Consider the following 51,104-nt stretch of genomic DNA (forward strand, 5'->3'; position numbering starts at 1 on the left):
TGAGCTATGCTGAAAAAACCGTAGATAAAAACTTGGTAAACTAAGGAAGACAATTAGGAGTTTACCATGACAAAGAAAGCTAAAAGATACAGTGAAGAATTTAAAGCAGAAGCGGTCAAAGCAATAGAGAATAATGGTGGCAATGTCAGTGCCACAGCAAGGCATTTAGGGCTACCAATGCAGACACTAGCCAATTGGCAACGAAAAGCCAATCAAGGCAAACTCAAAGGTACTAAGCAATACGATCCAGAGCTTGTTTCAGCCCTTGAAGAAATTAAGCGTTTAAAGCGTGAACTAAAAATAGCACAAGAAGAGCGAGAGATATTAAAAAAGGCTACGGCGTACTTTGCCAAACACGATCAGTAAGGTACGCCTTTATTGACCATCACAAATATGAATTTAGTATCACAGCCATGTGCAAAAACCTTGATATCAAACCATCAAGCTACTATGACTGGAAAAAGCGTGACATCAGTGTTCAGCAAATACATCGCAATCACTGTGAGCTGCTTGTAAAAGCTGCGCACAGGAAGACCAAAGAACGATATGGCTATGAGCGTCTGCATGCTCACCTAAATGAACAAGGACACGATGTCAGCAAGTATATGGTACGTAGTATCAAAGAAGAACATGGTATCAAATGTAGACGTCATAAGCGCTTTAAAGTGACAACGGACTCAGAGCATAACAAGCGTGTTTATCCTAACCTGCTTAAACAGAAGTTTGGCGTTAATCGTCCTAATTGTGTCTGGGTCAGTGATATCACCTATATCTGGACAGATGAGGGCTGGCTTTATTTGGCAGGCGTTAAAGATTTGTATACCAAAGAACTGGTTGGCTACGCTATCGATAAACGCATGAAGACTGATTTAGTCTGTAAGGCCTTAAATAAAGCAATCAAAGATAAAAGACCTAGCCAAGGACTTATTGTGCATTCAGATAGAGGTAGTCAGTATTGCAGCGATGATTATCGCAAAATGATCACTAAACACGGTTTTAAAGGATCTATGAGTGCGAGAGGTAACTGTTATGACAATGCGCCAATAGAGAGCTTCTGGGGCGTTTTAAAGAATGAGCTGGTATATCATCATAATTATAAAACTCGATTTGAAGCAATCAACAGCATCTTGAAATATATTGAGTTAGATTACAATCAAGTCAGGATTCAGCAGAGTTTAGGTATGAGATCGCCAAGACAAGTTTGGATGGATTTCTATCGTCAAGCTGCCTGATTAAAATCTCCCAAGTTTAGGTGTACGGATTTGACAGCAGGGGTCATAAGTATGATGTTTTAAATGATTTCTATGATGGTTTTGCTTCAGCTGCAAATTTATCACAAGATACGGTTTACAAATACGGTCTAATCGATAAAGAAAATAAAGTAGTAGTTCCGTTTGAATATGACAATATCGGAAACCTTAGTGAAGGCTTGATTGCAGTACATAAAGACGGCAAATGGGGCTATATCGATCGAGAAAATAAGTCAGTTATCGGAATTAATTTAGCGTATGAGCAAGTTAACGATTTTTTAAATGGTCTAGCTGCTGTTTTTAATTATGAAGAAAATAGCGACAACTTTAAGTACGGCTATATCGACAAGACAGGCAAACTGGTCATTCCAATGAATTTTACCAGAGTCTTTTGGGATGATTATGAAGGTAAAATAAACTTTAAAAATGGTTTTGCTATTGTGAACGATTATGAAGGTAGAGAGTTTTGTATTGATACTAAGGGTCAAGAGACTCAGCGCCCAACAGGCATAAGTCGTACAAATAAATTTTATGAAGACGTGAGTGATTAAGAAGAGCAGGCTAATCCTGAACAAGATATGACAACTTTAGGTACTGCAAAATTTGCTTCTACTACTGACTATTTAGCGCTTAAACCTAATCAGGAATGGACTTGGAAGAATTTAGCTAATATGCCAAACGTCAAAGAGTGGCTTAATAAAACTCCTGAGAAAGATAAAAGTATACAAGGCGACCCAAACTATTCTATTGATGCTAATGTGATAGAGAATAGTTATATGACGGCCTATGGTACACAGCAGCAGCCTAAGCTTATTGTACTTAGCTCTGGGCAAGGCTATGCTGAGGATGAGGAGCTTAAAGGGGTTTATGCGGTTACTGACTTTTTTGATTCAAATGATCTGGTACGCATCGAAACAAATTGTGATGTAGATGGCAGGTTTGATCAAAAGTTTTATAAGTGGCAAAAAAAAGGATACCAGCCTCTTTATGTCTATGCAGTTTATATGGGTGGTAATGCAGGATGCGAGTCAAAATATGGTATTGCAGAGAATTTAGAGGAGTTCTTCAGTCCTAAGTACGAAGATTCCTTTCTAGGGCTTCAAAGCATAGATCAGAACTACGATGAAGTTGTTTGTGCATTTTCTTAATAGCAAATTACGGGGTAGTTTATGATTTAGAAGATTATAAACATAGCTTAATTCAGAAGTTTGATTTACCTTTAGAGTTTTAAATAATATAAAGTGAGGGTGGATTTAGTCCCCTTAATAATAAGCTATTATCTGAAATTAATCAGATTTGGATAGTTTATAGTCAACATGTTTGTGTTAAACTTGTGAGCTTTGGAACTGAAAAAGATCATAAGTTGGTTTTATAAACATCAGTTCCAAATTTCTTTTCGTGATTAAATAAACAACTCAACCATTATCTCTTACTCACCAAAACATTCAACCATTTATTATCCCGATCGTCTCTGAGATCCGAAGTAATCCAACAGTCATATTCGATAGCACACCCAATACGAAGCTGGTTTAAAACCTCAAGCAAACGCGCCTCATTCATATCGCAAAAAAAGCGACCACTGTCATCTGTCCGTTCTTCAGTGCCATATTTAAAAGAAGCATATAATACGCCATCCGTAATTAGCGTATTGAGTAAGTCACTCATTAAATCTGGCAAATCTGAGTAGGGAACATGAAGTAATGAGGCACACGCCCATATGCCAGTAAATTGGTTTTTATAAAAGGTACTGCTAATATCGTCAAAACGTAAATGTAGCCAGTTAACATGACTTAGCTCATAGTATTTTTGAGCGTTATTAATTAACGTTTCACTACCATCAATAGCAGTGACATTCATTCCGAGATTATTTGAAAAATAAAAGCTGTCACGTCCTGAGCCACAACCAACATCAAGAATATGTTGTGGAATTCCAATGTGCAGGGGTAGGTTTGCAACAAACACATCATACAATGCGGTCATGCTGACATGTCTAGTGTGTTCTATAAACATATCTGCATTTTGATTATAAAACTCTAAGGTTTGAAGTTTTTTTATATTGTATTGAAAGATGATCCAGGACTGTTAGCTTATCTTTAGTATGAGTAATAGTACTTGTACTATGGCAGACGAGCGCTTAGCTTAATAATGTATCTCCATATTATGCGAGCCAAGGCTTACTAATTTATGTATATTAGCATACCTACTACTGACTCATTTGCAGCGTTTTGAGCTTGATAAAAGAAAATATAATAGATTTAATGGGCATAAATAGCGGTTAGAGCATAGATGATTTAACAGTTATGCCTATTGGTATATAGCTTCAATGTAGAAGGTATGCCCATTAATATTCCTTACTATGAGATTAATCTTAAGTATGCTTAGCTTTATATTAATTCGCCTAGGTAACTATAATAATCAGTCAGTCTTGTACCCTAGCACATCAAAATGAAAATATTTGTATTCATCTCCTTGCTCCTTGTCGTAAATGAAGCAGTAGGGTTGGTTATGATAAGGTGCGCCACGTCTATATTCATCCCAATTTCCACTAAAACAAAATTTATTAGAGTTAATATTAAAATCAAACTCTAAGGACTCACCTTTATCATTAACTCGTAATAAATTACCATCATAATCTCTAGCTTCTGTAATGCCAAAGCCAGCAGGCATAACTGTCTTACGATTAGGGTCAATAACTACCATACGATAGTATTTATTAATATAGGGCTCAGGCAAGTCCATCAAGGCTTTATCTGCTTCAAAGATATATATAATCTTGTTTTTATCGAAGTTAGGGCGACGGGTTTTAATAATGTTAGCATACGCTTTAATACGCTTATCAGTACAGAAATTGACATTGTCAGAGTCAAATCCGCATACATTAACTGTGACGCCATATTTGGTATAGTCTTCTGCATTAGCATTACTATAAAATACAGTTAGCCCTGTAAGTAATGCTAAAGTAAGATTTTTGACTAACATATACGTTCCTTTGGTAGTGGTGTTGTAAACTTTAGCTTTAAATCGGTAACTACTTCTAAAGAAGGAGTTACCGATTTAATATCAATATCTTATAATTATCAGGCTGCAACTACTTTTTCTCATAGTGGGAAATATAGAAATAGTTTGCTTTGCCTTCTGTAGCCTTCAATAGTTTGCTTGATTTAGAAGTATCAAGAAGGGTTGAAGCTTGATCTAGTGCGCTAGAGCGAAACGTAAAAGGATTAGATTTTGAAGGCTCAAGGAAGCCAACACCTTGGTCTGGTACGATAATTGTCACAGAATTATCAGACCAAAATATCTTCAGATGTCGACGATGATTAACTGAATTCTTTGAATATATGCCAACATTAGCAATTAGCCCAAGATCCTTTAGGAAGTTTCGCAACACTTTTTCCTGATCGTTAGCATCTTTCCAGTTATGATCTATCTTATAAGGGTTTCTATCATTTTTGGCTTCGGTAGTTCGAATTGTTACTTGTGGATCAGTCCATAGATTGTCTTCATCATAAATAGACTTAAGCCCATAAATTATCTCACCGATCAGTAAAACTGTTAAAGGCGTTACTAGATATCGGTCAGAGTACTCTATTTGTATAATATCAACTTTTTTAGAAAGCTGATTATCAAGGTGTTTATATTGTTGTCTCATAAACTCCCAAAACTTAGCGCCAACCTCTTTAATAGGGCCGTCTAGCTCACTGTAAATCTTAAGTTCAAGAGTATCGTTCTCTGCGTCTGGCTTTAATCGTTCAATATCTAGTGGGTTCGTATTTAATAGCTCTGCTGTAGTAGACTCAACTGTTATATCTTCTGATTCAACGTACCAAAAATCGAAGTTTGGAACATAACTGCCCTTACCCGTAGTCGCTAAGGTTACTGGTAAACTGCTTTTATCTCCTTCAACCATTTGAAGAAGGTAATGGTTTGAGAGGAAGAGTTTATCGCTCTTATAGGTTGATAGTTCAACCTTACTAAATGAGCTTAATGTGGTTAGCTGAAGCTTAGAAATATCATCAAGGTTAGATAGGGAGTTCTCATTGATCGCTATCTGAACGTCATTGCCGTTATAATTCCAAGTTGCAACAAGATCAAATAATCTTGCTGATATATCCCAGTCTTTAGGATCTCCTTGTAAATATAGTCTAACTTGTTTATAGCCACGTAGGAAATAATGTGCAACTCTTTCATCAATTGACTGACCACAGTAGCTTGCCTCAGGTAATAAGTTCTTAGCATAGTCTGGTAGCTCAAGAAGGTTAGAGATGCTTTCTAAGTACTCAAGAGCTTTGATTCGATTGAGCTTATGGCTAATAAATCTTGTATCGTAAGACAGTAAGCAGCTGTGACAAGCTGAGTCACATTCATCATCACAGCTCAATACTGACTTCGCTTGCTTGAATAGTTTGTCCAGATACTGATGCGCTGTACTTGAGAATCCTGCACCACCACTGGCTTTATCATAAATACTAATGGCATATGCTACATCTTGTTCTATTTCTATTTGCCTAATACCAAAGCCTAATTCTTCAGCATCAATACCATGACACGCAGCTAAAGCATCTCGAAAAGCTACTGATAGAGTCTGGGCTATAACTTTATCTTCCTCAGTATTTAAAAACCTGCCATTTTCTGGGTCTTTTAAGTACATCTCAAACACGTTGGTTCTGTCTTGAGCACCAATGAATAGGTTTTGTACTAAATACCCCTTTTCGTCAGGATCACATGCACCAGACTTTAGATCTTCTTTAGATACCTGACCTTTACTTATAGGCTTCATTGGTAAATGTTTAAGGAAATTGGTACGTTGTTCATCCCATCTGTCAGGATTTTTTCGACGATCAAAACGAGTTGATTCTGCTCGACCACATCCTAAACAGATAAAGTATCCATGACCATATACACCACTACTTTGATGGAATACTAATCCATTCTCATCTGTGCGGAAGGATCCCACGTCAGGAGAAATCAGAGGGTGCAGACTACCTTTTGCCTGAATCTTTGGGTCTTCTACAGGAACAAAGGATTGATGTTCGATACTGTTATGAGGAGCAGTGTAGTAATCTACTCTGAACCCCATAGGTTCGACATAAGTTACAATATCATGGTTTATTTTGCGTTTGATATTGCCAGACTCAAAGAAGTCAGCTTGATTATCAGATAAGTCAGTCTTGATAGAGGAGTCGGTCTTAATAACTGTGCCACAGCTGTTACAAGAGATATGTTTGGCGCTTGGGTAGACATCCATGGCGCCGCAATGCTTACATCTAGCAAATACATTGATAATCTGGGCATCGTTACTACCAGAGCTATAATATCGGCTTAGCTCTAAACCTGCTGAACGATAGACAAGGCCGTCTACTGCAATCTCATTTCCTGGCGCATATTCTCTAATAGCAATAGCGATATCACGTACGGGTTTATTAGCATAAGTGCTTAAATTGTCTATTCTAGAAGATAGATTAACGTTAACTGGATTGACAGTTTGATTTGATTTTTTAGAGTTTGATTTATCGGTATTCTCAGCATACAAGCTGTATAAATCAAATTCGACCAGCCCAGAAGGGAAGCCGTAGCGGGGTAAGAAGTTATGTCGCGCCAAGTCAGACAATAAATAACCACTAGCAATGCTTCGTATGTCAAATACTAACTTAGCCAAGTAGCTTGACTTAGAGTCACTAAAGGTATGGTATTCTTCAATACGTCTAGCTACTCTATTGACTAAGTAGCTTTGTGCTTTAGCCAGATCCAGAAAGCTATTGTGAATAATTTCAGTGATCGAAACGGACTCTAAGGCGCTTAGTTTTCGAATCCTATCTATATTTGGCTGTAAGGTTTCAATATTTTCAGAGTTTCTATCAAGTTGTGTCAATAGCTTTAGCTCTTTAATGAACGAATAGGCAGGTGATCGTTTCAATAAATTACAATATAAGTTCTTGTATAGTTCTGACTCATCCTCAAAGCTAACTTCAAGTGATTCATTAATGTCAGCAATTATTAAATCGCTGGTTTCATTATCTTTATTTACCTCTTGCTCTATAGCTTCCTTAATTGTAGCTTTAATAATGGTCTCAATGTCTTTATAACTGGTGTCTGTCCAGTTGAAAAAGAAGAGGCCAGAGTTAAGGGTAATAGGGGACTCATTTTCTGGTATTAATTTAGGCAAGAAATACGCTAATAAATAAGCATTAACATGCCTTTGAACAATACGCTCACTATCAAGCGTAATATATGGCGGTGAGATTTGAGTATTAAATGCCCATAGCGTATTATTAAATACCATCTGTTCGTGTGGGTTATCCTTACACAGAGTGAAGGCTGTGGCAGTGCTTTCTCTACTTCGACCTGCACGTCCAGTACGCTGAAGGTAGTTAGCAGGATGAGGCGGTACGTTACTCATTGCAACGCTAGATATGCCGCCTATATCAACCCCCATCTCCATTGTTGTAGAGCAGTTCAAAATATTAATATCACCGTCTTTAAAGCTCTTCTCGTACTCTTTTAAGCATGCTGAACTAAGCTGTGCGGAGTGTTCTTCTGTAACAAGTGTATTGACACCTCGAATGACATCGCTTGAAACATCACTCCATAGATTTTCTTTACGAAGTCTTTGAATAGTATCATTATTGTCTAACCAGTTTTCAGCTTCACGTTTAAAGCGGAGTTCACCAGGAGATGGCGTGAAGATATCTATCGACTCTAAACGGCATAAGAACTGCTGTTTTTTCTCAGCTAACTCTTTAATTTTTGAATGACGAGGTATATAAGGGGTAATGCCTTTAAAGGTTTTTGGCAGTAGTCGGTTGGTGATAGGGCAGACCCAGACTTCTAATGGAATGCTTAAATAGGTATCAGAAAAGTCCAGCTGGTAAACCTGTATGCCTCCACTTATAGGCTTCGGGGTTAGTAGGCCTACTTTAATAAGGTCATTCCAAGCCCTGAGTAGAATAGTGTTAATAATATCTTCATCACGTTTATCTGATAAGTTTAAATTTGCAGCCAACGCTAATAAGCGAACCATACGCATACTATTGTTAGGTGCATGGGTGTTGACCTGTACCCATTCACGGGTAATCTTACTGTCTTCTTTGTCTAGCTTAAGCTCTGAGTTGGGCTTAACCAGTTGTTTTATACTAAAAAACCTAGTGTTTAGTGACTTCGTTTTATTGTCACTAAGATTCAGGATACGTTGTTCCCTAACATAATAGGTCAATAGTAGACTTAAATAATCCTTCCAATCTTCATTGGAAAAGCCTAATTCATTCCATTCCTCAAAGTTGTCCGTAGAGATGTCATTTAACTGGGGGTAACTAAACGATACCAATCCCATGGTTTCAAGAGAGTTATGGTTTTTAGGTCGATAAGCTATTTCGTTTAAGAGTAAGAGCTCTGCTTTTTGGAAATCATCATGAATATGATTAATATCGGCAATCTTACTGATACTCTTTGATAAGAATTTGAACTCAGGATGATTGGCAATCGATTGCACAACCTCCTTCCATTCCAATAAGGGAGGTTGAACTTTGCTTTTATTTTTAAGACTCTCAACTTTCTCTTCAAAAGTTTTTTTAATCAATGGATTTTTGGTTTGCGCTACTAACTGTTCAAGTTCAGCGAGTTCCAGTTGTTCTTCCTGAGTTAGCCCTTGGGATGACTTGAATTGTTGAGCTAGATTGTAATATACGATATGTCTTAAACTGCGACGTTCAGAATCCTGACGTAGCTTCATCGTTATACGGGCAGTGCCTTGTCTGCTATCAGTAAAAGTAATCATCCTTCTACCTTGAGCAGGTTTGCTGTCTGTATCCTTCTCAAAAGGAGGGCAATGTTCTAGTAAAAGAGGCGCTGCAGCACCCATATAAAAGGGTGCTCCTAAGCGCGCCGCTCTGATAACGGGTTTTTTAACACTCTGGTTGTCGCAGAAATAGCAGTGGTTAAGAGGAGATAACGGTGCATCCTCGTTTTTTATAATAACTTCAACCCTATCATCTGCTTTGATTGTATATTCGATACCTTCACTATCTATATTGCTAGGATAAAGATAAGTAGATTCATCTTTAGCTACTTCATCGACGAGGTTGTGCTTACTAGACCAGGTAGGAAGAAGTAATATGGGCTGAAAGTTGCCTGTATTCTCTTCATCATATCCATCTATCGGACTATCTATCGAATCATCCTCATCAACAGTAGAGGGTCTATCTAAGGTAAAATCATCATCCTTAAGTTGGCTAAACTGAGTCCATTTTGTCTTATTTGAACCATCTACCAGAACACTGTCTTTTTGGACAAGAAGGTGAGGAGCTTGACAATCATCGCAGTAACTTAGCTCAAATACTGGATAATGACAGTGTGAGCAACGGGTTTGTTGATTAGAATAGACATAGCCAAACTCCCAGTTAGGTTGGCCGTTATCTTTGACGCCTGATAGCGGTGTATCATGTTTGCCACTACAGTTTGGGTTTACGCAAGCATATAAGCCAGATAAAGTGCGCTGGAAAAAATGAGAGCGCAGGGGAAGGAATGCAGGTGCATCATTAGTATGCTTAGTATTTGAACACACATCTAGCCAGTTTAGTAAGTAATCTATGTTGGATGCTTGTATATTGCTATTAAGCAGTAAGGTATTGATGTCATCCTTTAAAACCTCAGTTAGTTGTTTAAGGCTTTGAGTTTTAGTGACAACACCATTTTCATTACTCTGTACAAATTGCTGTCTAATTTTTTGAGCAAAGGGATGATTTAGCAATGCTTTAAATCGATCATGGCTGACAAATTTATCAGCATCAATTTGAGCAATATTTTCTAATGACTCTACTTGGTTAAGAGGTTTGCTATTAACAGGAGAGATAGATGGAACGTTACGTTTGGCAGACACGATATGAATTTGCTGTTTATCAACACCTGCTAAAGACGCTAAAAAATTCTTGAGATTGTATTGTGCCTCTTCATCATCTCCGATAGTTGCTGAGGTAGCAATAAAGTGAACCTCATCGGGTTTAACATCAAATGCAATCATCACCCTGCGTAATAATAGAGACATCTCTGCAGCAGTAGAGCCTGTATAGCTATGCGCCTCGTCCAGTACGATCCAACGCAGCTTTCCTTTAGATTGATTAATAATAGGCGCGTCTTTTTGGCGAATAAGCATATACTCCAGCATGGTTGCGTTAGTAACCAAAATGGGAGGAGGATCTTCTCTTAAACCTTTTCGTGAAAGTACTTCAGCAGTATCTTTTGGCGCACCTTTCGCTGGGTTCTCTGGTGTATCGCCATTGTAGAGACTAAAGCGAATTTTATTATTTGGGGTATCTGCTCCTAATGAATCTGCCCATTCGCTTAAGCGTTCACGCTGTGAGTTGATAAGCGCATTTAAAGGATATAAAAATAAAGCTCGGACACCTTTCAGTCTTTCTTTCTCGATTTCCTGCTGTCTCACTAAGTCATCTAAAATTGGCACCATAAAACATTCAGTTTTACCAGAGCCTGTACCACTGGTGACAATTAATGAGTTAACCTTGTCTTTCTGATTTAATATTTCCCAAGACTTTGCTTGATGCTTATAGGGTACAGGAATACTGTTTACTAGCATATTGGCAACTTTTGGGTGTAATAGGCCGCCACCAAACTCGGCCATTTTTTTTTGTTGAGCCTCCCAAGGGAATAATACTTCAAATACAGGGTTACCCATTAGGCCTTGGTTGCCATTACCAGTCGCATTGTCGTGTGATAACTCTTTGATGAGATGTTCACGTAAGTTTTGATTAGCAAAACGTAAAATACCTGAGGTAGACTCAACAGCATTATGCTTTATATCGTTATATTGGGAATAAAAATATTGTTGTTTTTCAGGGATTAAAGGTAACTTGTTCACTATAAATTCCTTATGCGATAAATTAAAGAGGTGCCTTTACTTGTTAGTGTTATGACAGTGGTTAAACCATGAGAAAGCTACTTCGTATGAGTATTGATACCAACTTGGCGCAAACTTCATAACCTCATAGATTGCAACCTTTTGACGACTCAGTTTTTTACGCAGGTTTTTTAAACGATGAATATATTGCTCATCGTGAGCTTTATTTTCGTCAATAAGGTAGAGGTCGCTATGACTTGGTTCAGCAGAAAGCCAACCAGCTATAATGGGAAGCATAGCCGTAGAAGTGATGTAGTCACTTGACTTAGGGATATCAATATTTAAAGCGCAGTGAGAGTCTATTTCATTAACCACTTGTTTGATGATGTTTACTAACTTAGGGTTGTTGGGCCATTCAGCATTAACCAGTTGCTTCTGCTTGATAAGTTCGCCTAAGCAGTAATTCAAAGCACCGGAAACTTGATGTTTGAGGTGTCCGTCACTAGTGTCACTATAATTTAACCAAGCGCTGAAAGTCGGTGAGAGGGCTTGAAGCTCTTTATTAAGAGCTTCAAGTGTTGGTAGTAGAAGATCTTGTATTTGATCCTCACTAATGTTTTTGAATTCAGTGAGCTCCTTTTTAAGTTCCTTTTTAAGTTCCTTTTTAAGTTCCTTTTTAAGCTCTTGTATAGCCCGGTCGTAAATATTTTTAAAGTCCTCATAACTTAATAGGCTCCAGATAATTCCAATTTCGTCTTTAACTTTGGTGACGATATCTGGGCTCAGTATAAAGCCGTTTGTACCATAGATAATAACAGCACACATAAACTCTGGAACTTGGCGTGCAGCCACCCAGTTATCAAGAGTGACTAGCGGTAGTTGAATGCAATTGGTCGATACTTTTTTTAGGTAAGTCCATTCTGAGTGTTCTGGGTCAAACGCCATAATGCGATAAATGCGACGCATTGCTTTAAGCCTCAAGTGCTCTTTTGATATCTTACTGGCGTCTGCTAGAGTAAGCACATCATTTTGCGGTAAATCTGATTCGATGGTGCTATCTAGAATATTGATTTTGCTATCAGAAGCTGGGTTTATAGGAGTTGTTTCTGGTAAGTTATTATTACCAGAGTCATTATTATTATCTAAATCTAAGCCACCATTTGATAATGGCAACTGCGGTTCTGTGGCATAGTTATCTGTGTTGTTATTATTCGTGTTGTTATCATCAAGGTAATCAGAGTGTATAACCTGATATACAGTGGAACGAATAAGTTTGTTTGAAATATCTGAAATCTTATTTGACTGTAAGTTATCAGTAGTGTCTACATTTGATGCGTTGTCCTCACTGTAATAAACTAGACTAGGAACTAAATAAACCAGATAGGTGCCCTCAGCGGCGTCTTGTAAAGAGGTTGTTGACCATAGGTATTTAGTTTCCTCAGATACTGGCGACTTAGTCTTCGATAGGGTTATTACTTCTTCAGGGTTAATAAAACTAAATGCTTGAATATCAGAATGTTTATAAAGCTCTGCTAGCTCATTTTGCTCATGCATGCTTGATGCTGTATATTTATGTCTGCTTGCAAGCTCAATACACTGGCCTTCATGTTCAATATACAGCTGGTAATGATAATGTCCAAACGTAATATTGAAATGTTCAGTCCCACCTAATCTTAAAGTAACTTTAACCTTTTCATCCAAACCTTGTTCACTTAACGACATTAAACGTTTGATGGTAGGCAGCCAATCGACAGGTTTTAACTCTAAAAACTTGTTGGCATCAACACCATAAGTCGCACTTAGGATATTATCACGCTGTGAGTTGAGCCTGAACTCTACTGTTGCTTTGCGAGCCCTTGTAGGATTGAAAACTTTGACTCTATATCCATTAAGATTATCATCGATATTAAGATGGAGAGCGTTGCTTAACTGCCCTTGATGCCGGTCATAAATAACGGTCTGACTACTTGGGAAGTAGCACTGAAATCTTAGCGGGCGAGTGGTGGCATGCGCGATAGCATGTCCCTTATCACTGGACATGAAAGCTACATTTAAAGTGATTTTCTCACTAGGAACCTTATTGACACTCAGTTTGAATTTTTTTTCATTTAAGCTAACTGTTTGGCAATTTAAAGTATGTGGAGAATAGGCTTCCAGTTTAACGATGTCACGGCTGGTTAGGTGTATGTTGCCTACAGCTTCATTTGTATCACTATTTAATGGTTGTAATCTGTAACGAAAATCATGAGGAACCAGACCTAAATTGGTACTAAACAATACATTATCACTCTCATCACGAACTTGTATTCGATAACATCCTGATGGCGTTTCACGATATTCATTAAGCGTTTTGTAATTACCAATATGGCCTTGATTATCTAGAATCGGCGCTAGCAATAGCCGATGTTTTGGAACAGTACTTCTGATTTTAGAGTCTTCTTTACTGATTGCTGTAACAGCGATATCACCTTTAATGACCTTACTTGGATAACTGAAATCTACTAGCTGCCTACCAACTACTTCATATTGATAATTGGCGTCTTGGCTATTGGTTTTGAAAGTATATTTTTGGGTACCATCTGTAACGACAATTTTTCCTGTCAGTTTATATAATGAGCCTAGCATTTTATTTGAATGAAGCTTAGCAACAGCTTGGAGCTCACTATTAGGATCTAAGTCATGCTTCCAGCCTTCTGGTACAAAAATGATAGCGTTATCTTCTTTAACAGATTGGTTATAGCTACCTTCATATTCAGCGATAATATTATTATCACCTTCTCGTTGAATACTGGCTAAGAAAGGAGCATCAACATCGACCTCATTCATGCTTGAATTTTGATAGGGGTTAATGGGGTTGTTTTGATTATCGGTTAACCCCTTAATAATCTTACCAAGAGAGTCAGTCAGATGAAGCGTAATTGATGAATGCCAAAGGTCTTGACCTATATTAACACTATGAGCGGACCTCAGAATCATCCTGTCTTGAGAGTGAATTGGACTGGCTTCCCACTTGCCTATAACACTATCATGTTCTTGATCATAAAATAGCAAGCCAATATCTTCATCGGTAATCTTCTCGGCATTGCCATTAAGGCTTAAAAATTTGGGCGCCGATATTTTTGCGCTAAGAGTGACAGAGTGGTTATTAAGACTTATGTCAAGAGTACGTTTCAACTGTATGGTTTTAAACCAGTCATTTTCATAAGCTGGATTTTTATTTTTAACGCTTCGAGTTGAATCGACAACTAAGCTTGTCAATAGTTCACGGGCAGATTCGTCCTCTAGAGAAAAAGGAAAAAAGTCAGTCCAGCCTCCATTGGTGGTCTTGTCTAAGTGCTCAATAGGATTGGGTTGATCAATCAGTTGATAGGTAAGTACTAAGTTATGAATATCATCGACAAGTGCGACTAGGGTATCAATAATATCATCACGTCCAGACGTTTTCGGCAAGCGGTTTATATGATGATCAAAGTATAAACGAGTTTCTCCATCTTGGGCTTTTACCTTCATGGCACCATATAAGAGGTCAAGCCAGCCACCTGATGCATTAAAATAATTAATGGGTAGGCCGCCTTCTCTTAAAAAAGAACCCATGGCGCTTCGACGGTTTAACGTTGTGCGACTTATTTCTCTATCCCATTTTTCTAAGCCACTTTCTGTTATCTTTATTAAGTCTTGATTGCTTATATCACTATGCACGATATCTATTGAAGCGAGTAAATCAGACCATCTCCAATCACCTTTATATTCTCGGCGCCACCACTCAGCAGCATATAAAACGAATAGTTTATCTAACGCTTGACTATATTTGGTGACTTTATCGACATTATAAAAACAAGCGCAATTTTTCCTTAAATGACACTGTAAGTCTATAAAGTCGGCGTGTTTTAATCGGTATCTATATAGTGGTCTACTGTCTACGCTAAATGCCAAAATACGATCTATGGTTAACTGAGGATCGTTTGAATTTATAATGTTATCCAACTTAGCATTCTGTCTTGTGTAAACCATATTGATACATCCTTTAAGTGTTTATTTAAAATAACATTTTTAATTTTATGACGTCCTTATTAACATCCTAAGTGAGAATAACAACATTGTAAATATGATTTAGCTAAATTTAATGAAATATTAATGCATAAGTCTTTGACATATTTTGTATTAATGTTTGCTATTATTAGTTTAAGGTTATTAAAATTAAAATCGATATGGTGGCACTTTCATAAGGTGGGTTATGAGTAATAATAGTATTTCTTCGAACTTCTATTTCATGGAAGAGCACGACCCCATATTTTTGGAGTTGGCTCGCAACGGTGAGCGTGTTTTTAGAAGTGATCCTAATACCACACTGATGAAAATGAGACAACTTGGAGAGGCGTTGGCTAAAGATATTGCGTATAAAAATAATATCTACTTTGAGCCAGACGTTAAGCAAAGTTATCTCATTGGTAAGCTAGATCGAGAACTAAATCTTGATAAAAATATAAAAGATACTTTTCATTCGCTTCGAAAGGATGGTAATGAGGCTACTCATGAGTTTAAGACCAGTCACCATCAGGCTTCTAATGCCTTGAAGCAGGCACGGATGTTGTGTCTTTGGTATCACCGCACTTATGGTAAAGAGGGGGATAGGTTTAAATCTAAGCCTTTTGTAAACCTACCTGACCCAAGTGAGCAGCTTCAAAAGCTAAACCAACAGGTACGTCAATTGTCCGCTCAGCTAAAAAATGCCACTAGTGAAACTAATGATATCGAAGCACAGATTAAGCTAAGACAAGCCGAAGCGGATTTGATCGAACAAGAGAAACAAGAATACCTACAGTTAGCTGAGATGATGGAGGAAGAGAAAAATCAGTTAGCCAAACAGTATCAGAAACAAGAAGAAGAACTGCTTACCTTACAGATAAAGTTCGAAGAGGATATTCAAGCACTACAAGAAAAGCTGCAAAAGTCTATTGAAGAAGGAAACAAACCTCCCGCTAGAGTAAAGCTGGCGGACTTTATCCCAGATGAGGCGGAGGCTCGTATCTTGATCGATGAGCAGCTTCGGCAAGCGGGCTGGGAAGTAGATAGCGAGATCATGACACAAGCGAATGGTGAGCTACCTGAGGTTGGTAAAAACAAAGCCATTGCCGAGTGGACAATGAAAAGTGGTCAGGCTGACTACGTTTTATTTGCAGGTTTAATACCAATAGCTGCTATCGAAGCAAAGCGTCAAAATACCAATGTAGCCAGTAAGCTACAACAAGCAGAACGCTACGCTAAAGGTATTAAGTTTACTGGGAATATGAAGCCTGCTTATGAGCTGGTTGACGGGGCACTGACTTGGCACAATGCAGTAGGCTTTGATATTCCCTTCGTCTTTTCATGTAATGGGCGTCCCTATATCAAACAGTTACAAGAGCTATCGGGAATATGGTTTCGAGATATCAGAAAGCAGAGTAATCCGGCAAAAGCGTTAGAAAACTTCTATAGCCCTGAGGGTTTATTAGACTTACTAAAAAGAGACGTATCATTAGCAGAACATAAGCTAAATAAAGAGTCTTTTAGCTATTTAGGGCTGAGGGACTATCAGGTAAATGCGATTAAAGCTGTCGAAACAAATTTAGAGGCAGGCAGTAATAAGTGTCTATTGGCAATGGCGACTGGTACGGGTAAGACCAGAACCATCATTGGTCTTATATATCGCTTCTTAAAAGCAGAACGTTTTAAGCGGATATTGTTTTTAGTAGACAGAACAGCACTGGGCGAGCAGGCTTTTGAGAGTATGCAGGAGATGCCGCTTGAACAAAATCAAACCTTATCGAAGATATATAACATCACAGAGCTCGGCGATATGGCAGTAGAAGCCGAAACTAGAGTGCAAGTGTCAACCGTTCAAGCTATGGTAAAACGAATATTCGATAGTGGCGAGCCACCAACCGTGGATCAGTATGATTGTATTATTGTTGACGAAGCGCATCGTGGATACACTCTAGACCAAGAAATGAGCGAGGGAGAGCTTGCCGTACGCGATCACACGCAATACCTGTCTACTTATCGCCGTGTATTAGATTACTTTGATGCTGTAAAAGTTGGCTTAACAGCGACACCAGCCAAACACACGACAGAGATTTTTGGTAAGCCAGTTTATACCTATTCCTACCGTGAAGCAGTCGCAGCAGACTGGTTAATAGACTATGAACCTCCCATTCGTTATGAGACCTTATTAACTAAAAACGGTATTCATCTTGATAAAGGAGAAGTGGTAAAACGCATTGATGCTATGACAGGTACTATCGATACGACAGAGCTCGAAGATGAACTGGATTTTGAAGTAACAAGCTTTAACCGAGCTGTTATTACCGAAGGTTTTAACCGTGTCATTTGTGAGCAATTAGCGCAAGAGATTGACCCTAATGGCGATGAGAAAGTACTGATTTTCTGTGCGACTGACTTGCATGCCGATATGGTTAAGAGGCTATTGGATGAGGTGTTTTTAGATTTATACGGTGATGAATACAATGTGGACTCGGTCAAAAAAATTACCGGTGCTAGCGATAAAGTTGGGCAGCTCATACGTTGCTACAAAAATGAGAAGTTTCCAACCATCGCCATTACTGTAGATTTATTGACTACTGGTATTGATGTGCCCAAGATTTGTCACTTGGTATTTTTACGACGGGTGAAATCACGTATCTTGTTTGAGCAAATGATTGGTCGTGCTACCAGACGCTGTGATGAGATTGGTAAGACGTTATTTAAGGTATATGACCCAGTGGATTTATTTGCTTCATTACAAGAGGTGAATACCATGAAGCCGCTGGTAAAGAAGCCTAATGTGACCATCGATCAACTAATTGAGGAGTTATTAAATAGCACGCCAAGCACCTCCAATACTAAGGTAGCTGAACAAGTCACAGACTATCAAGTTGATAATAAAGATAACGATAGTTCAGCTACTGACTCACAGCCACAAAGTGCTCCAGATTCCCTTTATGACTCTGAAAAAGATGGGTTTATCATCTCAGATGAGAAAATACAGCAACATCAACAAGAAGTACTAGATGAGCTATCACAAAAGATAATGCGAGTCATGCGCAAAGCAGAGAAAAAATCTGAGCGCAATCCAGAGTTAAAACAAAAGCTTGATGAGCTACAGGATATCTGGGGTGTAGCACCTGAGAAGCTACATCAATCGTTGCATGAAGGCGGTATCGAAGAGGCTAAGTCATTTTTAATTAAGCATCGTAATCTACTCAACCAATTGACAGAGGTAAAGTATCTAACTGGATCTGATCGAATGCCTGTCATATATGAAGGTGAAGATGAGCTTCTTGATCGTACCCAAGGCTATGGTGAACATCAGCGACCTGACGATTATCTAGAGAGCTTCGATGAGTTCATTCACCAAAACCTCAATGATTCAGTTGCTTTAACAGTCGTAACGACTAACCCGAAAAACCTAACTCGACAAGATCTTAAAGATATCAAAGTTATGCTCGATAACGCCGGATATAGCGAAGCCAAGCTGCGCTCCGCCTGGCGTAAAAAGACCAATCAGGATATTGCTTCAAGCTTGGTTGGTCATATCAGACGAGCTGCCTTAGGAGAGCCTTTGGTTCCATTTGAGACCCGAGTGAATCAGGCAATGCAAAACATCTACGCCAGCCAAGATTGGACGCCACTACAGCGAAAGTGGCTAGACAGATTGGCAAAACAGCTTCAATACGAAACTGTGGTGGATAAGCAGTTTATCAATGAGCGATTTTCGAGTGTAGGCGGAGTAAAGCAGTTTGATAAAATCTTGCATGATCGTTTGGACGCTGTGTTAGAGCAGGTCAATGAAGAGCTATGGCGGGCTTAATATAAGCTTAGAGATTAGTCTTCATGAAGCCTCTATGCGACACTAGATGACGCAATAGAGCCATTCACCCCCTATTAACGGGTGAAAGACTGGCGCTAACTTACTATAATCATCAGTAATCAATAGAAAACAGCAGTCATCAGCAGACCTGATGTTTTAACGCTAAGCACAACAATAACTAAATTAATTTCATTAGGAATTTATATGAGCACCAGTAATATTGTCCAAAAGCTTTGGAACCTTTGTGACGTCCTACGAGATGACGGCATTAACTACAGTGATTATGTGACCGAGCTGGTATTACTACTGTTCATTAAGATGGAGTATGAAAACACGCAGCAAGGGGTGTTGGTTGCACACAAGCTACCAGAAGGCTGCCGCTGGACGGACTTAAATGAGCTGTCTGGTCTAAATTTGCTAAATAAATACAAGCAGGTGCTACTCGACTTATCCAAAAGTGATGACCAGCTTATCGCTACTATCTACAACGATGCCTACACGCGTCTAAGAGAGCCACGTCACTTAGAGCAGCTGGTTAAGAGTCTGGATGCTCTAGATTGGTTTAGTATTCAAAATGATGGCTTAGGCGATCTTTATGAAGGACTATTGGAGAAAAACGCGACCGAAACTAAATCGGGTGCCGGTCAGTACTTTACGCCGCGTGTGCTCATTGACAGTATTGTCCGCTGTATCCAGCCGCAAGCCGGTGAGGTCATCCAAGACCCAGCCGCCGGTACCGCAGGTTTCTTAATCGCGGCAGATACCTACATTAAGTCGCAGACTGATGATTTGTTTGATTTAAGCCCAGAGCAAGCTAAGTTCCAGAAGACCAAGGCCTTCGTTGGGGTAGAGCTGGTGCCTAATACCCGCCGCTTGGCACTGATGAACTGTATGCTGCATGGCATGGAAGGAGACAATGAAGGGGTTATCCATCAAGGAAACTCCCTTGGTGAAGCCGGTGCTCGCCTACCAAAATCTGATGTCATCTTAGCCAACCCGCCGTTTGGCACCTCTAAAGGCGGTGATGCCAGTATCACCCGTGATGACTTAACTTATAAGACCAGCAACAAGCAGTTGGCGTTCTTGCAGCACATCTACCGCAATCTCAAGCCCGGCGGCCGAGCAGCGGTAGTATTACCGGACAACGTATTGTTTGAAGCCGGTATTGGTACCGATATTCGCCGCGACCTAATGGATAAGTGTAATCTGCACACCATCTTACGTCTGCCTACCGGTATCTTCTATGCGGCTGGGGTGAAGACCAACGTGTTGTTCTTTACCAAAGGCACGGCTGCTGATCCGTACCAAGAGCAAGACTGTACCCAGAATGTCTGGGTCTATGACTTACGTACCAATATGCCAAGCTTCGGTAAGCGTACCCCGTTAAGCCCGCAGCACTTAGCGCCATTTGAAGCGCTATATGGTGATGACCCGATGGGCACAAGCCCGCGCACCGAGGGCGATTGGTCGTTTGCGCCTGAGCAAGTCGATGATGCTAAAAAAGAGACGGACAATCAGGAAACAGATACAGTCCCTAATATAGAAACCAGCCGCTGGCGGGTGCTTAGTCGTGAGTGGATAGCGGATGAAAAGGGCGATAGCTTAGATATTAGCTGGATACGAGACAGCGATAATATCTCAGCCGAGGATTTGCCTGAGCCACATGTGCTGGCAGGTGAAGCGATGACAGAGCTAACCGAAGCGCTGCTCCAATTGAATGAGCTGATGCAAGCATTAGGCGAGGGCGACGAGGCCAGTGCTCAGAAAAAGCTGCTACTTGATGTATTGGGATTAGATAATGAGGTGCAGCAATGAGTAAGTTAGCATTGCCGGAAGGATGGATTGAAGCTCATTTTATAGATTGCATTGAAATCTTGGATAGCCAACGTAAGCCAGTTAATAATACTGAAAGACAAAACCGTATTCTTGGAAAAAATGAGAGTGAGTTATATCCCTATTATGGTGCAACGGGTAAGGTTGGTTGGATAGACGACTATCTTTTCGATGAGGAGTTAGTCGCATTAGGGGAAGATGGTGTTCCATTCCTTGATCTCAACAAACATAAAGCTTATATGTTGAAAGGAAAGACATGGGTTAATAACCATGCTCATGTTTTAAAGGCAGTTGATGGAGTTTTGCTGAATAAGTATTTGCTTCATTTTTTCAATAATATTGATTATCTAGGATATGTAAATGGCGGTACTCGTTTAAAACTTACTCAAACTAATATGAAGAAGATTCCAGTTATCCTTCCTAGTTTGAATGAACAAAAAGAAATTGTAAAGCTCCTCGATAACCACTTAACAAACGTTTCACAAATCCAAGCCCGACTCGATGCCATTCCTAAATTGATTGAGAAGTTTCGGCAGTCTGTTTTAAATGATGCAGTTAGAGGGAGGTTGACTGAATTTTCCAATTATGATGAAGTTATTCTTAAGAAACTAACTACTAAGATTGGTTCAGGGGCAACACCCAAAGGGGGTAAAAGTGCATATAAAGAAACAGGTATACCTTTAGTTCGCTCCATGAACATTCACACAAATTTTATTAAATATAAAGATCTAGCATTCATTGATGAAGAACAGGCAAAGAAATTAGATAATGTCGAAATTCATGAAAGCGATGTTTTATTTAACATAACTGGTGCATCTATAGGAAGGGTTAACTTAGCACCTGATGATTTTGTAGGGGGAAGGGTAAATCAGCATGTTTCGATTCTTAGATGTAAAAAGGAGCTGCTAGAACCAAGATATTTGAAACTTTACTTATCTAGCGAGATTATGCAGAAATGGATAATGAGTGAAAATTACGGAGCTACAAGACAAGCACTTACTAAAACACAGATAGAGAACCTTGTAATAAAGAAACCTTCTTTAACTGAACAAACCGAAATAGTTGAAAAAGTAAACCAACTTTTCGCACATGCCGATCAAATCGAAAAAAGCGTCGCAGCAGCCAAAGCCCGAGTCGATAATTTAACCCAGTCTATTTTACATCAAGCTTTTACTGGTCAATTGACTAAAGAATGGCGTGCGCAACACCCCGAGCTTATCAGTGGTGACAACAGTGCCGAGGCGCTATTGGCTAAGATTCAAGCTGAGAAGAAAGCCAGTGGCAAGAAGGGTAAGGCTAAGTAAGGCTGTGATCACATTAGGAAATTTGAGGAATTAATATTGATAATTAGTTTCAAGTTCTCAGTACATGACGTTGAGCTCTCACATAAAAACCTAGATCAACTGGGTGAGTTTACTATTTACTGTATGAAAGCCATTTACGAAGGTTTAACAGTAGAGGATATTGCAGAGATTATTCTTATAAACGCCAATGTTATTAAAAGACAATTAGACTTTATAATATCTAGAAAGTATTTAGATGAAGACTATGGTTTAACAGATAAAGGCAGAGAGTTTATTGAGCTCTTTAATTTAATCTCTGATTTTAATGATAATAGAGTAAGTGTAGCCTTAGATCACTTTATCGAGCTCAATGCGCGTACTGTGTATAGTGCTGATAATGAGTATTTAAGTGATGAGCCTAGGGGTGTTGTGGTCTCTGATAACCTATATAACTACAAGGTTAGGAAAAAATTTAAAGAGATAAATGAACAGAGTTTGGATAAGTTAAAAATATTAAACTTAAGTGGGCTGGAGTTGTCAGAGGCCTTTATTAATAGGCATATACAGGATTTTAACTTTAGCCTTGTGAATGAGTTTCAACAGACTAAATACTTTAATTATGACGTTAGTGAAGAAGACCTGTTAGGAATGTTGGAGAGCAGTAAGGTGAGGGGTGTTGACTATATTGCTGTAAATATTCCTGTATTGACTGTCTCTAAGATAATCACCAGTCAAATATTAAACGAAGATGAGCTTAGTAAGGTTAAGAAGCAGTTTAAAGGGCTCGGTTTTTTTAACTTGATTAATGGCGATACTATTGAGAGTAATGAAAATGAAAAAAATAGTAGGAAGCCCAATATAGAAATACCCTCATTTATAGATAAAGTAGATGTAATACGAAAGGACTTTGATATATCCATACCTATCAACCAGCTATTATTTTTGGATATAAAAACAAATATTAAACAGTCTAGCTTAACTAGATTCCTAAATATTAATGACATATTGAGTTTATCATGAAAAGTATAGATAGATTTAATATAGGGCAGGCTGTACGAGTCCACAGATGCTCTAAGATAATTTACTATGGCGCAAAATATGGGGTCAAAGGTATTTCTAAGGTTAATCCGACTCTGGTTTTCATAGATGCTGTCGTCTCATTAGCAGATTTATTTGTCTCTTATTCGGCTTATAGGCAAGTTAAAGAACAGAATAAGCAGCTGATAATTCAAATAGAGGCTCTAAAACATGAGTTTAAAAACCTAAAAAAGGAGCTGGGTCTATCAGAAGATAAGTATCGATATCAATTAGAAAAAGACAGAGGAGTAATACAACAGAAAATAGAAAGTAATAAGCAAAACCTAGCCGCTTTGAAGTCGGCTTATGAGCATGCTCGTGATTATTTTTTAAGCATGAAAGCCGAGGTTGAACACTACAGGCAAGAGCTACCCTTGGCTAAGGAAACTCGTGAAATTGTCAGCAAATATCATGAAGCCGTAACTATGTATGTCAGTATTTCATTAGAATATGTTGGAGACTAAGATGGAAAACGTTAAAAAAAATAGAGTGCCGAACAATTTACAGTCAAGAGAATCAAGCACACCTACAGCTGATTCATCAAAACCAGCAAGTGGTAGTCTGTCAGGAAGTCAAAAGGTCGAAATAATAAAAGCGGGATTTGATGTTATTAATAGCAGCTCCTCATTATTAACAGAGATTCAAAAAACCAAACAAGTTGCTAAAGATGCTGAAGCAAGAATTAAAGAGTCAGATAATAGGCTATATGAAAAAATAATTGAGTTTCAAACAGAAATCATTGAACTTGAGCATAACTATGATCTTAAATTTAAAGAGCTCGACGACGACTTTAAGATTAAATCAAGAAAGTTAGATCTGGTTGAAAAATTGATTGATAAGATAGACGCTCTTGAGGTACAGATTAGAGTGTATCAAAACGAACAAGGACTTGATTCTCCAACTGTTATGGTTCTATTTGATAAGCTACACGAGCAGAAGTTAGCATTTATGAGGGATTTAGTAATGCTAGGAAGTCAGTAATGGTTCATATTGTTATCGGTCTTGGCGTTATCGCTGTTAGTGCTACTGTTGCAAGTTGGCTTTATAACAGCAAAACAGTAAGAGAGCAAGAAAGGCATGCTAGGCTATCGGCAGAGTTATTAGCGCTACAAGAAAAGTATGATTTAGAGCTATCTAACAGTAGCTCTAACTTATACCAGATAGCTAAAGAAAATTATGAAAAAATAAAAGATAAGTATCTTAAAGAAGTTAAGTTTTTTAGAGAAGAAAAAGCAGGTATTAAGGCCGAGCTAGAAAAGCTAGCCAATGCAATCAAGGATGAACTACAGAATGAATCTATCTCTACATACCAAAGACAGTCGCTGATTGATAATAGAAATAAAGTTGAAGACGCAAAAAACAGATTAGAAGCTTATTGGTTATATTTGGATTGGTACAAGGACGAGCTCGATAATATAGAGAAATTTAAGAAATATGATCAGATTTTCGATCTTGAGTTACCACAGCCTTTATTACCTGCGGATTACTTATACTTAGGTAAGCTTGCCTCTGTAAATAAAACAGAGGATGAAATAGCGCTTCATTCATCGCCTGATAATTATGGGTGGAACCGTTATGGCCAAAAGCTATCGTTGAAAACCGATGGTTATGACAAAGAAAAAAAGGAAGTTATAGCATGCCAAGAGGAGTTGGATCTATATGAAGAATATGAGGATGACGAAGATTTTTATATCTTGATTGATTATAAAAATAAGTCCAATAAATTTTTCCAAGCATCGATAGCTAAAGGGCTGATATATAAGCATATATTGACTGATTTGGAATTAAATGTACGTCCAATATATGATGAGAAGCCAAATCAGGAAAAATTAACACTAGGTTTTCATAATGTAAATTTAAAATTAAATAGACAACAAAAGCTTTATCCTCATAAAAAGTATAAAGAATACGATAGTTTTGAGGTAAAAGTGCAAGAGTACGACTTATTGCTAAATGAAGTTTATGTGACAGAAAAGGTGACTGAAGATTTTAGGAATGAGGAGGCAAATGTACTACCTATAATATTTAAAGCTGACTTTCTTGATATGATTAAGTCATCGGAAAGTGAGTTGTTGGAACAGGATTTTCAAGTTGTCAGCTTAAATGGCAAGGACTTGGTCTTAAAGATTGGTAATTATCAATTACAGGCAGAGGTGGATTATCATCAAATGTCTATCCTGCTAAAAGATATAAGTAAAAGTGAACTCAATGAAATCAACACTTCCTCTTTTAATACCCCTTTTGATATTCAGTTAGTAGAAGAAAATATTTACTATGATCATTATAGAGACTTGATAACGGGTCGAGAAAAATCCTTTACTGACTTTACAACTTTTGTTAATGAGCAGTTGAACTATATTAACTACTCCTCTAAGACACTAAATAATGACTTTGATACCTATAAAAAATGGCAGCGAATTATTAATTATCAAATCGAAGATAACTCCTACGAGCTGCTTGAGTTAGAATATGATGGATTTCATGAAGAAGATTCTACACTCTTTTTTAAGATCCTCAATCTGGATAATTTGAAGTCAAAAATTAAGGATATTGATTCTAGAGATGTCACAGTAGAAGTTGGCGGAGTAAATTTAGGTTTTTTAGATGATTACTCTATAGATCAAAGCGTAGTAAAAACTAAAGTAGACTTTTATGAAACATTAGAAATTTTACCAAAAGGGTCACTATTCTTAAAAATTAAGACATATCAGGCTGTTCTACACAAACAAAAGAAGGCATTAAAAGACTTTTCGTTTTCTAAAATGGTTAATGTAGATTTAAAGCAACTGCTAATATCACCACAATTAATATCTTATAAAAAAATTGCAGAAGACCTCACAGTTAACTTTAATAATAAGCAACTAACTGATAATCAGCAGTCTGTTGTTAGAGGTGCTTTAAATGTTCAGGATATATTTTTTATACAGGGGCCGCCTGGTACAGGAAAGACAACCGTAATTAAAGAGCTTATCTATCAAACTTTATTAAAGAATAAGTTTGCCAATATCTTGTTAGTGTCTCAGCAAAACGTGGCGGTAGATAATGTATTGAGCGGAATATATACAGAAAATATTGAATTATTTAGGGATCAGGGACACACCATAGTCAGAGTTGCGCCAAATGAAGACAAGATTCAATATGAAGAGATCAAAGAGTTTACGGTTGAACGTTGGTTTGAACGGTACAGGGAAGACGTCCGGAATCAACTTATTAATATTGAAATAAACAATGCTAAAGATAGATTTGAGTTTATTAAGGAGTGGTTAGACTTAATTTATAAAGAAGATTTTAGAGAGATAGATAATGAAATTAAAAATTTATTAATAAGTAAGCATCAAATTCTTGGTGCAACTTGTGTTGGTTTGGCTAATAAGTCACTTGGATTAGATCTAGCAGAGTTTGATATTGCAATCGTTGATGAAGCAGGCAGGGCAACATTACCTGAGCTATTGATACCTATTTTAAGGTCGAAGAAAGTCATCTTGATTGGTGATCATAATCAGTTACCGCCCACTATAGATAGAAAGTTACTAGAAAAGATTGAGCAAGATGACGAGGATGTGCTTAGTCTAGAAGACATGTCTGTGCTAGAAATAAGCTACTTTGAAGATCTGTATGCAAGGGCGCCCGATAGTAATAAAGCAATGTTAGCTGAGCAGTTCAGGATGCCGAAACCTATCGGTGATATGATTAGCAATCTCTTTTACGATGATAAGCTAAAAAATGGGCATATAAAGAAGACGGATAACTTCTTAGATCCTCAGAATGTGATTCGTTGGATAGATGTACCAGATAGTACACACAGTCATCTAGGTACTAGTAGCTATAATTTGGGTGAAATCAATCAAATAATAAAATTTGTTGAATTATGTAACACTCATCTCGCATCTCGAGGTTTGACAAAGTCAATAGGGATTATCACCCCGTATTCTGCTCAAAAAAATAAGTTAAGGAAGCGGATTAGCTCCCTTGACCTGCCTCATATATCTAATATGAAAATTGATACAGTCGATAGTTTTCAGGGTGAGCAAGCGGATATCGTTATATATTCAACAGTCAAAACATACGGTAATATCTCATTTTTAATAGATAGAAAAAGGCTGAATGTAGCAATATCACGTACTAAAGAAAACTTGGTTTTTGTAGGGAATAAATCATTTTTCTACAATAAAAAAGTAAAACAGGGTGAAGTTAATCATTTTAGAGAAATTATAGATGCCATTGATGGTTAGATTTGAACTCCGCTGTTAAATCCGCCCACCCAAATTTGAGAGGTTGATAACAATGAGTTTTTTTGGTGCATTATTTACAGGGTTAGGTTCCATTATCAGTGCAGCGGTAGACGTCGTTTCTGATGTTGTCTCATCAGTAACTTCTATATTCTCATCGCGAAAGATTGAACCCAAAACTTTCTATAGAAATCGGGATAAAAAACAAGATCAAATTCATGAGCTAAATGAAGAGATACTATCACTAAGAGAAAAGTATCTAGATAGAGGTTATTTGTCAGAAGCTGAGAATAAGCGTTACAGAATACTGAGCGAAAGACGTCGAGAGCTAAAATATGGTATTACTGAAAGCCGTCAAGTTATCGCAGCAGACACCTTCGTAGAGAACGAATCCCTAATAAATAAGGTGGACGTTGATCTTGAAACGACTCACGTCTTACAGTGGAATGCTTTTGCGGACACATTGGGGAAAACTTGTCCAACGTGTAGCAGGGTAATGAAGCTACAGTGGAGAAGGGACTTGTCTCATGTGAGACCTGAAAACTTTTACTGGGGTTGCACAGGGTGGTATATGGTAGATAGAGATATACGTTTATGTAACCATACTGAGCCACTTACCAAACAAGATTATTCCTTACTTACGGATACCAGCGCTCCAGAATTTAGTCTGACGTCCGACGAGTTTAATACCATCATTCAACATGATGACACCTCCAAATTAATCTCAGAAAGAATGGATGATCTTCAGTCTGATTTATATTCTCGTAAGGAGGGAATAGATATCGTATGCTGTCCGATACATGCTGAGCCCATGGTGCTACATAAGAAAAAGAATGGTAAGGGTTTATTAGATCAGTACTATCTACGCTGTCAACATTGGAAGCCAAATGACAGAGGCTGTACCTATATTGAAAAGTTAAAGTCAGGCTCTCAGCTAGCAGCATTGCTAAAAAATAAAACAGGTAGTGGTATTTTGTAAGATTAAAAGAGCCTCTAACACAGTAAAGGCTCTTTTAACCTTAGTCTAATCAATTATTTACACCGCAAATGCATCACCATTTGGATGAGTTTCAATAAATGCCTTTATTTGCTGATAAATAAAGCGTTTCGCGCTTTTGGCAGCATTGCACTCATCCTGATAATGATCAGCAACATAACGCTGTAGCTAAGGGTCTTGTACAAATTGACGTATAGTTCCCGCCATCCGATCGGCATAAGCTACTGGTTGAGGTAGGCGCGCCATCTGCGATTCTGTGGTTTGGTTATTCCTCACCAACTCAAGAATAATTTTAGCCAACTCATCAACGGATAGACCTAACGGATTACGGACGATATCAACTAAATGCACCTGGCTAATTTTGTAATCACTACCTTGTCGAGCATTGACTCCAAATACGAAGCTGTTAGCCGTTAGCTGGTTATAAATGGCGTTATACTCACCGGCATTTAGTTCATTAGATGCCACTGCTAGTAAGTTCTTACGAATTGATAACACAGTTAATTGAATATACTCAGGCAGTTGCTGCGCTATCTTATCATAATCTTCATATGCCACGCCATCACATAAAAATAGCACTTCAACTTGTGGGTACGCCGTGCCTACTTGTATTTGTCCAGTGTGTTTAGGGTGCTGATTTGCACTGGCTGTAATGGCATCGACAATTTTAGTCGTTTCTCTTTTTTCTTTCGATGGAGTGACATACTCTTCGCTCATAATACAGGTTGAGTTGCCTTGCTTATCAAAGCAAACAGGCAAGCTGGCGATATCTTCCTGACCATGTCGTAATATATCCAGACCAATGGCTATATCAAAAGGATCTATTGATACCGATTCACATAATGAGTTAACAGGTATGGTAGGAAATTTCTCCTGCATCCCCTTTATCAGTGCACTGATCTTGAGCCCATCTTTACTTTTACCTTGATTGATCACGTGTTGTACAGCAATGCCATGCTGCATCAACTCAAACTCAATGAGTTTATTATTGTGTAAGATAGAATAGTTTGGCCAAGAGATTAATACGGCTCGGCAATCAAGATGCTCTTTAAGTAGGCGAGTGACAACCATTTGGGGTTCGGAGCTAGCAAGCTTCGCACTATAGTCAAATACTTCAAAATCGAGATTGGCTTGACGTACTTTGCAGGATTTACCGGTTACAAATGATAGAAATTTATCCTTAGTTTCTGCATCACCTATTTCATCCTTATATTTGACGCCTACTGCTAGAGGGTCTTTGGCGCTAACAGGTTTATCTTCAGGTTGTATGGGTTTACCATGATGTCCCAATACACAATCAAATAAAATAGTTAGCCCATTTTTAAAATTGTTTTTAGTTCTTCTGTCAAAGTTGTGGTTACCAAAACATTTATTAAGTAGTGCATTACGATAAAAACAATAGCCGAGTGCATCGTGTTTTTGCTATAAGGATAATTTTTATTAAACGTTACCAAAAACTCATCTTCTTTGGGCTGATATAACCCTTGAAACGAAGTAGCAAACTTACCCAAATCGTGTAATGCAATAAGAAAGCACAACAAGGAACGTAGCTTGTGTTTCCTAATCATCAAATACGCTGACAAGTCATTCATAATAGCAGCGTCGTCATTGAGCAAATGGTAAGCCACTGCAGCGACATCAAGGCAGTGGTAAACGAGGAGATGATAGGGGGCAGGCAAGTTAACTTTTTGCAAGTCTTTTTGTGGCTGGGCTTTACCCCAATAGTGATAGTAGGAGGGTATGTTTTGCATAGGTATGCTCCAAAGGCAAGATATTAAACTGATCTCTAGCGGTCAAGTATATAGATAACTTATAACTTGAGTTTAGCGAAATATAGTGGAATCAATATACATAATACTTATCATTTATCCTATGACACCATACCTCATGTCATTAACGTGCTGTTTGGCAACCGTCGTTGTTCCTTCAGATAAATATTTAGCACTGCCTAAGACAAAAGGAAAAACAATTCTGCCTTAGGTAGCTATACCTATAGTTATTAATACACATACTTACTAAGCCGCTGAAATGCAATCTAGTAGTTCCAGGCTATTAAGATGAAAATATAGTTAATTTTGAGATTTATTCCTCAAGATAACAGAGAAAGCGAGTTGGTCTACACCACTTGTTAAAACTTTAATGAAAATAACCAAACATTAATTCAGAATTGATATCTTAAGTTTTATTTTTTCAGCGAAAAAGTAGAAATATTTAATGTATATTATCAATGAATTAAAAAATAACATAGAAAAGGTAGGTCTTAAATGTTCAGTTGTTATAAGGCAGTAAGCGACAGACATAATTTCTCAAGTCATATCGTAATTCAAACCGTACAAAATAAGCTGTCACTTGTATATATCAAATAGTAGTACTTTATCTTTAGAAGATAACGCGTTCACTTACACATTTTAATTAAGAAACAAAAAGGTTACTTATTTTTATTATGAAGGTGCAGTTAGAAACATAGTTTTTGAAGTTGACGATATTCAATGAGTAGGTGAGTAAATGCAGGAGTATCTTGGCATCGAGTGCTTATAATTTGATGGAAGCCAAAGTTTCTAAATAGCTGAAAATTGGTATGCCATTTAAGTGGCTAATTACTATGAAGATTTTAAAAGTCTAATCATTCAATAGATTTTAATAAGATTCATATACTGCAATGTTATATACATTTAAAATGTTTGGCTAGCTAATAATTGAAGTGGCCAATTATATAAATAGTGCTTCAAACTCATATAATTCAAGCACAAAAAAGCCTTGATCAGAATGATCGGGGCTTTTATTTGTACTTAATGATGGTAAGCGTAACTAGATTCGAACTAGCGACCTCTACCATGACAAAGTTGTTCAACTAATTTTCTGTTAAATTACGTGATGCTCATATTAGCCTATATCTAATGATAGACAAGGAATACAGAATCGTCTTCTATTTGTCTAATACGCTCGGCAGTTTGATCTATGTTGTCACCTTTACTAGGATTACCCATACCGCTAAATGAATCTTGTTTATATAGGTTAGCTAGTAGAAGCTATTGCTAGGTGAGCTTGTCAATGAGTGATAATACTTTAGGATCGTCACTGATGTTTTTAAGCCTAACAAGCATGTTTTCATTGTCATACAGTGCGCTTTTGCTGATAAGACAATAAATGACTAAGCTGTGAACGCTTTTCAGGTTTGAATTCAAGCTCTTTGGCACGATAGTAGGTTGATAGGGCAATTGGCAAGACTCTACAAATGGCTTAGGTGACATAAATAGATAAATATGATACTTAATGATTTATTATGGGCTATAGGTGCTAGAGACATTAAAAAGTCTCTATCTAAAAGATAAAGACTTTAATAACGGTATCATCATATAAAAGACCATTCGTTAACGGACTTTCCCCAAATTATTGGATAACTTTTGCAATGGTATTCCACTGACCGTTTTGTACTTGAGATAAGTAGGTATCGTTGGTCGCAACATGATTGTCAGGACTCATCTTAAACGTTACACCTGTCACATCATCGGTAAAATTAACAGTTTCAAGACCAGCATTTAAGCTATCGGCATTGAGGTCAGGTCCTGCAGCTTCTAACCCTTCTACCAATGAACGAGCCGCTAAATAGCCTAGCATTGAGCCTGAAGAGGGTGCATCCCCATTGACTGTGGTGTAATTATCTACCCAAGCTTTAGTAGCAGGGTTATCCATACGTGAATTTATATCCTCCCAATAAGATACGGCATATAATCCTTCTGAGGCACCGCCTGGTGCAGCGGCTACTGTCGAATGAAAACTTGAGACTGGAGCGATAAAGTCAACATTGTCCCAGCCCATTGCTTTTGCTTTACCTACTACACCTATGGTTGAGCGAACACCTAAAGCAGTTGCCACAAGACCACATTCTGCATCTTTTAATCGTGCTAACGTGCCAGAGAAGTCTGTCTCATCAGGACGATGCGAGGTCGCTTCTAACATCGTGACATCAGGGTTCTCAGTAGCAATATCGATGACAGCTTGATGGGTCTCTTCACCAAAGTCGGAAGGTATATACATGACGCATAATTTGGTAATATTATCCTGATCAATGAGGTGGTTCATACCTGCTTTCATTGAGTCATAATAGGTAGAGCCTATCGTATAGCGCCGATTAAAGGGGCCTTCAGTTTGCATCGATTTGGCAAAGGTAAGCGGTAGCACATTCGGCACATTAGCTCGATCCATAATAGGTAAGGCGGCTAAATTCTGCGGCGTACCTAAGCTCATTAACATGGCAAATACCTTGTCACGGTTAATCAGTTTATTGGTAGCTTGCACCGCTTTTGGTACTTGATAACCATGGTCTTCAACCACGTAGCGAATTTTTCGACCATGCACGCCGCCTTTGGCGTTAACCTCTTCAAAATATTGATTGGCGCTAGTGACCGCTGGTGCAGAAAACACGGCGAAGATGCCTGATAAATCATGTACTCCACCAATAACGATTTCATCATCAGTTACCCCTTGAACGGGCATATCACTGGTCGTAGCCAATGTCTTGTCTCCGGCTTCGGCCGTTTTATTGGTTTCAGTAGTGGCACTGGTTTCTGTTGAATTACTTTCAGGTTGCGAGCACCCTGAAAGTCCAGCCATAGTGATAGCCAATGTAATTAATGTAACTTTAAAGCGTCCTTTCATGGTAACTCTCCTTGCGATCCTATCGCTTAGTAAATAATGTAAATACTACAAACTGTTAGTACTACAAAAACTATATTAGTCATTTTAGGGGTATAGTTTGACTCTTATACATGTACTATGGTGTCCTCCTTACTAACCATACAAATAAATAATCTTTACTTGGTTTCATTGTCTTACAACTAATCGTCGTACAACTATATGAGACTGATTATAAAACCGATGACTTCATAAACAGACTAATACATGGCGTCAATTAGGGCGTGATGCCTCTTTTCGACAAAACTGCGTTTGAGCTTCATAGTGGCTGTCAGCTCCTCATCTTCAGCCGTCAATAGAACATCTATAAGACGGAAATATTTAATTTGTTCTACTGTGGCAAAGGATTGATTGGTATTTTGAACGATGTCATTTATCAAGTCCACGACTTCAGGGGCATGGCATAGTGACTTAAAATCAGAGAACGCCACTTGATTGTCTTGAGCGAACTTTTCAACATTTTCTTGATCAATCATGATAAGACAAGTCAGATATTTGCGCTTATCGCCAATGACAACTGCATCTGATATATAAGGTGAAAACTTAAGCTTGCTTTCAATGACGGCAGGGGTTATGTTTTTACCGCCAGCGGTAATAATAATGTCTTTAATACGACCGGTAATATAGAGATAACCCTCTTTTAGTTCTCCCATATCGCCAGTATGCAACCAATCGTCTCGTATATCTTCGGCAGTTTTTTCAGGGTTATTCCAGTATCCACCAAAGACAAGCGGGCCTTTGATTAATATCTCACCATCGTCAGCGATAACCACGTCACAGCCAGGAATGACTTGTCCCACACTACCAAGTCGAATGTTATCTTTATTATTCAAAGAGACTACGCCTGTACTCTCGGTCATCCCATAGCCTTCATAAATAGGTACGCCGATGGCATGAAACCATAAGATAATCTCAGGAGATATAGGTGCAGCACCAGTAACTGCACGGCGAATATTGGACATACCAATGAGTTCACGTATATTTTTTAGAACTAATGTGTCCCAGAATTTATATTGCATCGCTAGCGCTAAAGGGGGCGTGTCGCCCGCTATTGTGATGGCAGCATATTTATGACCAATTGCAATGGCTTTATCAAATGCCCAACCGTTAAATCCACTGGCATCACTTCGCATATTAGTAACGGTAGCGTATATTTTTTCCCACAGTCTAGGTACGGCAGTAAAGGTATGCGGTGAAACCTCTTTTAGGTTATCAAATACCGTTTCGGTACTCTCAGCAAAGTTAACGATACAGCCCCTATGAATAGGGATATCTACCGATACAAGACGCTCTAGAATATGACATAGAGGCAAAAAACAAAGCTGCTCATCAGTAGGGTAAACGGACAGGATAGACTTGGTCGCTTCCATCTCAAAGAGACAATTAGTATGTGTGATAACAGCCCCCTTAGGATTGCCTGTCGTGCCTGAGGTATAAATTAACGTGCGAATGTCGCTAGGCACGCTCTGGTCTATCAGCGTATTGAATCGTGCCTCAGCATCGATAGCCTGTTGTCCCAGTTCAATAAGCGAATCTAAAAACAATACCTTGTCATCATCTAATGTGCGGAGTCCTTTTTTATCAAACACGATGACTTTTTTGAGGGTAGGCATCTGTTCACGTACATGTAAGTATTTATGCAATTGCTCGTCATTCTCAACAATCAAAAATTCAGATTTACTATCATTGATTAGATAAACCAATTGTTCAGGGCTGTCAGTTGTATAAATACCATTCGGGATGCCACCGACCGCGCAAATACCAAGATCGCAATATAGCCATTCTTTATTGTCTTCACTGAGTATTGAGACCGCGGCGCCTTTACTAAGGCCTAGTTCAATCAGACCCATGCCGATATCACGAGCGCCGATAAAGTAATCCATCCAACTGCTACTTTGCCAAATACCGAAGGACTTTTCACGATGTGCAGTTTGGGTGTTACGCTCTAAGCAAACTTGTCGCCAAAGCTTAACGACAGTATCACAACCGTTTACAACCGTATCTGAACTACCGTCTACAAAAGAATCGGGTGTTATTGAAGCTTTAGCTACCTTTTTATTGATTGGTACATCTCGGTCGTCTTTTGGCGAAGTTGACTGCGATAATGGCTGCTCATTTAAAGCGTTGGACTGTGATGTCATTGCTTTAGACGTTTTCAATGTTTTAGGTAGGGGAGTGGTTAGTGTATGCATAATGATTATCGCCAAGTCTTTTTACGTTTAAAACGGACAGCCTGCTCTATCGATTGCTGAGTCTGACCAAGATAGAACTCTTTAATGTCATCTGAGTTCATTAGCTCTGAACTGCTACCCGCCATTACAATGCGACCTGTTTCTAGTACATAGCCAAAATCCGCTGCTTTGAGCGCTACTCGTGCATTCTGCTCTACCAATAAAATAGTCACGCCTTGCTCTTTATTAAGCCTTCTAATAATAGTGAAAATCTCTTGAACCAATAGCGGTGATAATCCAAGTGATGGCTCGTCAAGTAACATGAGCGCAGGCCGAGACATCAAGCCACGTCCAATAGCCAACATCTGCTGTTGACCCCCTGACATAGTGCCAGCAGTTTGAGAACGGCGCTCATATAGAATCGGAAAGTATTCATATATCATCTCGAGATCACGGGGAATCTCAGCTTTATCTCGGCGAGTATAAGCGCCCATAATAAGGTTGTCAGCCACACTTAAAAAAGGAAACACTTCACGTCCTTCAGGCACATGGGCAAGACCTCTTTTTACCAAGCGATCAGGCTGAATGCCATCAATACGCTCACCTTGAAACCAGACTGCACCTTTACGTGGGTTTAGAACACCAGATACCGTTTTCATTAAGGTGGTTTTACCCGCCCCATTAGCCCCTAAAATCGTGACAATTTTGCCTTCAGGCACTTCAATATTGACCCCTCTTAAAGCCATCACAGGGCCATACAAGGCTTCAAGATTACGAACCTCAAGCACGTTATTCTTGATTGGCGCATCAATTAAAGGCAACGGTGGTTCAGGTAAATTCGGTGACGTGGCAGATTTGGCTAGCGGTTTTTGCATTAGATATCCTCCGTGCCAAGATATGCTTCAATGACGACGGGATCGGCTTGTACTTCAGCAGCAGTCCCCTGTGATAAGGGTTTACCTTCTGCTACTGCCAAGACTCTATCAGAAACTCGATTTACCAAGCTCATGTCATGCTCTACCATTAAAATTGTTAATCCTAAATCTTTTTGCATATCCTCAATCCACCACGCCATCTCACTTGTTTCCTCAACACTAAGTCCTGAGGCAGGTTCATCCAATAAGATAACCTTAGGATTTGAAGCGAGTGCCCGTGCAATCTCAACCACTTTGCGGATTCCATAAGGCAAGCCTGCAATAAGCTTATCTCGGTATGCCTCTAAACCCAAAAAGTCGATAACTTCTTCAACTGCACGGCGATGGGCCCGTTCGCTACGACGCACACTAGGCAAAAACAATAACTCTTGTAACCAATGGGTGTCTCGGCGTGAGTGACGACCGATCAATAAGTTCTGCAAAACGCTGGAATGGTCAAAAAGTTCAATATTTTGAAAGGTTCTGGCAATGCCAAGCTTAGCAATATCATGAGCGGGTAGTTTGGTAATATCAGTACCGTCGAATATAATGCGGCCCGCGCTAGGCTCATATAACCGACTAATCAAGTTAAAGATAGTAGACTTGCCCGCCCCATTAGGGCCAACTATGGTAAATACTTCGCCCTCTTGTACTTCAAAACTAACATTGTCGACTGCTTTAACACCGCCAAAAGCGATAGAAAGTGACTCTACTTGTAATAGGCTCATCGCATCCGCTCCGTTTTTAGATAGGTCTTAGTACGTCGGAACAAACCTTTACGGTACAAAGGAAACATCTCAAGCCACGTGCGAATCTTGACCCAAATACCATATATGCCTCGAGGCTCATAAATAATAATTACGACAATGACTAAGGCGAATAGGGCAATATCGATACCAGGATACTGCGATAGGTTAATACCTGTTGTTTGGTTAAGAAAATCGCCAGAAATTGAGATAACTTGTGGAAGCAAGACAATGACGATAGCACCAAATATAGCCCCGTGAATGGAGCCAAGACCGCCAATAACCACTTGAAGAAGGATGGTAATTGATATAAGTACTAAAAAGCTCTCATAGTTAACAGCCTGAACAAAGTGACCATACATAGCGCCTGCGACACCTGTAATGGCACACGATAAGCTAAACGCAAGGGTCTTAGATCGGGTGACGTTGACGCCTAGGGCTTTGGCTGACACTTCACTATCTCTAATGGCCAAAAATGATCGACCAGTAGGGCTGCGTAGCAAATTAATATAAGCGAAGGTAATGAGAACCACTATGATAAGGCATAGATAATAAAAAGCCCGAGGGGTCGCATAACGGTCAATTTGATAGTCGAAGAATAGGATAGGAGAGGCATATAATCCTGCGACACCCCCTGTTATAGGCTCAGCAATAATAGCCACATCTTCAATAATTATGCTAAGCGCAAGGGTGGCAATCGCTAAATAAATGCCACTCGTTCGCAAAATGGGTCTGGCGATAATTGCACCAATTATTCCTGTAATAAGTGCACAGGCGATCAAGGCAGGTATAAAGTGCCAACCTCTTAGCATTAAGGCCATATGACTAAAAACACCTATCGCCATAAATGCGGCATGGCCTAAGCTTACTTGACCGGTATGACCGATAAGAAGCATTAAACCAAGACCTGCGATAGACCAAATAAGAATGGCACTAAGCTCGCTAATATAATAGCTACTGAGCAACCAAGGTGCTGCCATTAGCAATAATAGAAGCGCTATATACTTGAGTCGGTGCGCATTGTCTTTAAAGACATTGATGTCTTGATCGTAGCTATGCTTAAACTGGGCTTTCATCTAAAATTATCATCCTTGATAATGGGTAGAAATATCCTATGTCTAACTGAACTATAATAACTATAAGGGTTCAAAAATAACTATAAGGGTTCAAACCTTTTTCTGTTTAATTTGCGCAAATATACCACCAGGCCGGAGAATCAATACAATCAGCATAAGCACATAAGGCGCTACTTGACCAAAACCCATAGGCAAATAGCGACTAGCAAAGGGTTCGATAATACCAACTAATAGACCACCAGCTAAAGCGCCGGGTAGCGAACCAAGCCCGCCAATAACAGCCGCTGCAAAAGCTTTAATGCCAAATAACAGACCAACAGATGGCTCAATAGCTCCTTTTGCCGCAAATAAAACGCCAGCGATAGCCGCAACAATACCGGACAGCGCCCAAACAATACCGTTAATTCGTTTTACAGGAATGCCCATATAGTATGCTGCCATTTGGTTTTGGCTACTGGCTTGCATAGCGATACCTAAGCGGGTATGGGCAAAAAAGAAGTAGAGGACGCTAGTAAGCGCAACTGTTGAGATAATAATGATGACATCGACATAGGCGATAGTTAGCCCCATAAAGCCTAGCATCTTGCCTGAAAAAGGCGTTTCAAGAGAAAGCGGGTTATGGCCCCAAATGATGCTGGCTGCAAAGCGCATCAAAAAGCCTAAAGCGATGGTCAGAATAATCATAGCGAATTGTGGCTGGCCAAAAATACCACGAAGTATAAAGCGGTCTAATAAGTAGCCGAACAATCCCATAATGAGGGAGGCAAGAGTGATGCCGAGCAAGAAGGGTAAGTTAGCTTCTGAAGCGTTAATAAGAGAGATACCTAAAAAAGCACCTAACATCATCATGTCGCCTTGAGCGAAATTAACAGCTTCTGATGCTTTATAAATGAGTACGAAGCCTAATGCTAATAGCCCATAAATACAGCCGTTAGCAATACCGCTTATAAGCAGTTGCAGGATATCCATAAAATCCCTTTATGTGTTAAGCCGATTACCAATAATCGACCTATATTTGTAACCAACCAGTATCATTGGTTTCTATACCGCAATCCATTTGCTGGCACACTACTACGAAAGTTACGTTATAATTATTAAACACTATGATATTTTATTAAATACGATGTTATTTTCTTAACAACTGGTGATTTTGAATCAACATACCTAAATGTCATCGTTAATGAATTTTAAATCATAGTAATAAATAGTAACTTTTCGTAGTATGTATTTACATTACATTAATAATTTAGGGTTGTCTACTAATTGATAGATATCAAATTTCTGTACTGTTATTACCTACTGAGAACGGGAATCATTAAGAATCAACTTCGATACTATTGATAAGCTTTGCGCATTTTTAGGGGTGGAAGTAGGTGATATATTTGAGTACGTTGCTGATACTGATGAACAATAATTGAAGTTCTAGAGTAGAGGTCAAAGTTGAGATCTTTATGAGTCACATAATTTAAGGCAGGCACAGCTTGGGCACAATTTGGGGGTATTTCCCAAGGACTGTTTGACGATTAATCACATAGACTAGAAGAAGAGGTTGGCATGAATAGAGCAAGAATTGAGCAATGGGTGTAAGCCCTTATAAGCCCTTATAATACAAGCACAAAAAAAGCCCCAGTCATAAAGATTGGGGCTTTCTTGTTCTTGCTAAATGCTGGTAGGCGTAACTAGATTCGAACTAGCGACCTCTACCATGTCAAAGTTGTGCCACGAATTTTACGATAAATTATATAATACGTATATTAACCTACATATTTTGATATGTAAGGGTTACAGAGAATTATAAAATACCAATAAAACTAAGTACGTTAGGGTAAGTTAAAAAATTAGGGCACCATTTAGGCAACCATGAATGACAGTGTTTTGACCTTCACCTTAATCGTCACTGTAGACTATTTTTGATGCTATTTTGATTGAGATTCATATCTTTTTCAAAAGATACAATTCAGGTATGAATGTGTTTTTTGACATCGTTATGACTTATTTACTCATCCAAGTTTTTAAATCTGATTCACTTTTCTTAAAATAGGACAGGATAGCAAAGCCATTATCTGGGCGGTATCAGCTTTTATGTTCAAACATTTAATAGAGGGATCAAACATTACCGGTTTACAAGGTATCAGCTAATAATTGGTTTTTTGGTGATAAAGATACTTATAGTGATAATTTGTTTAGGGAATCCGATTCAGTCATGTTTTATAGAAGCCAGATTCTAATATTTAAATGGAATTAGCATATCTCAGTATAGCGAACTAATTTATTATTGAATCGACGGCAGTTAGCGTGCTGGAAGCTAAAGCGATTAGATTGTGACGAGCAGTTCTTATACAGGGGATGAGATTGCTAGAGTAGATCTAGCAAAAATTAAAGACTTGAATAAAGCGTATGAGTCTCTAGAGATAGCACAAGTTGACTGGACTTAAACTGGACCTTATGAAGTTAATCATTTTATCGGGCAAGTAGTTGATATGTTTAAAAGGCATGATGAACTAGTTCAATCAATTGTTGAAGAGTCAGGATCTACAGTTATTAAAGCTAACGTAGAGATTAATGTATGTATTAGCAGCATTAAGCTAACTACTGAGTATCCGTTCTTCTGTTTATATTGAATTTGGGTAACGTATAACCATAGCTGTATTTCTTAAATGAACAAATTGATGAGATTGTGAACCCTAAGGATATGATTATTGAGCTTCCTGGAAATGATTTTGTACTAGTGCACTATGGTAAAACCACAGTGATTATGTAAGTGCAGATGAAATATTAAGACTTCTTCAGCTATCTTGGGATGCTGATATTAATGCGTTTAGCTTATTTAGGGGAAATAAAAGCACATATCTATAACAGAAAATTTTATAGTCAGACAACCTATGTTGTCTGGCTTTTTTTGTAGGTATAGAAAAAAATCATGACTGCGCGCCCAAAATAGTCGGTAAATACTCATCAATTTAGTATTAATAAGGGAAATAAAACCTTAAATCCACGTGATAATGAAGAATAAGGTTAGTGAAGATACAAAAATAAGCAATAATGTAGTGTTTAGTATATATTTAGTGAAACCCCTTAATTATCAAGGTTTTTTGAAGCCAGTAAATAGAGATTAAGTACTTGATATTGATATAGTTACAACATTTTTTCTTAAGTTTAAGTATCGTTTTTGAGATGGATAAAATATTTACGTAATTTCATGTCTGTTTAGGTATATTAAATGAAAGTGTGGAGTAACTGCATATTCTATTGATATTTTAGGTGGGTCAAATGAAAACAGCGAGAGTATCTTGGTTAGCCAAACAGAACATCTTAATAGACAACTCTATGGAAGATTTCTATACATTATATCAACACTATATTGCTACAGAGCTAATGTATAAGTTGCAAAGTCCGCTACTGCAAAACTTATTACAACAGCCGGTTGCTCTTAAGAAAGAAGCTCAGGGGGATTGCTGGTTGGCTAATAATTTTGGTTTATTGGTACTAATAAACAAAGATGACTTTTTAACGATCTGGAATGAGAGAAAGCTCGACGTCATCAGCTGGAGTGACATTAAACATCACAAAATTAACCTGGTAACTGAGACACTGAACATTTTGGCTATCATCTCTCGAAGTCGTTCAAACTTATGTCATGCTGAAATTTTCAAAACATTAAAAAAGCAGTTAAACAAAGATGAGTGGTTAAGCTTTCACGGTAAAAATAAGTTTTTAATTACTGATTATCTAGAGCAGGTCGGTATATCACAGTCTACATTTGATCGCTCGCGGGGTTGTGTGCTATGACAGATTTAGGCGAGAAAATGGTAATCATCGATCTAGCTGATTTAAACACAGCTCTAGCGTTAGCTACTTCAGATCTTGATACGGAACTCTGCAAAGCTCTCGATAAGTTAATTATTAAACTACATCGTGTAGTAACTGCTGATCTGAGTCTCGAAGAAGATGATTTTAGTCAGCTAGCAAAAATTATTACTTTTGATTATCAAATATCACGAAAGTGGTTTAAAGGTAAATCATTAGAGCATCAGCTTATCGCAATGTTAATAGATGCTGTGAAATCGTCCACTAATTCTAATAGAGCTTTATGGTTAGCAATTATCTTTTATCAAAGCTTAATATTAAAAGCTCATGGTAAAACAAAAGAGTCTAAAGGTCTGATTAGGAGGTTCAAGACAGCCTACTTTTATACTACACGAAACTACCAGTGGATTTGGAGCGAGCTCCCAGACTTAAATAAAGCTGAAGAAGTGACACCTGCGTTTATTCTAAATACATTTGCATTAATGCTCGATAAACTAAATCAAAATAAAGCTGAAGCTGAGTCTAATAGGGTAAGAGGAATAGTTGAAGCTGAAGAAACAACAAGATTTAGAGATAAAAAGCTTAATCAAATAAGTGAGCTTAAAAAATATATAGAAATGGCGTATTACCCAAATCGTAAGAGACAAAAAAAGCCATCAAAGCCAAAAAAGAAACCTAAAAGCAGTAGCGCTAATAAAAATGAAGAAGAGGGGCGAAGTAAAAAACTCAGACCGCCTAAACTCTCAGATAGTGTCGCAAGAATACCTTTTGCTACATCATTTAATAATATAGACAGCCCAATCAGTGAAAAGGGTAGGGCAGTATTAGATGCAATCAATGTACAAGAAAGTATAATTGATTATGCAACTAACGAAGAAGCTGTCGATGTCATGCCACCTAGGGTGGATATTTATTGGTCAATAAGTCAACCACAAAATCGGCGAAGGAGGAGTTTTGAGTTAGATGCTGTAGATTTTAGTGTCAAGCAACAACATATCAGCTTGCGAGAGTTAGAGTTGCCTTCAGATGTAAATATGCTCTCACCTGCATCTTGTAAGCTTGTATTTAACCAGTTGACATCAGACTGGGAAAGTGAGATTAAAGAAACAAGTCTGATTGCGGCAACTTTATTACTTGCAATGATCACGGCATGTCCAGTGACAAGTTTACTTGAAAAAGGCTTTATTGAAAAATCAGGGTTATTCTTTATAGGTAAACGTAAAGGTTATCTACAGTCGAAGCTTGGGATAACTACGATAGAAGAATACAGTGACAATAATCTAAATAGTACCGATCTAATTAAATTACCTTTGCCTGTCAACTTGTTAAAGTCTGCGATAGAAGCATCTAAAAGTCAGATTCAGCTCAAAGAAATTACGGTGTATTTAAAAAGTCTAAAAGAAAGCCTGAATATAGTGTATTTAACTATTAATAAAATTGAATCAGCGCTACATTTTATTTTGAGGCGATATGTCGACGGCAGTAACTCTCATATAGCAGATATTCTTTGTCGGGCTGATGCAAGTCAAGCACCTGCTGTATTTTATAGTAGCCATTCTCATCAAGAGCTAATAGGACACTATAAAAAAGCACTGCAGTTTATGAATATACATAACTGTTTTGATCTCTCTTATATTGACAGCCATTCAGAAGATTTTTTAACAGGGTCAGGGTTTGCCTTAAAGGTAGAAAGTGTTAGGCAGTTTTTTCAACGCCTTAGGCAGTGGGTAATAGAGAGTCAAGGCGCAAATCAGCTATTCAATCGATTTAGTGTTTTTACATGGTATTGCTTCTGTATATTAACGGGGACTCGGCCGAATAACAAGTTACCTAATGCAAAGGACTTAGATATTGAGGTTGGGTGGTACCAAGTCTCTGACAAGCCTAACAAAGTGACTCAAAACCATAGATTAATACCACTCTGTTGCTCGCTAAGAAAGCTCTTCAAGCTTTATAGGTCTTATCTGAAAGCGATTGATCGACCTTATTCAATTGCACTCAGCACCACCATCCATGCAATTAAGTTTGGTAGAGATGTTCCTTTCTTGAGCTTACTAAATGCAGAATTAGACAAGTTAACCCCGATTAAACGAGGGGCTGTTTCTATGATGACCCAAGATCTGACGCCGTTTTATGATCCTTATGGTACTAGGCATTTTGTTAGGGTGAATTTAGAGCAACAAGGGGTAAGTATGACTTTAATTAATTCGATCATAGGACATGAGAAACATGAGGACGAGGTACTGAACTCATATTCCTCAGTAAGTAAAGCAGCAATCAAAAATGTTGACTCCAATTTTGAGCAAATAGCTTTAGAGCTTGGCTTACAAGAGTTTAGTGACATTATTTGTAAAATCATAGAGGTGCATCCTTTTGTCAAAGAATATATATCCTCCGAAAATAGTTGATGGGTATACAAGGTCACTTGGTGACCTTGGGTATCAGCTTGAGGTTCATGAGCAGAGTGTCACTAAGGATCGTTACGAAAAATATAAGCATAATGTCGCTCTTCAAAGTATATGGGATAAATGCTTGAGACAGCAACAAAGCTCATGTGGTAAATATGAGGTGAAACAAAGTGGTCTTAAGTCTGTTAAGAAATACATAAACAGGTTTTATAAACAATCTTTTATAGATGCTCAATTATTTAAATTTGTATCGCAGAGCTATTCTTGTATTAAATATCATCAATGGTATGCGGTATCGAAAGCTTATCTCTTAAATTTATCTAAGAAAAGTCAGGTCTTATCACCCAAGGCATTTGAAGAATTTCAGTCAATTGTGATTGAAGACCTGAAGAAGAATTATAGTAAAGGGAAACGTTTTGAATCTGCTTTTAATAGGTATGTGAAGTTTATTGATTTTATTAATAAAAATTACCTACGTAAGCCTTTTTATTATGCATTACCTCAAATTCATAAACCAGGCAAACGAAACGACCTTATTATTCCAGCAAACTGGGTTGCCGACAATAAATACATTTATCAGATAATTAAATTAGTAATAGGGCACTGGGAAGAGACAAGGTTAGATTCTGAGGAGCAGATAATAGCGAGTTTGGTACTCTCAGGTATTGTGTTTGGAGGTATAAATGACAAAAACTGGCTATTACCATGGCTAACTCAGTGCCTTAATAATCAGTTGCAGCCATTCATAGACAACACTTTGCAAACCACTATTAGATATAGAAGCTTTCAGTATGGAAACGAACGTATTGAATGTCAGGGAGAGTCACTTCAAAACCATAGATCAAGCTCTCTGCTCTTCAACAGCCATCAAATCGTCGTAGACACTATAAGTCAGTGCTGGTTAGTACGCTACTATCAATTATCAGCCGTTAAGCTTAATACGCTCACTACGTTAGATGATATTGAGAGACTAGTTATAGAGTATCTGAAGGTGATACTTGAGCCACATAGCATACCTATACCCTCACTCAGTCAGCTTTTAAAAGCGGCCAGTTATCATTGGGAGATTCTTCCAGGTGTCGATTTGGATCAAGCATTAGTAAGTGTCTTACAAGGGGCTACTAATACAGTAGGGCTACTAGAGTGTGCTTTTAATGACCTGATGGATGCAGAGTATGATCAATCTTTAGAGCCTTATTCCACTCAGAGTAATAGTAGCGTTATGAAAAGTAGTTACTCAAAGGTTAACCCTCCTTCTTTTAAGGTAGATTATCGTAAGTCAGACATTATCAGTTTTTTAAAACAGCAGTTAGAAGAAGCGCTTCCTAGAAAACACAGATATCCTGTTTTTACTAACACTAAAACGTTATTTAGTACGACACCTCTAGCAATAAATGAGCCAGTAGTTGTCAAAAACTGGTATATGTATGGAATAAAATCAGAAGTTAGCGTCCAACTAATATCCGATCGCCAGCTATATGAAAAGGTATTGGTACAGTGGGTAATTGAACTTCTGAAACAGCCAAAAATGCCAAAGCTCAGTACCATAAGTAATTATCTGGGAAAAGTAGGTAATGAGTGGTGCTATTTTATGTCAAATCAATCAGACTTAGAGTATTGGGACGAAGATGACTTCATTGAATTCTACGACAGTGTATTAGATTTTAAAGCTGCTGTTCAAAATAATAAAGCTCTCAATCAACCAGCGAAGCTACTTCAACGCATACACAATGTGGGTGTTAAGTTTTATGGATTTCCAACTGTACGGATTGAACAGGCAAAAACTCAAGTCAAAGTAAGATCAGAGTGGCTCTCTGTACAAGCTTATCACGGCATTCTAAAGCAAATACACTATTCGGCTGAACCTATAGAAAAGGATATGCTAATGCTGTTAATCATTTTAGCGTACCGCTGTGGGTTTAGAAAAAAAGAGCTGCTTGGTATTCGGATAAAAGATATTGAAGGGCTGCAGTTAAATGAGCCTTCTATAATAGTGAGGCCAAATGCATACCGAAAACTAAAAAACTATAGTAGTAGGCGCCGTATTCCTGTTTATTCCTTATTAACACCTCGAGAGTTGAATTTATTCATTCGCTATGTTCGATCTAAGACAGGTCAAGGTCCTGGGACCTATCTATTTAGCATTATGGCAGCAAGCCATCCTATAGACCCGGATGTGCCATTAACGCTTTTACGAACGATGATGAGATATATAGGTGAGAGTAGAGAAGTCACTTTTCATGGTTTACGTCATACAGCAATCACCAACTTAGCCATGCTGACTTGTTCTCGCTCCAAAGTGGTTGCTGCACTCACTGGATATTCAGATGAAGATGTTAAAAGGGTTCTGACAGGTTTGAACGGTGTACATCACGACGGACCTGACAAGTGGAAAGCGCTAGCAAGGGTAGTGGGACACATTTCACCGAGTAGAACCTTTGAATATTATTATCATGCTGCTGCTCTTGTCGCAACTTATGAGCTGGCCAATGCTAATATCAAGTTGCCCAAAAGAACTTTTATAAATATAACAGGTATTAAAAGAAGGGCTCTAAAGGATAATAAAATTGTTTACGATGAAAGTGGATATGTCTCCATCAAGTCTGCAATACCTTGGCTATATAGGCAAGTTACTCAGCCTACCCAAGAGCGTCGAAAGCCCGTTGAACATAATATTATGCTATCAACTATTGATGAACAAACAGAGTCTGAGATTTTTGGAGTAGCTGTTTCTGATACATTATTAACGCGTTATGGTATTCATCAAGTATTAACGTTGTTGACTAAAATTGAAAATCTTTGTCTTAACCTTAGTTCTAATGCTAAAGAAAGAGTTGAAAAACAAACAATCGCCTCTGGAGCGTCAAAAGCCGGGATAGCACCAAACGATGCCAAAACGCTATATGAAAGAGCTAAGGTTATATCAGCAATACGAACCACAGTAAAGCAAAGAGAGAGTTATCGGTTCGTAACGGAAAAATATCAGTTAACACCAATGCGTATCCATGAGTATATTGAACACGAGTTAATGGCACTTATGTATAAAGGGCTGCTAGAGTTAAGAGAGACCCGCTGGGCCGAATATCAATGGTATTTGAATATGGTGGCACAGCGTATCACATCGACTCATGCCACTATATCCTTCCCGTTAAAAGAGTTTGATGAGCTAAAATGTTTTATGAATATCACTCAGGATTTACTACAGAGCAAATATCTCTTGGTTACTGCTAATAAAGCATTACTCTCAAAATTCAGTAGTTGTGAGGGGACGCAAAGCGTTAAAACTATATGTGACGATATGATTTCTACCTATTTACTAGGTATTGGTATCCCTAATACCGTGAAAGATGCACCAAAGAAATGGAAGTACTCTTCACTACTCAGGTTTATCGTTCATATGTTTTTAATTATGGATGAAGAAGTTTCGTTAGCAAGCTTGTCGTTAGCATTTGAACGAGGTAGGTGACCATGCGTAACAACAAACTAATTAAAATTTAAAAACTGTTTTTCTAATAAGTTATTAGCTAAAGTTGTTTAGGAGTTGGTTTAACCGCATCGCACAGTACAGTACTATCATCAGCAAAGATATCACCTAAAGATATAAATTTACGACTTTGGTAGGTTTAATCAGGGTGGGCAGTATCTCGTTTAGATTTTTGGTTTTTCATATATACAACCACTTAAGCCTTATGGCGTTCAATAGCGTCATCAGAGCTTGTCAGCGGAAGGCGCACTTTTTTGAATGCCAGGGTAATCACTAATTAAAATTATTAAGTTAGTTAACTGCTTATTTAATTATCAATTAAGCGATTGTTTTGTCTATTTAAAACTCAGCCAGTTATATATAATTTTTAGGCCTAGAATTTTAAAATGACTATATACTATTATTAAGCTTATCCTTAAGTTAAGATGAAAGTCGATAAATATTAATAATATTCAATATTTGTGTTTATAAAAGATGCGAGAGTTTTAATGTTTATAAAAAACGTAACGTCAATTTTTAGTAAAATAGGACATATCTGTGAGTTAAAGGCTGATAAAAGGCGTTTAGATGCACTTTTGCAATGTCTAGAGCAGGGCGAAGAAGTCAGAAAAACTAGATCCTATCAAGAAAACGAAGTAGCTATTTTATGGTACGACCTTTGGTCAGTACTATTAGATCCTGCAACGTATCATCTAAAGAGTCTTAGAGGCTTTGGTTTTTCAAAGTTAGGCGACTGTATATTATTTATACCAAGACTAGTAACAAGCTTACTAAGGGTGTTATTGGCGAAAGCTTAAAGAATTGATTGGGATGAGATGCATAAGCTATTCGGTGGCAATTCTAAATTTACACCTGGTGGAGGGTATGGGGTTTCATTGGGTGTAGTGGTCAACTAAAATTGGACAACTCATAAGAGGTCTTTATTGAAATAGGTCTCTCTTTAGCTGTTGGTGTCAAATAATCATTAAAGCTATGCGGTCTGACACTTTGGTAATAATCCGAAATATAAGCGCTTACAGCCTGTTTGGCCTTATCGATATTTTCATAACCTTTTTTTGGCATCCATTCAGATTTAAAGTTTCTAAAAACCGTTCTGTAAGCGCATTATCCCAACAGTTGCCACGTCGGCTCATGCTATGCGTCATACTATCGCACCTAGCAACACACTTATAGTAATCCTCACTGGTGTAATGACTGCCCTGATCTGAATAGATATTTAACTTGTAGGTAAATAATATCTTGCTTTAAATCTTAATTTAATGGTGAGATTTTAAATCGGTTAGATCAAGAAATATATCACATCAATTCTGAGTTAATGATAACAACGCTAAATGTAATTATGAGTAATGTAAACTCTAACCATTCTAAAAATATAAACTGGTCCTTAGGGCTATGTAGAAGTCAATATTAGATAGTATCGAGTTTCGATTATTATGGTCTAGTTGCAGAATGTTTTAAAAACAGTGATAGTTTATATCACTACCGATTCAAAGGTATGATGGGCTTTAAATGCATCTCTATAACCTTGTATATGTAATTCAACTACTAAGCTTTAAAATCCCATATTAAATCACCGTACTTCATAGCTTTTAATATGCATTGTTGATTACCTAACATACATAGCCTTATTAAAAAATGTTTAATGTTCTTACATGTGAATTCAATATAGAGTGTCACATATTTTTAAGCTATAAATAGCTTGTTAACTAGTACAATTAAATAATTTAAATCTGATTTGTTAAAGTTTGGTTAGGATACTTTAAAAAGACCAACAGCGCGTTTTTAACAGGTCACAGTGCTATTATTTGCAATGAACTTAACAAAATTAATAACCTTATGAAACTGTCAAAATTTAAATACAAATTATTTGTCTTTTTTCTTCTGATTGTTCCTGTGTTAAGCTCGGCTATTCCCTTTGACCATTCTCAAAGTTTAGTAAGCCAAGGTAATGCAATAGCAGAAGCTGCCCACGCCACCTTAGTACATGAAGGACTTAAAGAGGATGATCCGAATGTACAGCAAGAATTCAAAAAAGCTGTGATCTTGTATGAGAAGGCAGCACAACAAGGAAATGCAGAGGCGAAATATTGGTTAGGAGTAATGTATGACCAGGGCTATGGTGTACAACGTGATATTGAAAAGGCTGTAGAGCTGTATCAACAATCATCAGATCAAGGTTTTGCAAAAGCACAAGCTAGCTTAGCAGCTATTTATGATATACGTGGGAATAGAGAAAAAGCAATCGAGTTATTTAGCAAAGCTGCAAATCAAGGTTATGTAGACGCACAATATTCTTTAGGTCTAATGTATGATAGAGACGACGGTCTCTATGGAGATTACAAGAAAGCAGCTTATTGGTATGAGAGGGCGGCTAAACAGGGTGATTCATCTTCGCAATATAACTTAGGTCAATTGTATGAGCATGGATATGGTGTCGAACAAGATTACTTCAAGGCTGCAGAATGGTATGAAATGGCAATCAAACAAGGCTCAAGAGAAGCAGAGCTAAGCTTAGGAGATTTATATTTCTTTGGCTACGGCAAAGTTCAAAACTATCAAAAGGCTAAAGAGCTTTATGAGAAAGCAGCGGATAAAGGTCTTGTAAAGGCACAATATAAATTAGGATTAATGTATTCTAGGGGCTATGGAGTAACTAAGAATTATCAAAAAGCAGTTGAATGGTTTCAAGAGGCAGCTATTATTAATCCAGAGTCAATGTATAGCTTAGGGGTTCTGTACTCTGAAGGTTACGGGGTGCGTCAGGATTATTATAAAGCAGCTGAATTGTTTAATAGAGCATCAAACTGGGGTCATGCAGAAGCACAATACAGTTTAGGTTTGTTTTACTTAAAGGGTCAAGGAGTACGTCAAAGCTTTATCAAGGCTAAATATATGTTTGGCAAGTCCTGTTACAACGGCTTCCAACTTGCATGTGATAGCTTTCGTGATTTAAACGAGAAAGGCTTTTAAAGTTATAGATTAGAAGTATTACAGAGTTGTGGGAGCTATACTTTTTAGTAAATATCTCTCAATTTTGAACTGTGATTTCTATTTAAAGTGCATTAAACTCAAATAATGCACCATCAATAACACTCATCAAACTTTCAATATTAGTGTGCTCGGCATTTAAATAATCATCTCTATTGTACTGACTTACCAAGTAAATCGAACGCTTCTCCTTACCGGGCTTATGAAACTGACTCATAAAAGGCTCATCATCCGCATTATGCGTTAGTAGCGTAAAGCTATGTACTGGCTCATTAAAGTGATTGTTATACTCGTACATGCCAGCGATGGTAAACGCCATTTTATCTTTCCTATGGATACGCTTCCATTCACTTTTATTATTATCTCCGCTTAAATAGTACGGCTCCATAAATCCTGCCATTGGTACTAAACAAAACTGGTTTTTGGTGAATGCAGGCTCAAATGTCTTTTTAC

General features: G+C 38.0%; 29 protein-coding genes and 1 pseudogene. 16 read left to right on the forward strand and 14 right to left on the reverse strand.

Going from position 1 to position 51,104, the window contains the following annotated elements; all coding sequences use genetic code 11:
• Positions 1-66: 66 nt before the first annotated feature.
• The 3 genes from AC2SLT_RS12365 (at position 67) to AC2SLT_RS12375 (ending at position 2,398) form a co-directional block, all read left to right on the forward strand.
• Positions 67-1,232 (forward strand): IS3 family transposase gene (locus AC2SLT_RS12365; RefSeq protein WP_486547055.1). Its coding sequence is split into 2 segments (ribosomal slippage): positions 67-337 and positions 337-1,232, totalling 1,167 coding nucleotides; the frame shifts between segments, so codons are not numbered across the junction.
• 20 nt (positions 1,233-1,252) lie between these two features.
• On the forward strand, positions 1,253-1,801 hold the full coding sequence (locus AC2SLT_RS12370; protein WP_486547957.1) for a WG repeat-containing protein: 549 nt from the start codon (positions 1,253-1,255) through the stop codon (positions 1,799-1,801).
• 27 nt (positions 1,802-1,828) lie between these two features.
• Positions 1,829-2,398, forward strand: coding sequence for a hypothetical protein (locus AC2SLT_RS12375; RefSeq protein ID WP_486547958.1), 570 nt, complete (start codon positions 1,829-1,831; stop codon positions 2,396-2,398).
• 274 nt (positions 2,399-2,672) lie between these two features.
• Here the strand turns inward: AC2SLT_RS12375 and AC2SLT_RS12380 are convergent, their stop codons facing one another.
• From AC2SLT_RS12380 to AC2SLT_RS12395, 4 genes are all read right to left on the reverse strand, one after another.
• On the reverse strand, positions 2,673-3,230 hold the full coding sequence (locus AC2SLT_RS12380) for a class I SAM-dependent methyltransferase (RefSeq protein WP_486547959.1): 558 nt from the start codon (positions 3,228-3,230) through the stop codon (positions 2,673-2,675).
• A 435-nt stretch (positions 3,231-3,665) separates the two neighbouring features.
• A complete protein-coding gene (locus tag AC2SLT_RS12385) occupies positions 3,666-4,229 on the reverse strand; it encodes a hypothetical protein (protein WP_486547960.1) in 564 nt (187 codons plus the stop codon).
• 109 nt (positions 4,230-4,338) lie between these two features.
• Positions 4,339-11,118 (reverse strand): DEAD/DEAH box helicase, encoded by a 6,780-nt coding sequence (locus AC2SLT_RS12390; protein WP_486547961.1) that lies wholly within the window; start codon positions 11,116-11,118, stop codon positions 4,339-4,341.
• Positions 11,119-11,154: 36 nt separating this feature from the next.
• Positions 11,155-15,108, reverse strand: a complete 3,954-nt coding sequence (locus AC2SLT_RS12395) for an STY4851/ECs_5259 family protein (RefSeq protein ID WP_486547962.1) — start codon at positions 15,106-15,108, stop codon at positions 11,155-11,157.
• 223 nt (positions 15,109-15,331) lie between these two features.
• Here AC2SLT_RS12395 and hsdR point away from each other — a divergent pair, with 223 nt between their 5' ends.
• The 8 genes from hsdR (at position 15,332) to AC2SLT_RS12435 (ending at position 28,344) form a co-directional block, all read left to right on the forward strand.
• A complete protein-coding gene (gene hsdR / locus AC2SLT_RS12400; RefSeq protein WP_486547963.1) occupies positions 15,332-18,943 on the forward strand; it encodes a type I restriction-modification system endonuclease in 3,612 nt (1,203 codons plus the stop codon).
• 204 nt (positions 18,944-19,147) lie between these two features.
• Positions 19,148-20,758: a type I restriction-modification system subunit M gene (locus AC2SLT_RS12405; protein WP_486547964.1), complete on the forward strand. Its 1,611-nt coding sequence runs from the start codon at positions 19,148-19,150 to the stop codon at positions 20,756-20,758.
• Positions 20,755-22,080, forward strand: coding sequence for a restriction endonuclease subunit S (locus tag AC2SLT_RS12410; protein ID WP_486547965.1), 1,326 nt, complete (start codon positions 20,755-20,757; stop codon positions 22,078-22,080). The genes AC2SLT_RS12405 and AC2SLT_RS12410 overlap by 4 nt, the downstream gene beginning before the upstream one ends.
• A 123-nt stretch (positions 22,081-22,203) precedes the next feature.
• A complete protein-coding gene (locus tag AC2SLT_RS12415) occupies positions 22,204-23,079 on the forward strand; it encodes a hypothetical protein (RefSeq protein WP_486547966.1) in 876 nt (291 codons plus the stop codon).
• Positions 23,076-23,600, forward strand: a complete 525-nt coding sequence (locus tag AC2SLT_RS12420; protein WP_486547967.1) for a hypothetical protein — start codon at positions 23,076-23,078, stop codon at positions 23,598-23,600. The genes AC2SLT_RS12415 and AC2SLT_RS12420 overlap by 4 nt, the downstream gene beginning before the upstream one ends.
• Before the next feature lies 1 nt (position 23,601).
• Entirely contained in the window at positions 23,602-24,117 is a 516-nt protein-coding gene (locus AC2SLT_RS12425) for a hypothetical protein (protein ID WP_486547968.1), read from the forward strand.
• On the forward strand, positions 24,117-27,368 hold the full coding sequence (locus tag AC2SLT_RS12430; RefSeq protein ID WP_486547969.1) for a DEAD/DEAH box helicase: 3,252 nt from the start codon (positions 24,117-24,119) through the stop codon (positions 27,366-27,368). The genes AC2SLT_RS12425 and AC2SLT_RS12430 overlap by 1 nt, the downstream gene beginning before the upstream one ends.
• A gap of 52 nt (positions 27,369-27,420) precedes the next feature.
• The gene (locus AC2SLT_RS12435; protein WP_486547970.1) at positions 27,421-28,344 is read left to right on the forward strand and encodes a hypothetical protein; all 924 of its coding nucleotides are present in this window, start codon (positions 27,421-27,423) and stop codon (positions 28,342-28,344) included.
• Between the two features lie 186 nt (positions 28,345-28,530).
• Here the strand turns inward: AC2SLT_RS12435 and AC2SLT_RS12440 are convergent, their stop codons facing one another.
• The 8 genes from AC2SLT_RS12440 to AC2SLT_RS12475 form a co-directional block, all read right to left on the reverse strand.
• Entirely contained in the window at positions 28,531-29,652 is a 1,122-nt protein-coding gene (locus AC2SLT_RS12440; RefSeq protein WP_486547971.1) for a hypothetical protein, read from the reverse strand.
• A 20-nt stretch (positions 29,653-29,672) separates the two neighbouring features.
• On the reverse strand, positions 29,673-30,113 hold the full coding sequence (locus AC2SLT_RS12445; RefSeq protein WP_486547972.1) for a CRISPR-associated endonuclease Cas3'': 441 nt from the start codon (positions 30,111-30,113) through the stop codon (positions 29,673-29,675).
• A gap of 1,639 nt (positions 30,114-31,752) precedes the next feature.
• Complete coding sequence (locus AC2SLT_RS12450) at positions 31,753-33,021, reverse strand: ABC transporter substrate-binding protein (RefSeq protein ID WP_486547973.1); 1,269 nt, start codon at positions 33,019-33,021, stop codon at positions 31,753-31,755.
• Between the two features lie 236 nt (positions 33,022-33,257).
• Positions 33,258-35,249, reverse strand: coding sequence for an AMP-dependent synthetase/ligase (locus AC2SLT_RS12455; RefSeq protein ID WP_486547974.1), 1,992 nt, complete (start codon positions 35,247-35,249; stop codon positions 33,258-33,260).
• Positions 35,250-35,254: 5 nt separating this feature from the next.
• Positions 35,255-36,103, reverse strand: coding sequence for an ABC transporter ATP-binding protein (locus AC2SLT_RS12460; protein WP_486547975.1), 849 nt, complete (start codon positions 36,101-36,103; stop codon positions 35,255-35,257).
• Positions 36,103-36,870, reverse strand: coding sequence for an ABC transporter ATP-binding protein (locus AC2SLT_RS12465; RefSeq protein ID WP_486547976.1), 768 nt, complete (start codon positions 36,868-36,870; stop codon positions 36,103-36,105). The genes AC2SLT_RS12460 and AC2SLT_RS12465 overlap by 1 nt, the downstream gene beginning before the upstream one ends.
• Positions 36,867-37,964, reverse strand: coding sequence for a branched-chain amino acid ABC transporter permease (locus tag AC2SLT_RS12470; protein WP_486547977.1), 1,098 nt, complete (start codon positions 37,962-37,964; stop codon positions 36,867-36,869). The genes AC2SLT_RS12465 and AC2SLT_RS12470 overlap by 4 nt, the downstream gene beginning before the upstream one ends.
• A gap of 90 nt (positions 37,965-38,054) precedes the next feature.
• Positions 38,055-38,933, reverse strand: a complete 879-nt coding sequence (locus AC2SLT_RS12475; protein WP_486547978.1) for a branched-chain amino acid ABC transporter permease — start codon at positions 38,931-38,933, stop codon at positions 38,055-38,057.
• 352 nt (positions 38,934-39,285) lie between these two features.
• Here AC2SLT_RS12475 and AC2SLT_RS12480 point away from each other — a divergent pair, with 352 nt between their 5' ends.
• From AC2SLT_RS12480 to AC2SLT_RS12495, 4 genes are all read left to right on the forward strand, one after another.
• A complete protein-coding gene (locus AC2SLT_RS12480) occupies positions 39,286-39,378 on the forward strand; it encodes a helix-turn-helix domain-containing protein (protein ID WP_486547984.1) in 93 nt (30 codons plus the stop codon).
• 1,856 nt (positions 39,379-41,234) lie between these two features.
• Positions 41,235-41,753 carry a hypothetical protein gene (locus AC2SLT_RS12485; RefSeq protein ID WP_486547979.1) on the forward strand — a complete coding sequence of 173 codons (519 nt, stop codon included), beginning with the start codon at positions 41,235-41,237 and terminating at the stop codon, positions 41,751-41,753.
• Entirely contained in the window at positions 41,750-44,179 is a 2,430-nt protein-coding gene (locus AC2SLT_RS12490; protein WP_486547980.1) for a hypothetical protein, read from the forward strand. Before AC2SLT_RS12485 ends, AC2SLT_RS12490 begins: the two co-directional genes overlap by 4 nt.
• Positions 44,145-47,645 (forward strand): tyrosine-type recombinase/integrase, encoded by a 3,501-nt coding sequence (locus AC2SLT_RS12495; protein WP_486547981.1) that lies wholly within the window; start codon positions 44,145-44,147, stop codon positions 47,643-47,645. Before AC2SLT_RS12490 ends, AC2SLT_RS12495 begins: the two co-directional genes overlap by 35 nt.
• A gap of 1,103 nt (positions 47,646-48,748) precedes the next feature.
• Here AC2SLT_RS12495 and AC2SLT_RS12500 read toward each other — a convergent pair.
• Positions 48,749-48,877 (reverse strand): annotated as a pseudogene (locus AC2SLT_RS12500) (IS3 family transposase); the annotation flags it as partial.
• A 622-nt stretch (positions 48,878-49,499) separates the two neighbouring features.
• Here AC2SLT_RS12500 and AC2SLT_RS12505 point away from each other — a divergent pair.
• On the forward strand, positions 49,500-50,633 hold the full coding sequence (locus AC2SLT_RS12505) for an SEL1-like repeat protein (RefSeq protein ID WP_486547982.1): 1,134 nt from the start codon (positions 49,500-49,502) through the stop codon (positions 50,631-50,633).
• An 82-nt stretch (positions 50,634-50,715) separates the two neighbouring features.
• On the opposite strand, the gene AC2SLT_RS12510 is transcribed toward AC2SLT_RS12505, so the two are convergent.
• Positions 50,716-51,104, reverse strand: a 389-nt coding sequence (locus tag AC2SLT_RS12510) for an SOS response-associated peptidase family protein (RefSeq protein WP_486547983.1), incomplete at its 5' end; no start/stop codon positions are given.

The organism is Psychrobacter sp. CX18, from assembly GCF_057396215.1.

What these genes read in the sequence shown, in the direction of transcription:
- AC2SLT_RS12375 (WP_486547958.1), top strand. Translation starts at nt 1,829, where the DNA reads ATGACAACTTTAGGTACTGCAAAATTTGCTTCTACTACTGACTATTTA.
- AC2SLT_RS12380 (WP_486547959.1), bottom strand. Translation starts at nt 3,230, where the DNA reads ATGACCGCATTGTATGATGTGTTTGTTGCAAACCTACCCCTGCACATT.
- AC2SLT_RS12385 (WP_486547960.1), bottom strand. Translation starts at nt 4,229, where the DNA reads ATGTTAGTCAAAAATCTTACTTTAGCATTACTTACAGGGCTAACTGTA.
- AC2SLT_RS12395 (WP_486547962.1), bottom strand. Translation starts at nt 15,108, where the DNA reads ATGGTTTACACAAGACAGAATGCTAAGTTGGATAACATTATAAATTCA.
- hsdR (WP_486547963.1), top strand. Translation starts at nt 15,332, where the DNA reads ATGAGTAATAATAGTATTTCTTCGAACTTCTATTTCATGGAAGAGCAC.
- AC2SLT_RS12405 (WP_486547964.1), top strand. Translation starts at nt 19,148, where the DNA reads ATGAGCACCAGTAATATTGTCCAAAAGCTTTGGAACCTTTGTGACGTC.
- AC2SLT_RS12410 (WP_486547965.1), top strand. Translation starts at nt 20,755, where the DNA reads ATGAGTAAGTTAGCATTGCCGGAAGGATGGATTGAAGCTCATTTTATA.
- AC2SLT_RS12415 (WP_486547966.1), top strand. Translation starts at nt 22,204, where the DNA reads ATGAAAGCCATTTACGAAGGTTTAACAGTAGAGGATATTGCAGAGATT.
- AC2SLT_RS12420 (WP_486547967.1), top strand. Translation starts at nt 23,076, where the DNA reads ATGAAAAGTATAGATAGATTTAATATAGGGCAGGCTGTACGAGTCCAC.
- AC2SLT_RS12425 (WP_486547968.1), top strand. Translation starts at nt 23,602, where the DNA reads ATGGAAAACGTTAAAAAAAATAGAGTGCCGAACAATTTACAGTCAAGA.
- AC2SLT_RS12430 (WP_486547969.1), top strand. Translation starts at nt 24,117, where the DNA reads ATGGTTCATATTGTTATCGGTCTTGGCGTTATCGCTGTTAGTGCTACT.
- AC2SLT_RS12435 (WP_486547970.1), top strand. Translation starts at nt 27,421, where the DNA reads ATGAGTTTTTTTGGTGCATTATTTACAGGGTTAGGTTCCATTATCAGT.
- AC2SLT_RS12445 (WP_486547972.1), bottom strand. Translation starts at nt 30,113, where the DNA reads ATGCAAAACATACCCTCCTACTATCACTATTGGGGTAAAGCCCAGCCA.
- AC2SLT_RS12450 (WP_486547973.1), bottom strand. Translation starts at nt 33,021, where the DNA reads ATGAAAGGACGCTTTAAAGTTACATTAATTACATTGGCTATCACTATG.
- AC2SLT_RS12455 (WP_486547974.1), bottom strand. Translation starts at nt 35,249, where the DNA reads ATGCATACACTAACCACTCCCCTACCTAAAACATTGAAAACGTCTAAA.
- AC2SLT_RS12460 (WP_486547975.1), bottom strand. Translation starts at nt 36,103, where the DNA reads ATGCAAAAACCGCTAGCCAAATCTGCCACGTCACCGAATTTACCTGAA.
- AC2SLT_RS12465 (WP_486547976.1), bottom strand. Translation starts at nt 36,870, where the DNA reads ATGAGCCTATTACAAGTAGAGTCACTTTCTATCGCTTTTGGCGGTGTT.
- AC2SLT_RS12470 (WP_486547977.1), bottom strand. Translation starts at nt 37,964, where the DNA reads ATGAAAGCCCAGTTTAAGCATAGCTACGATCAAGACATCAATGTCTTT.
- AC2SLT_RS12475 (WP_486547978.1), bottom strand. Translation starts at nt 38,933, where the DNA reads ATGGATATCCTGCAACTGCTTATAAGCGGTATTGCTAACGGCTGTATT.
- AC2SLT_RS12485 (WP_486547979.1), top strand. Translation starts at nt 41,235, where the DNA reads ATGAAAACAGCGAGAGTATCTTGGTTAGCCAAACAGAACATCTTAATA.
- AC2SLT_RS12490 (WP_486547980.1), top strand. Translation starts at nt 41,750, where the DNA reads ATGACAGATTTAGGCGAGAAAATGGTAATCATCGATCTAGCTGATTTA.
- AC2SLT_RS12505 (WP_486547982.1), top strand. Translation starts at nt 49,500, where the DNA reads ATGAAACTGTCAAAATTTAAATACAAATTATTTGTCTTTTTTCTTCTG.